Genomic DNA, 49082 nt, shown 5'->3' on the forward strand with positions numbered 1-49082 from the left:
CCAGAGATATCTAGAAAATCATTGCCATCGCCACCAAAAAGCTGGTTATCGCCATTTGAACCACTAGCGCTCAAGGTATCATTACCAACACCACCGTTGAGGATGTTATCGCCATCAGAGCGAGAGTTAGACGCTGTGTACTCCCCACTTCTTTGATTCCCAGAAATGGAGAGAGAATCATTGCCATCGCCCCCATCTAAGAGATTATTACCTAATGAACCGCTAGCATTTAAAGTATCATCACCAACACCACCGTTGAGGGTATTATTGCCTAAAGAGCGATCGTCGTAGTCTGGTAAGTAGGCGTTGTATTCGTCGCTGCCAGAGGTGGAGAGAAAATCATTGCCATCGCCACCATTAAGCAGATTATTGCTTGAGGGGAAGTCAGCATACAAAGTATCGTCACCAACACCACCATTGAGGGTATTATTGCCCGCGCCACCCCTCAAAATGTCATTGCCACTTAAACCTTCAATAATGTCATCACCTGCTTGACCATTGATCACATCATTAGAATTGTCAAATCCACTAACATTGTTGTCGAGTTCGTTTAGGAAGGTGACTGTGTTTTTTTTAAACACAGTGCTTTGGGTGGAGTTGGCATCGAAAACATCAAAGCTGTCGGTGATACTAGTTTGCCCATAAAACAGAATATTGCCCAAATCTACGGTGGCTCCAGTGGATAAGCTTAGGTTATCAAGGTTGGACAAGGCAAAGTTTTCCAGGATGAATTTGTAACTACCAAACCCTTGAAAGCTGATTTCCAGATTATTGCCATTTTGGGCAAGGAGCAAGTTTTGCACAGTGAAGCCACTATTGTTCTGGAAACTTAGGGTATCTACTTCGGCAATGACTGTTGCTGTTGGGTTTATTCCTTTACCCACTCCACCGAAATCGGTGATCGTATTAATGTAGTTTGAGGTGCTGTCAAAAAATATATCGTTGCCACCGCCACCAGTTAGGGTGTCGTAGTTATCGTAGTAATCGAAAGCGCCCTGTAGGGTGTCGTTACCGCTGGTTCCAATGATAATTGTCATAAGTTTTTCCTACCTGAATCGATTGGAGTAACTTTAGTTGTGAATAATCGAGTTAGTGCTGTTTGATGGCACAAATAATCTGCCACAATTTGAAGCTTTTGGTATACTTTATTCACTCTTTAGATAGAGGCGCAAATTGTTCATTAAAGATTTCCTCTTTAATTCACTTGCAAACATTACTTATCCCAGTATTGAAGACTATTTAAGTCTTAAGCACTGTACAAAATTTAGTTTGTTTGTCAATGCATAAGTCCTACCCTGTTCAAAATAGAGAACACCTGAGACAGTATAAAACAGGAAATCTTTATTATGCGTTCGTTGTCAGCGATTGCCTTGGAATTTCTATCTAGAAAATAGGAAACATCAAAATAACCTAACAATAACTAAATACCGAATATTTACTTAGATGTCTATCTTTTCCAAAAATCTTTGCATACTCTTCATATTTGTAATCGTTCAAGTGGGAGGTAGGAGAGTATTGGTGTCAACTTTAACGCAAAAGCCAGCCTATAACCAGCTTTTAGATATTGTCTCGTTCGTCTTGTTCCTAGTCTCCGACTGGGAATGCCGTCCTAGAGGCTTCGCCTTAAGACTTGCAGCAGAGCCGCAAGGATGTGCATTTCCAGCCAGAAGCTGGAAATGAGGTTTGAACAAGGTTTTAGCTTAAGTTTTAGCTTAATTAGATATTGGCGATCGCATTACATCGAGGATAAGCGATCGCAAGATTCATAAATTTAATTAACAGATTATTAGATCAAAGGCTTTTGCTTACAAATACAAAGCCACGGCTCTTCTTTGATGAGGGATCATTTGTCAGCATTGCTTTCCATAAATCTGTTGTTTTTACCCACACTGGTGGATACTTATAACGAGAAACATCAAGAATTAAAAACCTATCTGTTTGCTCATTATATGCTGCTACAGGAGAAATATGTCCCCCTTTCTCTTGACCAATTTCTTTGCGTAAATAGTTTACTAAAATGAAGTTTTGCGATTGTTTTAAATTTTCTGCTGCTTGTTTGCGGAACTGATCTAAACTAGTATCGGCAGCGTGGTAAACATTAACTTTAACACCATAGCTAGCTAGAAATTGCCCTAACTGATCTAAAGTCATACCTTCGTGAGACACAGCTTCAGGAGTTAGGACTTTTTTTGTATTATCATTGCTAAAAAAGTTTTCTTGAGTAAATACTCGATATGGCTTGTACTGCGGTGCTTCTGGTGCTGGAATTTTTAGACTATTCAGTACCATAACCATACTAGCAACACCACAATATGCCTGATTATTTTGAGTTATAAATTGCATACTCAGTGGAAAAAAGTCTTCTTTTGATTTACTCTCTACTAAGAATCTTTCACCTTCAGGGGTATTAAAACCTATTAAGTTAGAGGAAAGTGGTAATGTTTGAGAAAGAACGCTTCCGCTAGATATACATAATCCAATAGTTAAAGCTTTGAAAAATGTTTTACTTATTTTTTGTAACATAGCATTTATAAGTACTGTAAAATTTTCAAGTCAGATCGTATTAATAATCTCACACCAAGATACTAAATAAGTATAAAATTTTCGGAGAAACGGGATAAAAATGTTTACTGTTGCAAAACCCAAGCGAGTTACGAGCGTAATTTTTTCTTTCACCATCTTACTTTACAGCCAAGTAGCATCAGCCGCTTTAACTTTACCCTTACGCAGTAAGAAGGGAATGGTGGTTTCAGCCCATCCTCTAGCAAGTGAGGCAGGAATTTCGATGTTACGCAAAGGTGGTAATGCAGTGGATGCAGCCGTAGCTACAACCTTTGCACTTTCCGTAGTTGAGCCTTTTTCAGCCGGAATCGGTGGTGGCGGATTTTTGCTGATGCACTCTGAGAAAACTGGCGACATGAAAGCGCTAGATTTCCGCGAACGCGCACCTCTGAAAGCTACAAGAAATATGTATCTAGACACTCAAGGAAAGGTGCGTCCGAATGCAAGTATTAATGGTTATTTGGCAGTCGGGACACCAGGAACGGTGGCGGGACTTTATGAAGTGCATCGTCGCTATGGTAAGCTTTCTTGGCAAGAGGTAATCAAACCTGCGATCGCACTCGCTAAAGATGGTTTTGTCCTCAGTCCTCAAATTACTTGGCGTTCGCTCCCAGAGTACGAAAACCGCAAGCAAGTAATTCTCAACAATCCAGCAGCGCGGGAAATTTTTACTCGCAATGGTGAGTTTTATCAACCAGGTGAAAAGCTGGTGCAGCGCGATTTGGCAGGGACTTTAACAAAAATTGCCCAAAATCCCCAAAGTTTTTACACCGGAAGTATTGCTCGGGCGATCGCTTCTGATATGGTAAAAAATGGTGGTTTAATTACTCCAGAAGACCTCAAAGCCTACAAACCAATCTGGCGGACTCCTGTTTGTAGCAATTTTCGTAAAGCTAAAATTTGCTCAATGCCACCACCTTCATCAGGAGGGGTTCATCTATTGCAGATTCTAAATATTATTGGTGACACCGATTTGAAATCTTTGGGATGGCATCATCCTGACGCTATACATTTAATGGTTGAAGCAATGAAAATTGCTTATGCTGATCGCTCAGAATATTTAGGCGATCCTGATTTTGTCAAAGTCCCTGTACAAGAACTACTTAGTCCAGCTTACGCCAAAAAACGTCGTCAAGAAATTAACATGCAAGTGGCTCGACCCTCGACCGAGGTCAAGCCAGTAGATAAAGAGACACTACAACGTTTCAGTCAAGCTAATACTCAGAAATTGGGAGAAAATATCATTCCATCATCGCTTCAGTCTCTACAAACAAACGCAAGTCGGCATGAATCTCCCCAAACTACTCATCTTACAGTTGTAGATGAACAACGCAACGCTGTAAGTCTAACTTTTACGATTAACCTTGGTTTTGGTGCTGGTGTAGTGACACCGGGAACTGGAATTGTTCTTAACAATGAGATGGATGATTTTGCTTCTGCACCAGGAGTGCCTAATGCCTTTGGTTTGGTTGGTAACGATGCCAATGCGATTGCACCCCGCAAAACTCCCCTATCCAGCATGACTCCCACAATTGTCACAGAAAATGGTCATTTCCGCATGGCAGCCGGTGCGCCTGGTGGTAGCACAATCATCACCCAAGTTTTGCAAGTGATCCTGAATGTGCTGGAATACAACATGGATGTTGGTGCAGCTGTTTCTGTTCCACGCATACATCATCAATGGCTTCCAGATGAGTTGCGTGTCGAATCTTGGGGCTTGGATGCTTTGACTATGCAAGACTTACGCCGTCGGGGGCACAAAATAAAGGAAACTGCTCCTTGGGGTAATGGTAATGCGATCGCTGTTACATCTGATGGAACTTTAGAAGGGGCAGCTGATCCTCGCGGTGAAGGTTCCCCCAGAGGTTTGTGAGCGAGTAAGAAACTAGGGAGACGTAAAGAATAACTAATGACAAATGACTATTGATTTTGGATTGTTGACTCTGCATAACTGCTGCTGCCAAACTCATTTGCCCGTGCGCTAGGTACTAGTGTCCAACCTGCTTTCAAAAGTTTTTGAAAAGTTGCCCAACCTTTAGAACCACCTGGTATTTGATAATCTGGGACTGCAAAATGTCCAAAAGCTGTGTAGGGACGCCAGGGTTGATTGGGTTCTGTCTGCAAATACAAAATTTTCTCTCCGTCGCCACCAGACTTAGATAACCAGCACATTTGTCGATGCATTGCAAACTCCTTTGCTTTTTAGGTAATAGTGCATATTAACTGAACTTTGTCAAGCTAATTATCACCCTTGGGGATAATTTTTTGCCTAATAGTTTAGACAAAATGTAATTAAGTTCTATCCACTGCGGGTTAATAGCTTAACAACTCATAGCCTGGAAGACAGCTGCTAACGGGACATAGAAGATAAACAGCTCTGTCTCACCTTGTTTATCGGATGAGATTTTTCTCATGTTATCCGCGTTTTTTGCGTTTGTGTGTAACAATCACTACTGTTTTGACTGAGACTCGCAATCAGACTATTTGTTTTTCTGCTTAGATATATAAGCGCAGATTCTAAAAGTTAGTTTTAGTTATAAAGCAATACGCTTGGCTTTGTGAAAAACTTTATTAGCGTGTCAAGGCTTGGTAAGGGGGACTACAGGGGGGTTAAAACGATCTCAAATTCTCACAAATGATTTAGGACTGCTATATAAGCAACAGATACCTCGAAGTCATGTTGAAGTACTCCAAAATCGTGTTGAGGTACTCCAACGCTACAAATATTATTGAGTGTTTAACCAAACCTAATATTAGAGTATAAATAAAATTAATTATAGGGTGAAATAACACTTACTTAAGCTATATTTAAATACCCGATTTCTTTAAGAAGTCGGGTATCTAGACAGTAATTTCGGTTATTAGAAGGATGGAGCATACAACTTATCACCAACAATCTGGCGAATTGTCTCTACTATTTGGCTGTATGCAAAGTTAGATAAAACTGGTTGTGCTGTTTGCAACTCAAATTGTTGATCTAAATCAATCCATGACTTGCAGCCAGCGTATTTAGCGTAATAGGGAATTTCTTGCTCTTGCGATAGTTTATATGTCCGCAGAAGTAGAATATAAAGGGGTTGACGTGCTTTCCATTTAAGGCGATCGCTAATAAAATGCTCGTTCCAAATATGGAAGGGAAGTAAACTGTTGACAATAAACTCGTCATTACAGGGCAAAATATCTGTAATTTCAGCCCAACTGCCAATGCGAACTGTTTCAGGATGCCAGCCTGACGTTACTGGATAGACATTATTGGCATACTCAGCTTTCAGCATAAAAGCTTGTTGGTGCTCATAAGTAGGGTAAAGCAAAATTTGCTTGTGGGCAACTTGAAAATGTCCATGTCGTTCGTGGATTCCGCCTTTGCGGAGCAACATAATTGTTTTGCCACTTTCTAAGGCATTTATGGCAACTGCCCATTCTTTGAGAGCATGAAAAGTTGTAGTCAATTCCATTGGTATCTACTGTAACTCTGATTTAATTTGAAGCTAAGACTGATAAAGTATGAACCTCTCCAAGGCAATGAATTAGGAAGCAGTTATGGAAAAGCGATTGCTAGGTACAAGTGAAGTCAAAATCACACCCATTCTGATGGGAACTTGGCAAGCTGGTAAAAGAATGTGGGTGGGAATTGAGGATGCTGACTCGATTAAAGCAATTCAAGCAGCTTATGAGGCTGGGATCACAACAATTGATACTGCTGAAGCTTATGGTCAAGGACACTCTGAAAAGATTGTAGCTGAAGCTTTATCTGATGTGCGCCATCAGGTGGAATATGCCACAAAAGTTTCTGCTAACCATCTTAAGTATAAACAAGTAATTGAAGCTTGTGAGAGTTCCCTAACAAACTTAAAAACTGATTACATTGACGTTTACCAAATTCATTGGCCTTCCGGCAGTTTCAATAGTGAACTAGTACTTGTCGAAGAAACTATGAGCGCTCTTAACCTGCTCAAAAAGCAAGGTAAAATTCGAGTGATCGGTGTTTCCAATTTTTCTGGCGTCCAGTTAGCAGAAGCATCAAGTTATGGACGTATTGATAGTTTACAACCACTTTATTCTTTATTCTGGAGACAGGTAGAACAAGATGCATTGCCCTATTGTATCAAAAACAATATTTCTATCCTTGCTTATTCGCCTTTAGCGCAGGGGTTATTAACAGGAAGATTTGCTCTCGGTCATAAATTGGACCCAACAGATAACCGTGCTAAAAATAAACTGTTTCAAGGCGAAAACTTTGAACGTGCACAACAAGCGCTAGAAAAACTGCGTCCTATAGCCCTTGTTCATAATTGTACCCTTGCTCAGTTAGCTTTAGGCTGGTTAATTGCTCAACCTCAAACAAATGCATAGACGCATCATAGCGGCTTGTCGCCAGACATCGCTGGAGAACGTTATGCCGAACAAGCACGGACAATACATTAGCCGCCCAAATCAAGCTTTCTACCGCCGAATTGGCAGAAATTGATGCCATTGACCGTATTGTTACCGCCCATCTGGATGACAATCAGATTATGTGGAATTGATGACAATGCAGTTTGGTTACCATGATTAATCTATCAAGATCCCTTTAATTTTCTTCAAAACAGAGTTGGGGATCAAATTTTTGGCTCTAGATTGCAGAATCTAACAAAACGTCAACTTTAGTTAACCAAGGGTTGCAACTCACAAATTAAGTGATAATTTAGATTGTAGGACACCGAAGGAAATAAAACCAAACAAAAAGGGTTAATGACTTAGTGTCCCCTTGTCATCAGCCCAAGCAAATTTCAGCATATCAAATGTAATAGAAGTGGCAAAAAGCCTAATGTAGAGGGCAAAGCCAAATCCTCAAGCGGAAAAACGCGAAAATGCTGAGTTTGTTAGTTTTTCAGTCCACCCTAGTTATTAACCTTCAGTTAGTTAATTAGTTTAAAATTTGAAACCTGTAAACTCGATAAAACCTGGTCAACCTCGACCAGGTTTTTGGTATTTTATCGAATCGCTGTAAGACCCGTGCCTCAACGTAACGCAAGCAGGGAATGTAAAGGGGTTAAAAACGCAGCACTATACAGACTAATATTGAGTGGAAGCAAAATAAACTCTGCATCGTAGCTAAGTTTTTAACAATCCGGTATATTGTTTATCTACAAACAAATTACATAAATGATCGTATTTGAGGCAAAACTTGAGGGACAAAACGAGCAGTATCAAGCGCTTGATGAAGCAATTATAACTGCTCGTTTTATGCGTAATAGTTGCTTGAGATACTGGATGGATAACAAGGCATTGGACGCTATGACCTAAACAAATTTTGTGCTGTACTTGCAGCTAATATTGAGTTTACTTGGGTATATAAGCTCAATTCGATGGCAAGACAGCCAGGGAATCACAGCTTTTTGGAGCCTCGTCCAGAATCTTCAATTCAACGGTCTCAACAGAACTAGAAATATCTAATTTGCTTAGTAGAGTGTTCCAGTCAGATGAATAGATGCGACGTTTTTTAACCAACTGGGTAACAGTATCGTAAAACACCACATTCTTAATGCCATCAGTCCCTGTGTAAGTATCGTTATGGACAATATAAGCAGGTTCCGGAACTCTGGGCAGTGGACCTGGAAGAACTCGTTGAATCTGTCCAGTCACCTCAGGGTTTCTGGACGGCTTTTGATAATCACACAGGATCGAGAAATACCAACTATATTGTTTGCCAACTTGCAGGGCATTTTCTTTTCTTGGCAATGTCAATCCGGCAATGATACCTAGATTTTGAGAACGCTGAGACTCTTGTGAAAACTGAGGAAGTTGGGCATAAACAGGGTCTTGAAGAATAAGATGTCTGTTTTCATCTAACAGCACAAATTTTGCTGATTTTATTGAAGACCGGTAAGGAGGAAGATAAAACCAAAATGTTGGATAACCCTCAACTGTTTCTCCCACTTTTTCTGTAGATACAGGGTCTAATTTCAGCTTTCTCTCAGGCGCAAGGGCAATTAAAGATTCAAATTCTTCGGTGGCGCAGGGTCCCCGCTTGACCCCGCCTTTACTTCTAAAACTACTCTTATTAGAGGAACAGAAAACAATAAAGATACAATCTGCCTGTGCTGGTGGAACCCATATCGCGAAACTGCTAAGAAAAAAAGTTACGGTATAAATAATAATACTAATCCAGGAAAGTAACTTAGTAAGAATCATAATGGCCTGTTATTAATTAGTACGGTTGCGGAAAAGATTCGTAAGGCTGCCTATAGTCATTAAGCCTGGATTTTTCGCACCATTTATCTTGCTTTTAGAACTGCCTTGTCGAAGTCTAAATGTCTTGAAAGCTATAACTCCAGCCGTACCTATGAGAGCAAAGATAGCTGGTACAAGGGGTATCCAGCCACTCTGATAGGCAAAGATGACATAGCAGATGCCTACCAGGCTTGTGAGAGATGTTACACCCATTACCCATTGCATTGATTGTTGAAACCGCCAAACAATAAACCCACCTGCTGAAGACCAGATACCGATCCAAAGTACATCAGCCCAAAGAGGCCACCACCAGATGAGACGACGATCATCTAATACCCGACTAACAATCTGGCTGACCATTTGTGCCTGAACGATTGGTCCAGCCATGTTACCGTATGGTGTATTTATATAGTCACCGCTAATTTCACTATCAATACCGATAACAACAATCTTCTTTTTAATCTGTTCTTTGGATATCTTGTTATTCAGAACTTGTTCGAGACTAACTTCATCAGCAAACTTTCTTGGATCTCCTTTATAGGAACGGTAGTTAAGCAATGTTTTATATGACGAATCCTTGAATGGGTTGCCTTCATACCCCCCAAATGGATTGCCTTGATATCCTCCAGCAAAGCCTGTTAATTCTCGGATTAAGAGCTGATTCTCGATGTTATCTTTTTTTAGTGTGGGAAGTTCTGTGTATCTGCGATCGCTCTTTAGAAAAAGGCGAGCAGTCGCATAGCTAAAAGAATTATGGGCAGGACAACTCGAATCCTCATTCCTTAGATTAATTAAGGGTTGGATGCGGACGGGGATGATGGGGTCTTGACGATAATTGCTAAACCCTACCCGTTCTTCCACCTGCTCCTCAGGAATTTCAAAAGGCCATTTCACTCCTTGAACGATTTTCCCACGATTATTCTCATACTGGCCAGTGCAGATGCCAATAAGGTTATTTTTTTTTAATTCATCACCCAATTTCGTTGATTGATCGGCTGGGATATCACGGACTATATCTAAAGCGATAACCTTTGGTTGATACTGTTGCAAATTCTCTAACAGTTTTTGGAGCGGCTTATCTCTCACCGTACCTTGTCCTTCTCCTGTTCCCGTTATCTTGTTTTGAATGTCACTTTCATTAATGCCAACAATCAAAATCCTGTCATCTAGTGGTTCATCAGGTTTTTGTCGCATCATTTGGTCGTAAGCAGCCAATTCTAGAGGCTGCATGATTCCCAGGATACGTACTATTGAGACTACGGCTGCAATTGCAAAGCTTGTTATTAATAATGTAGAAAGCTTTGGCTTACGGCGGGGTAACGCTTGACTGGCTTCAATAAACTCTTTCTCTTGATTAGTGAAGGCATTAGGGTATTCTTTGAGATACTCTCCCGCTCTTTCCAACAGCCCACCACGCAACAATTCCCCGTCATCCTGACTTTCTTGCCATCGTTTAATTGTGGGTCGGATCTGCTGTTGAAGTTTGAGGCGGGGTCTGCTTTGAGTTAACCATTCCTGTAACTTTGGCCAGTGGAGGATGAGGGCTTCATGGGCAAGCTCTACTTCATCTCTTTGAGTTACTTTATTTGTACTGGTCATTACCAGTCGGGCATCGGCTATTTCTCTCACCAGATTTTTGGTTTGATTTAGGTTGCTGTTTGCAATGACGAGTTGATTACGTTCGACTCGCCGCCGGGTATCCTTGGGCTTGTCATATTGATTTGACGGATCAAAGTCCTCATCAATACGAGTTAACTGCTCGAAGATATGCCTGACTTGTTCTTGTTCATTTTTAGACCGGGCTTTGTAGAACTTGTCCGCAATGGTGGCGATCGCCTTTCGCACACCACCGATCGCATCGTATTCCTCATAGCATAGCCAGCGTCCCCGTCGTCGAATCCACAACTCCCGTAATGCGTATTGCAGCAGAGGCATTGCTCCCGGTTCGCCCTCAACTTCAGCCAGAATAGCATTGCTTAAACCTGTTTCAAATTCCAGATCCACCTGGTCTGCTTGCATCTTCATCGCTATGCCCAATTCATTAGCTGCCATCGGGCCGATAATCTTTAGGTGTTCTTCAATCTGCTTACTCAATTTGCGATAGTGAGTACACTCACCGAGAAAGTCTATCCGCATTGTGAGGATGACTTTCTGTTTCTGGGCCAGATCCAACAACTTGTCAATGAAATCATTTCGCTTGCTTTCGTCTGTACAAATGGTGAATAGTTCTTCAAACTGATCAACCACAAACACAGCAGATTTATCTGATACAATGGATTCGCTCTTTTTTAGTTGTTCTAACGGCTCACTACCTGGTGTTAAAGAAGCTAAAACTAAATCAGGATTTTGCTGTTGGAGTTTTGGAATCAATCCAGCTAGCACTAAAGAGGATTTACCACTACCGGAAGGACCTAGCACCGCTAAAAATTTATCTCTATTCAACAGCTTTTGCAATTCTTGAATCAGTTCATCGCGGCCAAAGAAGAACCTGTGGTATTCCGGATCAGCAAAAGAAGCTAAACCTGGAAAGGGATTTTCTGCCTGATATTTAGGGGGTTCCTCACCTAGTGCTAAATCATCAAAGGTGATTTCAAGTACTTGTTCGCAGAGATAGTTGAGCCTATTGAGTGCGGTTTTTTTCTTCTTCCTGGTTTCTAAATCGTCTTTTTGGAGAGGTTCCTGCAAAGTATCAGCATGAGCATTAAAACTCTTCTTCAGCTTTTCGACATTGAGAGCGCGTGTAGTAATTAGTGTTCTAAACTTCTCAATGCCAGAGTTAATTTCTTTATGAGTCAGATCCCGACTTTCCAGGCGATCGCTAAACAGTGGTCGTCCCCCCAGGCGACTAAACAGGGCTGGAACGGTAATGTCATTCTGGCTTATATGCTCAGAGGCGGCAGCCTGTAACGCCAAATCAACTTCTCCTGAATCTGTCAGACGCTGGTAAAAGTTCTCACCAAGCTGTAGGGCAGTCTCGATGCTTACCTTACGGGTCATGGCGACCACTGCCGGCATGGCCAATTCTCGGACTAGCCGTTGGGCTAATCCCCCTAGTCCTACTTCAGCTCTTGGATCGGCACTCTCGCAAGTGGAGAGGAAAGTCAGGTAAGGAAGTTTGTTTGTCTGCCCTAAGTAGGTCAACTTTTCCACTAAGTCTTTCCCAGATACTGCCTTTAATTGATTGTCATTGGTTGCCCAGAAAAGATACGTTTCGCCCGTATCGCTCATCAGCTTCCCGTGGCAGACAATGTGTAGTAATGTATAACGCTTCTTGACATTGTTCAAGTCGAGATTGTTCAAGTGTTCATAGAGATTATCAAGGGTAGGCAGACCGATCGCTCCCTCTACCCCATCAGCAAGAACATCGCAATGAATTTTGCCCAGCGCCTCTCGCACCCCTTTAACGGTTTCCTCGACATCGAAGGGCGCTAATTGAAATTGCGCCGAATTTTTGGGCGAAGCCACCAGAACTAAAGCCCGTAGGTCGTCCCGCCCGAGCAGGGGAAAGGAGCTATTAATCTTGGTGGGAATATAGAGAGAAAAAGGCAAGCTCTGCGATAGGGCTAAATGATGCCAACTGCCCTCCAAATCATTACCCCTGGGGATGCATAGCCTTTCCCAATTTAGGGTTCTCAAGTCATCGCGTTCATCAACTTCGATAGAGAGCAAAATCCTTACGGGGGGATTAACTCTCGCGCCGAAAAAAGCATTCAGCACTCCCCCTTCAAAGAGCTTTTTGCCCAATAGGGTGCCGTAGGCTAACGGGTCTTCTTGGAGTTGAATCAACTGTTCGCGATCCTCTCTATTCAGTCGGAGTCTGCCTTCGGCGTGGGTCGTTAGCCCATCCCCGGATCTAAATTTGACCACAACGGGCCAAGCCTCCTCAAATTGGCGTTGGATGGCTATTTCAAATGTATTCATGGGGCAAGACCTCCGTTGGATTGCGTCATGACCTGATCGATAAATTTCCAAACGGCAGGCAGCAGCAGAATCACGCCGCCTGGTACACTCAGCAGAACAGACACTTTCAAAGTTGCCTGAACGACGGCGCTGAAAGTTTGCAATAAAGCATCTCTAGAAGCTAAAGCCAGAGTCAAGGTGCGCTGATGCAGACTGACTTGGGTGGCATTTAATCCGGTTTGCCAGATGTTATCGACATCCCCCAACCAGCTAACCGCCGTTCGCGCCAGGGTTTGACCTGCCACCTGAGTTTCGACCCAGGCATAATGGGCAATAACACGGAGTAAGCGTTCCACAAAGGATTGGCATTGCTCGAACACTTGCTGTGAGTATCCGCCAATCGCTTCTTGGATGCCAAAACTAGTGGGCAATGGTTGTTGAATCGTTTGCAGAGCTTGTAGTAGTGTGCGTTCCGGCGGTGCCAACTCTGTTACTAGGGCAGACAGACTAAAAGCTAGAGTAGACTCAGACGCGATCGCGTCCATCAGGCGATCAACTCGGTCACTTGCAGTGCTAAGGGCTTGCTGCGATCGGATGAGTATCTCTTCGCTATGGGTCAGGTATAAACTTGCTTTATTTAAATCCGTGGGGAAATTGGCTCGCCATACAGGGGCATTTACAACCGTCTCAGAATTCAGCGCGAAGGCAATCTCAGTGTTTATCGCCATGTCTGCGGGGCGAGTTGTCCACAAACCAACTAATCCCGGTATGGTTGCCGCCAGGGTGGTGTCAAAGAGTTCAAAAATTGGTGATTGCCGATTCCCATTCACAATTATATCACCTGAAATATTTTTAGGAGGCTGGTTGCGGCGGAAACGGTGGTATTTAGCAGTTCAGTCCGATGGGCTTGAGCTTGCTTGACAGCTTCAAGGTGAATTTTCCCTAAGGTTTCATCTACCTTACCCTCTTTTTCCTGGAGGCAGAGAAACGTGTCTCCAGTGAAATTGATGCGCGTTAAAGCTTGAAGTTTGGCCGTGCCTGCAAACTGTTTAGACGATGGATTGTAATGCACACTATTCAAATCTTCACTGGTGTAGGTTGCCACTTCTAAGCTGGAAGTGTCTGCGATCGCCTGCTGCAAAGATTGGCTTAGTTGATCAGAGAACTGCTGGAGCGCCCTAACTAAGCGCTGCTGGCTTTGCTTCAGCACCGGAGCATCAAACAAGGCATAGTCTGCGATCGCCGATTCGGTTTCTGGTGTTTCGGGCATAGTGATCACTGTCTGGGTAGGAGCAATGGGGAGAATCACAGGTTCGATGGTGGGTCTTACAGCAACGCTCATGGAGCGATCGCCCACCACCAGCCGCACCGCCGGATCGCCGATAATGGCATAGCTGCGGGCATCATTATTCGCTGTCCACAGACCTGCTAAACTCAAATTATCGGCAGTCTTGCCAAACTTAATGTCTTCGAGTTCGACACTCAGATCGGAGGAAAGTTCGGCATAGCGTTCGTTGAAATACTCTACGGCAGATCCTACCGGATGCCCTTCCAGTAGCCGCTTCAGGGTACTTTTAAAAACCCCTAGCTGTCGGCGAGCAGCATCAGTTCCGTGAATGTCTGACCAAGAGAAAGAGTAGCCCCAGGCGCGCTCCACATGCCCGATGACGGCCAATGCACCGCCTTTGGGATGACTCAGCAATCGTTGGGGTAAGCGGGCAACAAAGGCATGGGGAGCGATCGCTGATCGTTCGATATTCTTTCCTCCGGCCAGGTTGCCTCGATGGGCGAAGTCATCTAGTTTGGGTGTGCCAGCCCCGTAACAGGCGAAGTTAAAGGTAATTAAACCGAGCAATCGCGCTTCATCACCGACATCACCTGCACAGAAGTAAAAGTCTTCTGGAATTGCATTGCGCCACTGCGAACCTGGCCAATCCTGACAAAGCAATGCTCCCTGATGCGGGACTTGGCGAATATCTCCACTGGGAAACCCCATCCCATGACTGGCGGTAAACAGTAATCCTGGGGTGGCATTCTTGCCTAGTAATTCGCTTAAGCGGGATTTAGTGGCTGCTTCTTTTAGGATCGACTGCACCTCCCAGTCCGGTTGCTCTTGAGTGATCCATTCGGCTAGGGGTTGAACCAGATGAGCAGCACTCAGTTGTGTGGCTTTATCTTCATGATTGCAGACACCAAAGAAGCTGGCGCGACGCGGCAGTGAAAAGTGATCTGTTTCCGCTTTAACCACACTACGAGCATACTGGGCATACTCCTGGGGTTTGTCGAAGCAAATTCGACCCACGGCATATTGTACATCGAGTTGATACTGAAAGCGATAAGGAATGGTTTCGGGATCACCCACGATTAGTAAGTAATAGGGCATTTTGTCCGGATCGGCGGGTCCGGGTCCGACACCATACCGGGCTAAAAACTTATTTTTTGATTCACCGGGACGATAGAGGTATTCTTGGTAGTATTTCTCGTTGTTCTGGGTTGCCTGCGTTTGCCGATGTTCTAATAATTCCCGTAGCGCTTCCTTAATGGCTGGATTCGGGCCTTTTGCCTCTGCGTCAAAAGCAAAGATTACCCCCCAGCCAGTTTCTGCCAAATTTTTGGGATCAACCCCCTCGATCGGTGCAAAGTCTGGTTCCAAACCTTTAATATGGCGGTCTTTACGCTGGAGTTCACTCAGGTGGGCTGGGTCAAATTCTTCACCCTGAGCAATTTTAGCGACTTGCTCAGGAGTCAGTGGTGGGAGGAGATACTCACCAGTCGCACCATTGATACCATTGAAATAAAGATGTTCTTTGAGCATTCGCGTCCTCCATGAGTCATTCTAGATGGGGCTAAAGATGGGCAGCCAGTTTCCAATCAGCAGGAAGGGTGCCCAGTAGCGGGGGTGGGTATATGGACCATCCTGTGCTTGTAATAATGCCAGTTGGGCTTGACGCAGAGCTTCGGCGCGACTTGTCTGGGGCTGAGTGATACTCTTGTAAAAGGTTTCGATAAACGTTTGACTGGATTCGTCATCTAAGCTCCACAGGGAAGCGATCGCACTCCGCGCCCCAGCTTTAACAGCCGCTCCGGCAATTCCCAAGGTGGCGCGATCGTCACCGGAAGCGGTTTCACAGGCACTCAGGATCAGCAGTTCAATGGCATCGGCTCGATTGAGTTCTCGAGTGCGGAACATTTCATCAAAATCTTTCAACCGGACTTTGCCATTGGAAAGAAGGTTACTGGCTGCGATTGAGTTGCTGGCTGCGGTTAAGATGAAGGTGTCTTGAGGGTTGGAGCTAAACTGCCCGTGGGTCGCCAGGTGAACAATTTGAAAGGAAGAATCATTGAATTTTTTGTTGAAAAAATTGCGGGTAAATTCTTTATCTTGAATCAGAGTCACAGCGACTCCTGTCGTGTTTTTTATCGCATCCAACTCCCCCTTTACATAGGTCAATTTGGCAAACTTAAACTTGTCATCACGTTGATTTGGAGGATCGGTAAGGCTAGCCGCCAATACTTTTAAGTCCTCCTTCGGGAGTGGGTTAGGATTCTTCAAATCCAATCCCAGAGAAACCGAAACCGCATATTTCTCAATCAGATAATGCTCTCCGTCATAAAGCGCAGTCATCGGAATATTCTGGAAGGGTTCATCCAGAACAAAGACAATCGTTTTAATCTGTGCGCTTTCCAACTGTTTCTCAGCAGGCTTAATCAGCCATTTGTAAATCTTCTGCCCGTTGTCTTTAACGGCATCAAAGGTATAAGACTCTTGCAGATCGCGTTGAAATTGGTTGATCGTAGCCTTAGCGGTTGCTTCAGATAAATAGGTTGGAGGATAGTGGAACAGCTTTTTATTAGGTAGCCTGACAATCACCTCAATGCGATCGCCAAAGATGATCGGAGAGAGGATAGCAGTTGGAGAATTGGGCTTATCCATAATATTGTCAAGCTGTTGCAAGCTTGCTTCGGCACAGGGTTGCTGAAGGAAGTTTTGTAATTCGGTCGTTTGCAGCGATCGCATGACCTCACGTGCTTTTTGCAGATTTGTATCATCTACCTCTTTTGTCTCTTGGAGTTCTTTTGCTCCCCCAATTTGAGGTTGCAGCAGCAAATCGGCAAATTCTCGATAGGCTTGTTCTACCGGATGTTCTTCAAACGAGAATTGCAGATCCGAGTTATCGAATGCCAAATCTTTTCTGAGCAGTTGTAGGGTGTTATAGGCTTCATTGTAGTTCTTGATTGCCCGCTCTGGATTGTTTGCCCGCTCGAGACGACCTAACTGCCAAAACCAGCGATAGGCAATTTCGGGAGCATTGATCGTTTTGGCTAGGTTCAGCGCTTTAGTGGTGAGGCTCAACGCCTGGGCTGTGAGTTTGAGGGCATTATTGCCTTGCTGCTGTTGGGCATAGGCTTGACCCAAATAACCTAACGCATAGGATTGCGCTGCCCGATCGCCTAGTGTTTGGGCTTGTTTGACTGCAACTTCTAGAAGTTGAGCGGCTTGATTGCTGGCTTTGCTATCTTTGAGTTTTGATGATATCTGGTCTAGCTGCAACAGATTATGCGCTAGTTGAATTTGTGCATAAAGGGCTATCCGACTGAGCGGCAGGCGATCAAGTTGCCCTTGAATTTGGGTTGCGATCGCCAAAACTTGCTGCGTTTGTTGAGCATTATCGCTATTAATCGATTCAGAATCAGACTGAATTGCCAACAGCAGACTTTGTTGATTGGATAGGGCCTGAATTTTGCTAGTTGGGGAGTCAGTTTCTTGAGCTGCCTGCTGATAATATTGTAGCGCCTGGCTTCGGCGGTCTGCTAGCACTTTTGGATCAGGACATGGATTGGGTTGTAGCCGTTTTTGTTGTTGATAAATGGCGCGGTAGGTATTGCCTAAGCTAATCTGGGCTTTGGTGATGTCAACAGGAGACTGCAATTTTTGAGCCAGTTCCAGCGCATCCTTTAAGATGGCTTCGGAATTTTGGGATGGCTGCGACGTTTGGGGCTGCGCCAGATCTGCTTGTAAGTACCCGACTAGCCTCAAAGTTTCGCCATAGTTGAGCAGAATGGCCAGATGGAGGGGTTCTTCTAGTGGCAATTTTTCATACAGTGACCCCAGCAGATTATTCGCTCGCTTGTAGAGACCAAGGGTTACTAATGCTTGGGATTGGTTGATTTGACTACGGACGACACCGGCTTGCTCGCCTGCCTGTTGAAAAGCATTAGCGGCGAGTTGCCAGCTAGCGAAGGCATCAGATGCCTGTCCTTGGTCTAGTTGCAAGCTACCCTGAATGGTTTGGGCTTCTGCCAAAATATGCAGCCGATCGCCTGTCGTTACCTGATTGGGTTGTTTCAGCAGTTGCAGACTCTGAGCGATCGCCGGATTGGCTTTGTCCCATCTTCCTAATTGCTGATATGCCTGAGCCAGGTAGCTTAGGGTCATAGCTTGATGCAAGCGATCGCCTTGGGCGGCAAAGGCATCTGCTGCTTGTTGCCAAAGGGTGACTGCCTGTTCCAGTTGCCCTTTCTGGTAATCGGTTTTACCTTGCTGCACTAAATCAAGGGCAGAGCTGGTTGATTGACTAGCTTGAGCGGGGAAATTACTTTGCGTGAATAAAGCGAGATCCCCACTCCCCTTAAACAGAGGGGGGGCGAAATCAGGAGGATGGCGATGAACTGGAATCAGTTGTGCATTACTAGGAATAGAAATGAGGCTCAAAACCAGAATCAATAGAGTTGTGCCAATTCCTAAACCCAAGAATCGTAATAAACGTTTCATCTGCCGTAAAAGCGGTAATTGCATGGTTAATTCCTTTTTAGGGCTTCAAAAGGCTGGAATTGGCTGGACAAGTGATGGGGTTTTGCTGGAAAGGTGATGCGATCGGGTTGGTGGATTGGGCAACTAGGCGAATTTTGCCATTAGGTGCAACAATCCATCCTTGGGCTTCGATGATGGGGTGGGGTGAGGTGCGGGGGGTGGTGGTAACAGGGGTAGCGGGGCTGTTGGCAAGATTATTTGTGACTGTGGGGGTGTCTAGTTCGGTGAGAACACGGGAACTACGGAAGACATCCTCTGGACTGGCGGGGATGCCACTACGACCTGTAATCACAAATTTATTTTCATTCAAGGTAAACCGTTTACCAGTGGCACAACCCTGAGCGATGAGTTGTGAACTGTCGATTGGTACTAGATTGAGTTCTTCCAGACCCTGGCTGGGGTCAAGGTTCAAGGTGTTGAGAGTGACTACTCCATTAATGCCAAATTTTGAACTGGCAGCGATGTCACTGAAGGGAGTATCTAAGATATTCGGCGGAGCCTGGACAAATCCCAAAACTCTGTTAGCGTTGATTTCAATTTGTCCACCTTTACCGTTGAAGGCATTTGCCACAATGTCACTGTTTTCGGATAGCACTCCAACTAGAAAGCCCGCTGTAATTTTGATATTTCCACCATTGCCACTACCAGACCCGTTTGTACCTGAACTGGTGGAAATTTGACTGCCGCGACGTAGCAGCAAAATATCAGGATCAATCGTGATGTTGCCCCCATAACCGTTTTTGCTAGTAGCAGTCACAAAAGAATTATTATCAAGGGTGATTCGCTCGCGGGCATTAAGGAAGATATTCCCTGCCTGAATGTTAGGATTTGTGGAATCAGAAGAGTCATTGGTTGTAATTTTAGAGTTATCCAGCGTTAAAGAACTTAACGAGCCTTGGGTAATTGATTGTTCATCAATTTTGATAATTAATTTTCCATCAGAATTTACTTCGGTTCCGATAAAAATCCCTCCATTATTACCATCACTGGAGACTTCGCTACCCTTTTGAATCAAAACCTGATCGCGGGCATTAATGAAGATACCCCCTGCCTCAATTTGAGGATTTGTATTAGGATTTGTAGAGTCAGGAGAGTCATTGGTTGTAATTTTAGAGTTATTCAACGTAAAATAACTTAACGAGCCTTGGGTAATTGATGTATCATTCAATTCGGTTCCAATAAAAATCACTCCATTATTACCCTGGCTGGAGACTTCGCTTTTATCTTGGATCAAGACTTGATCGTGGGCATTAATAAAGATAAACCCTGCATTACCAGTACCAGAATTAGTCGTTGTAATTTTAGAGTTATTCAGCAGCGTAAAAGAACTTAGCGAGCCTTGGGTAATTGAATTATCAGAATTCAATTCGGTTCCAATTAAAATAGCACCAGCATTACCGATTACTCCTTTTCCTACATCACTCAAGGCAAAACCATTGTCAAAGGTGACAGAATTATCAGCAACAATCCTTATTCCTCCAGCATTACCCCGTCCAGTAGGAAGACCCAACTTTTCATCTTCTCCACGAACCAGAGTTTGCAGTTGAGCGCCACCTTCTACCGTTAGTGTCCCAGTTTTGATTTCGATAGTACCAGCATTACCAATTGCTCCTGATTCTACAGTACTAAAGGCAGAACCATTATCAAAGGTGACAGCATTATCAGCAACAATCGTTATTTTTCCCGCATCACCCTTTCCAGCAGGAAGATTTCTCCGGGCATCGGCATCACGAACTATAGTTTGCAGATTGGCTCCACTGTTTACATTCAATGTTCCGGTAGTAATGTTAATAGCACCAGGAGTATTCGACTCCCCTCCTGCTTCTGTTGAACTGAGGATTTGACTGTTACTTGTAAGAGTTACAGTAGTACCCTTATCAGCAGTTGAAACAGGCGAAATATTTATGCTTCCGGGATTGCCCATACCAGCACTACTGGAAGTAAGCACAGCATTATTCGACAGCGAAAACGAATTAGTCTTAATATTGATGTCCCCCGCCTTACCGCTTCCTATTAGAGAACTGAAAATTCCAGAAGAACCCCCATCCATTGTTATTTTGCCGCTAGCAATGACTGTTACCTTTCCACTTTGACCATTGTTCTCAGTGAATGAATTGATCTTGCCGCTATTAGTCAACTTAAGATCGCCTGTTCTGATGAAGATTTCGCCACCGAGTGCAGTTGGATCAGCACCAGGTTGATTTGGATTTGTACGTTTTGGGGTTGTTTGTATACGACTAACTTGCACATCCTGAGGATTAAAGGTGTTGCTGCCATCTATAGAAACTGAGGTTCCTAAAGCTGTTGTGGTGTCCAGAGTGATTTTGCCTCCTCCTGTTTGGAAGATACGAGCACCATTACTTAGGGAGATATTAGATGCATCAAGCTCTATATTGCCAGCCCCGCTTTGCGAGATAACAGCATTACTCAAGTTAATCGTAGGTGCCGAAAGGGTTAGATCAAAAGGACTATTGGCTGAAATACGAACATCAGCGCTACCACCAGTAACAGAAACGTCAGTAGTTTTAATCGTATCGGTTGCTTGTAAAAGCACATTATTATTGTTGAGAGCAGTCGCGATCGTCGTGTTATTAATCGTGCTGTCTGCCGGACTATTGGTTCCGCCCGGTATTGTACCTGTTCCAGTACCATCACCAACAATGGTCAAGTTCGTCGGATCAAGCAGCCAGGTTCCTGTCAGTCCTTGGAAAGCTGATGTATTGACATTTGCAGTATCAGCAACGTTGAGGGTGTTCTTCCCAGAGGTTTCGACAAAACCACCATTGCCCCCTTGAACACCACCCTGTGACGTAATCGTGCCACCAAAGCGAGTATCCCCGTTTGCCCAGACAATAACTTTGCCACCATTGCCATTCGTCAGCGCATCAGCTTTGATGACTACATTCGCTCCAACTTCAGTTGATTGGGCATTCGGAACTGTCCCCTGACCTTTGTAGTCTCCACCAATCAACACCGTCCCGCCTTGTGTTGGGCTAGACACATCTACACGGGCATTCTCTAACATCGCAACGCGATCGCCCAATACCTGCACCGTTCCCTCTGGTGCGGTCAGCGTTCCTGTACTCGTCGTAGTCCCACCCAGCAGCGTCAAGTTCTGCCCCTGTGTCACTGCTAAATTACCCGCATTCGTAATCGTTGATCCCGATGGTCTCGCCCCAAACTGCACCCCTGGCACTAAATTCACCGCCAATAAGGACGGAGCCTGGGGATTCGTCGCACTATACTCGCTGCCATCCGGCAACTTTAGACTACCTGCAGTCGTGCCCACAAAGGAACCGCCAATATTTAGACTGGCATTGGAACCAAACACAATCCCATTCGGGTTGAGCAGATATAGATTGGCGATACCATTGGCTCTAATCAAGCCATCAATATTCGACATTGACGAGCCAGTAACCCGCGTCAGGATATTTTGAATCTGAGCGGCATTGTTGAAATAGGCTTCCCCACCCGTGGGGATGGAAAACTCGCGGAAACTGTGAAACAGGTTTGCCCCCCTCACCGTACCGCCATTAATCACCGTACAGGCAGCACACATTCCCGGTGATACTTGCGAGTTTATCGGCAGCGTCTTGTCAGGCACAATCTGCGCTTGTGCTGGAATAACGCTGGTCAGCAATGCGATGGCCAAAGTCCCGCTGTAGGCGATCGCATTGCTGACTGCAAACCAGGTTTTAGGTGTATTTTTTATCATTAACTTTGTTTTTTAATCTTAGATTTCGCAAGACTTTACAGGCTTTGTTTCTTTGAAATAATGCAATTACTGAAATACTTAGTAACCGTTCACAGGGATAGATCATTCGTTAAAATGCTAAAGCTGTTGTTTAGCAAAGGTTGGGACTTATTTATTATATCTGCTAATAGCACTTACAAAATGCCTACATAAAAAGTTACAATTTATTGTAGTACCATTGACTATTTAAAATTAACTGAAAAAAATCTAATCTAGACTGGTTATTGTACTGTTTGCGTGTGATTTAACATCGAGCATTTTTATTGACTGCTCAATAGTTACGATAATTATTCTTTATGTTACAAGTATTTATTCTTCTAAAAAAAATTATTCATCGTGTACTAGATAGAAGAAATATTGCTGAAAAGCTAAATATCTAGCAATATTTATTAACCCAGTTTTTATCGGATTAATGCTTACAATTGTGATAAAAATTTACCAGAGAATTTTCTCGTAAAGCGCAATTTTTCTGTTTATCCACCTATATTTCACTATTTGATGAAATTGGGTTTCGTAAGTATTGCTACAGCACTCCTAAATCGGTATGTGTTCCCCATGTTGAATAAATCCCATCTACCCTGGTTATTTTTGAGTCTGGCAGTGATCGGTAATCTATTTGTAAAACCACTCAACGCCCAAACTATCAATTCTGCTCAAGCTCCCACCCCTACCCTTCCACTCCCACAGGATGTCATCCCCCTTCCCTCTCCAACGCCTCCTACGCTGCCACCTGCACCCATCTCGCCCCAACCGCCTTCTTCAGCCCCAATCCTTCAACCCGGCACCCCAGTTACTCCATCTTCGGCACCCATACCAGGGAATATTCCCGCCACAATTACGGTCACGCGATTTGAGGTCATCGGGAGTACAGTATTCACACAGCAAGATTTTGACAAGATCACCAAAGATTACATTAACCGTCCCATCTCTCTAGCAGAACTGTTTGAGATGCGATCCAAGATTACTAAACTCTATTTAGATAATGATTACATTACTTCTGGAGCCTATATTCCACCCCAGGATTTAGAAGGCGGAGTGGTCAAAATTCAAATTAGTGAAGGGGGAGTGGAAGACATCAAAGTTACGGGAACTCGGCATCTCAATCCGAACTATGTCCGCAGTCGTGTAGCACTGGCCACAACTAAACCTCTGAATAAAAAGCGTTTGGTAGAAGCCCTCCAGCTTCTGCGACTCAAAGATGATCGGTTGATTAAGAATATTTCAGCTGAACTGTCTACGGGGACGCAGCCAGGTGAAAGTTTGCTGGAGATCCAAGTGACCGAAGCTCCCAAATGGGAGGCTCAACTCACCCTTGATAACGGACGCACACCTAGTGTGGGTACTTTTCGTCGCCAACTGCAACTGACCAATTTTGACCTTCTGGGCTTGGGTGACAGTCTATTCCTGACCTATACCAATACTGATGGTAGTAATTCCCTCGATACTAGCTATACCATTCCTTTCAATCCCCATAATGGCACGATTACATTAAGCGGTGGTTTTGCCTTCAGCCATGTAACTGAGAAACCATTTGACATCCTCGATATCGACTCTAATTCCAATTACATTGAACTGACGGTGCGTCAACCGATTATACAAACCACAACTCAGGAGTTTGCTCTCGGATTGACGGGCAGCCATCGGGAAAGTGGAGCAACGCTGCTGGGAGGCGAGATTCCCTTCCCATCAGCGGGAGCTGATGCTGGGGGAACGACTGCCATTACAGCCCTGCGGTTTTTTCAAGATTACACAATCCAGAACAGTAAACAAGTGCTGGCTCTTCGTTCTCAGTTCAGTTTTGGATTAGGCAGTTTAGATGCTTTGAATAATACGCCCAATACTCCTACTCCTGAAGGCAACTTTTTCTCTTGGAGAGGGCAGGCACAATATGTCCGGTTGTTGGCTGAAGATACATCGCTGCTGCTGCGAGGAGATATCCAACTGGCAAATAAAGTCTTGGTTCCGTTAGAACAATTTGGACTGGGAGGACAGGAAAGCGTTCGGGGTTATCGCCAAGACCTATTACTTACAGATAGTGGCATCTTTCTGTCTGCTGAAGTCCGAATTCCCATCTTTAGAATTCGTGATTCAAAAATGGTCTTACAACTCACCCCCTTTGTAGACTTTGGTTATGGCTTCAACCAGGAAAGTGCTGTCAATCCTTCCCCAAATGATTTAGTTTCGGTTGGTTCAGGGTTGCTGTTGAATATGAGCGATCGCCTCACGGCTCGATTTGATTGGGGTATACCTCTAATTAGCGTCTCTGGAGATAAACAAACGTTGCAAGAGCAAGGGTTTTATTTTTCCTTGGTCTACAGACAGCCATTCTAATGCCTGTCTTTGGGCGTGCTGCACAAATCTCTAACTTCAAGTTGGTGAGGTACAAAAATACTCTACCCGCGCTGTCGTGTACCCTCCCCGATGCCTTGGGGAAGCTTGGGGAAGGATCCACTTCATTTACTTGCAAAGTGCTGTATTACAAACTTTTAACTATTTATGCTCATTTACTTAGAGAAAACCCAATTGCGTAAAAGTTGATTTACTCTATCGGGTACTTCATCATGGGGACAATGACCTGCTGTTAAGAAATGCTCTGTAAGTTGAGGACAGTATTGACGAAACTTTTGAGAACGTTCTCTAGCATTCATCCACGGATCGGCTTCTCCCCATAACATCAATAGAGAACAAGTTAATTGCTTTAGTAGCACATCAACTTTTTCCCCTTGAGGACTGCTAAAAACTGAAACAAATACATCCAATGCACCCGGATCAAAAGCAGGGCGAGAAATTTCTTCTACCAACTGGTCTGTAACTGCACTTTTATCAAGATATACCTTTTCTAAAGTTTGGCGAATTACCCAACGTTGTCGCACATATTGAAATAACACAAACTGAGCTAAAGGTTGTTGAAACATCCACTTAACTGAGTCACCCAAGAGTTTCTCTAAAGAAGAGGGTTTTTTGGGTAGCTGAATTTCGCTTTCCAAAGCTTCCGGTTCAGATGTTGGCTGGTTTTCGCTAAAAGGCCCGGCACTATTGAGCAAGACTAAACCAGCTGCACTGTTGGGGCGTTGTGCTGCAACACATAAGCAAGCATAACCACCAAGAGAATTACCAGCTAATACTGCTTTTTCACCTATCACTTCCCTGATAAAATCATGAAGTTGGTCGCGCCACAAGTCGCCACTGTACTGCAATTTTGGTTTGGCCGATCGCCCAAACCCCAAAAGGTCGATCGCAAATACTTCAAAATCTTGACACAATCCTGTGATATTCTTGCGCCAGTGGTCTGTGGAAGCACCAAATCCATGTACCAAAAGCAAGGGCGGACGTTGCGTTTGTTTCTCTCCCGCACGCACGTAGTAAACGTTGTGCCCGCGCCACTGCCAATATTTGCCAGGAATTGGAGTTGTAGAGGAGGCTGTAGTTGCCTGCATGATTTAAAGAAATGTTAAGGAGCTTTTAATAATTGTAGGCTAGCTGAGGAGTGAGGAGCAGGAGGATGACAAATGACAAATGACAAATGACAAATGACAAAATTAATTACAGGTAAAACTAAACTACTAGGAGTTATTGGATATCCGGTGGAGCATTCGCTGTCGCCAGTGATGCATAATGCAGCGATCGCACAATTAGGATTAGATTACATTTATCTCCCTTTTGGGATTGAACCACAAAATTTAGAAGTGGCGATCGCAGGTTTAGCTGCTGTTGGGGTTGTCGGCTTTAATGTGACAATACCTCACAAACAAGCCATCATCTCCCTACTCTCAGAAGTTACACCCCTAGCTCAAACTATTGGAGCAGTGAATACTGTTAGCCGCCAAAATAACCAATGGGTAGGCACAAATACAGATATAGAAGGATTTATTGCCCCTTTGCAGACAACATATAAACAAGATTGGAGTCAGAAAGTAGCGGTAATTTTAGGCAATGGTGGTGCAGCCAGAGCAGTTGTAGCAGGTTGTATTCAGCTAGGTTTTGCCCAAATTCATGTTGTTGGGCGCAATATGCAGAAATTAGAAGAATTCCGCAATAATTGGAGCAATTCACCCCTAGCTGAGAAATTCCAGGTTCATCAATGGGAAGAATTGCCAAAGCTCATTCCTCAAGCAAACCTGCTGGTAAATACAACTCCGATTGGGATGTATCCCAAAGTCGATGAATCGCCTTTGAGTGTAGAAGAAATTGCGAATTTACCAACAGGTACGATCGCTTACGATTTAATATATATTCCTAAACCAACGCAATTTCTAGAGCAGGCACAAAAACAAGGCGCAATTGCGATCGATGGATTAGAAATGCTAGTTCAACAAGGGGTAGCAGCATTAAAAATCTGGTTACAGCAGGAAATGCCTGTAGAAGTGATGCGTCAAGCATTACAAAATCATCTAGGTTTAGATAAATGAAAGTTCCATAGGACTCCTACTTGATTTTTGAACAAAACTTTAGTGTAGTTTTATTCCTTCTATTTTGTTCTCTATTCCTTTTTTTATGAGTGATTCTTGAATCAAATCGGATTTATATACAATAGAACTCTTGCAAAAATGTTTTGTGGTATGATTAAAGATTTGGCAATTTGCGATTAGGAAATTTGATTAGCAGTGAAAATAGAGAAAGCTAAACAGCTTACTTCAATAAAATTTAAGCGTATGACTGGAGTAAGCTGTCAAACCTTTGGGTTAATGGTGGATGTAGTTAAAGCTGATGCTCAAAAGAAAAAGAAAACAGGTCGTCCTACATTAGTTATTGAAGAGCAAGTTTTAATAGTGAATTCAGTATTGGAGAGAGTACTCAGATGCAAGAAGATGAGCCTGAAATGACTGCACAGGAAGTGATTAAGATAGTGCAACTTTTTGAGGAGAATGCAATTGAAGTTTACATTGATGGGGGATGGGGAGTTGATGCTTTGCTTGGAAAGCAAACTCGAACCCATACTGACTTAGATATAGCTGTTCAGCACAAAGATGTGGCTCAAATAAAAGTTTTGCTTGAAACTAGAGGCTATCAGGATAGGCTTTGCGACGATACACGCGATTGCAACTTTGTTCTGGTAGATCACCAAGGAAATGAAATCGATATTCATTCGTATACATTTGATTCAACCGGTAATCATGTTTATGGCATTGAATATCCGTATGACTCACTATCTGGACATGGCTTGATAGCTGGATATCCCCTAAGATGTATATCGCCTGAGTGGATGGTGAGGTTCCATACTGGATACGCGTTTGATGAAAACGATTACCGCGATGTTAAGGCGCTCTGTGACCATTTCGGCATCACGCTGCCTTTGGAGTACGAGGAGTTTGAGAAGAACTGTGGATAAGTGTTTAGGATGAGCCTGTCAAAAAAACTGCGCCTAATCTCTTGCCTCAGCAAAGATTCGATGACTTACTCCAGTGAGTCGTTTAAATTTACTTGAAGTAAGCTGTTTGGCTCTCCAAAATTTCACTGCTAATTAAAGTCCTAATCGTAAATTGGCAGACTTGCTACTATATCATAAAAAACTTTTGCAAGAGTTCTAATGAAACTAAAACCATGCAAATAGCTAAACGTAATGATTGGAAGACAGAACCTATGCCTTTTATATCCACAAATATAACGCTAGAAAAAGTTTACTCACAGGAAGAATTCAACCGAATTGCTGCTGGAGTAATTCCAGAACAGATGGAAGATAAGTGGTTCATTTTCTATGAAGCTCCTTGGCTATACTTGCATCGTAGTTGGACTGGTTTTTGCATTTTTAAAGTGTGTTTTGAGATGGTTACAGAAGGTGTAAAGATTACACAAGTGCAGGTAAATCGAGATGCAGCGCAGTACTCTAACACTGATGACGAGGGTGATGCCTCTATGTTAGAGATCTTGCTAGATTCACAAGTTGAACGTGATGTGCGAAATCAAATGCTCGGCTACATCAAAGGTCAATCCACTAATTAGGCATCCATAAAGGATGCCTGTCAGTATGAATTCAGCTATTGACTAGATTTTCTACAGTATCGGCATCGTTTGGCAATGCGGCTGTCAAAACTTCGCTGCCTTCAGTAGTAACTAAAACATCATCTTCAATGCGAATTCCACGCACATCGGCAAATTCAGATAAACGTTGCCAATTCACCACATTCTGATATTCTGAACGCACATTAGCATCATTTAAAATTGCTGGTACTTGATAAAAACCAGGCTCAATTGTGACTAACATTCCTGGACGCAGGGGACGATTTAAACGGAGGTAGCTTAAGCCAAAGCGATCGCTCCTTTCACGTCCCTCTTCATACCCGGCTAAATCGCCCAAATCTTCCATATCATGGACATCTAAACCCAATAGATGACCGATGCCATGAGGAAAAAACAGCGCGTGGGCATTGATTTCTACTAAATCTTCGGGATTTCCTTGTAAAATACCTAACTCTACTAAACCTTCAGCGATCGCTGTAGCCGCTAGCAGATGAATATCCCCATACTCTACACCAGGCTGGATTTTGGCAATACAAGCATCATGGGCTGTCAACACCACATTATAAATATCTCTTTGGGTAGATGAAAACTTACCCGAAACTGGCCACGTGCGAGTCACATCACCTGCCCAACCCATCTCAGTTTCAGCGCCAACATCGGCAAGCAGTAAGTTACCTGGTTGCAAACTATGGTGATACTGCTCGTTATGCAAAACTTCACCGTGAACAGTGACAATACTGTTGTAAGAGGTGGTCATATTGTGGGCAATAATTACCCCTTCCATCGCTGCCCGAACTTCAGCTTCTAGTTTGGCTTGGGGTGTTGCCGCCATCCCCGCTTTGTGAGCTTTTACAGTGACAGCCGCAGCTTTTCGCAACTCGGTTAATGCACCATCATCGTGGGTGAGGCGGAGAGAAACGATCGCCTTAGCTAACTCTAAGTCAATTCCTTGTGGAAGACTTTGTGGTAAAACCCATCTATTTAATAGCTGCGATTGCTGCGTCCAAGTAGCAGCATCTTGAACGGCAAGTGTAGCGGCATCTTCTAGCCAAGACTCTAACTCTGCCATTGGTCGAGCCACATCCGCCCCAATCTTCTCGGCTATTTCTTCGCGCGTTGGTGTTTCTCCATGCCAAAGGGCGCTGCTGGGTGAGGGGTCGTCGATGAATAGTTCTAACTTGCCCGCTTCTAGACGAATTGCCGCCTTTGGTAATGGCAGTCCGGCGAAATAAAGGAAATGACTGTTAGCACGAAACGGAAAGGTATTGGCGGGAAAGTTGCGCGAATTGTTGCTACCCGACCACAGAATTACTGGAAAATCAATGAGGTTGGCTAGTTGTTGCCGTCGGTGGCGTAAAGTATCGCCAAGGGAAGTAGAAGTTTGTTGGATAAGCATAAATGTAAACTCAAAGAAAAAGATAAAGGTGATAGTTTTGCCTGTATTTAGTCGTTATCGTCTTTATCGTCATCGTTTTTATCATCCTTGCGATCGCCATCTTTATCGTTGTCATCTTTGTCGTTCTGCTGAGGCTGTTGGTTAGGTTGTACGACTGGTTTTTCTTGCTCAGTTGGTGCAGGTGGCTGCGGTGCTTCAACAACACAACTAACTAATCCTCCAGAAATTAGCGTTAAGTTGACAGCAGCAAAGATGCTTCTGAAGATTTTTATCCTCACGTTTTCGGTTTGCTTTAACATTGACTCTAGTTTTTGGAGATTGTATTCCTAATTTCTAAGGTACTGTATATAGTGGTTCTCATTAAACAAGTGGGGGCACGGCACGCTATGCTTCTGCACCTTGCTACTGATAAATATATTGCTTTCTAACTTTCAAGGTGACTCTATCTAATGGGACAAATCATTACTCAAGTTGATGCTTTTACCAATACACCTTTCGCAGGTAATCCGGCTGCTGTCTGTGTTTTGCCTACTCCTCAAGATGAACGCTGGATGCAAAACGTGGCGCAGGAGATGAATTTATCTGAAACAGCTTTTCTAGTCAGACAGGATGATGGCTTTAATCTGCGTTGGTTTACGCCCACGGTGGAAGTGCCACTTTGTGGTCACGCAACTTTAGCTAGTGCTCATGTACTTTGGTCAGAGGGACATTTATCACCTGATGAAGTTGCACGTTTTTATACCAAAAGTGGAGTGCTGATTGCTAAGTTGCAAGGTGAGTGGATTGAGTTAGATTTTCCTGTGAATCACTCACAAGCAACAGTCGCCCCTCCAGAACTCAAGCAAGCTTTGGGTGTACCCTACAGATCTGTCTTGCAGAATTCACTAGGTTATCTAGTGGAATTGGAATCTGAAGAATTAGTACGGCAAATACAGCCTAATTTTCAACTACTTAAAACGTTACCGATTTCTGAGGTCATTGTCACCAGTCTCACTGACTTTGATTCTCAATATGATTTCGTTTCTCGCTTCTTTGCACCGGGATTAGGTATTAATGAAGACCCAGTTACAGGAGCGGCTCATTGCTGTCTTGCTTCCTTTTGGTGCGATCGCTTGCACAAAAATGAGTTTTTGGCTTATCAAGCATCCAATCGCGGTGGAGTCGTGAAGGTGTATTATGACGGGGGCGATCGCGTCTTTCTCGCGGGACAAGCGATAACTGTGCTGCGAGGGGAGTTATTTACTACATTAACCTAATATTACAAATCAATAATATCCGGCAAAAACTCACGGACATTCCGCAGGAAACGTATTTATTGGTAGTTCAGTTTCATTACTAGCAGCTTTCAATCCCCGATGATAGCACTGAGCTAAAACTTCTTCTGGATAAGACTTGAGGCTGGGACTCTCTTGCAGTAAATCTGCAATTTTGTAGCGCTGCTCATCAATAGTATTTCGCCAAGAGCCACTCCGCAAACTAGACTGATGTTGCCACTTGAGCAAATGCTGTAATAATACTTCCAAGCGGCTTTTCAACTCTCGTCGTTCTGACCGTCCCAAGCTTTCAATCTCCTCAATCACAGCATCCCAGTCTACTTGTGCAAATTGTCCAGCACGAATGAGTTGTACAGTTTTTTCTGTCCATGCTGCAAAGTCTGTTTCATACAACTGGGCTGCGCTTTTCGGAATCTGGGTCATGAGCTTGCTGCAATCTACCGTATACTACCTAAATTGGAGATACTTTACGCCCATTTTAACGTCAAGGAAGCGATCGCATCTTTTTAGCCATACGAGCCGTAACGCGCTTTGAACTATTGATCCTGAGGTGGCAGGTGTGGAATTTAACTTTTCAGACATCCTTTAATAAAAAACTTGCAAGTGAGGTGAAAAAATGGCAGCCGAGTATGATCGCATAGCTCTCCAGTTTCAAAAACTTAACAAATTGCCTTATCGCTTGTATGGTGAGGCATATACATACTTAAATTTAATCGGAGATGTTGCCGGAAAATCAATCCTCGATCTAGCTTGTGGAGAAGGATTTTTCACACGCTTGCTCAAACAGAATGGCGCTGCACGTTTGGTTGGTGTGGATATTTCCTCAGAAATGATCAAATTGGCAAAACTTGAAGAAGCCTTTGTTCCACTTAATATTGAATATATCATCGGTGATGTCATGGAAATTGGTTCTATTGGCAGCTTCGATCTTGTGGTAGTCTCCTACTTGCTCAATTGCGCTTCAACTAAAGAGCAACTACTTGAAATGTGTCAGGCCATAGCAATTCATCTGAAACCTGATGGTCGATTCGTCAGTTTGAACAATAATTTAGAACTGCTTCCAGAGTTTTATCATAAACATCAGAAATATGGCATTGCTAGAAAATGTGCCCAGTCGCTCCAGGAAGGTACTCCCATAACCTTAACATTGAGCATTCCTGATGATGGTGAGTCTATCAATATTGATAACTACTACCTTAGCCAAGCGACTTATGAATGGGCCTTGATGAGTGCTGGTTTTAAAGAGATCCGCTGGCACCATCCAATAGCCTGTCCCAAAGGCATACAGAAATTTGGCTCCGAGTTCTGGCAGGATTACATTGACTATCCCGATATGATAGGCATTACCTGCCTAAAATAGCGCGGCACAATCGCATTGTCAGGCAAAACAATCGCATTGTCAGGCGAAACAATCGCATTGTCAGGCGAAACAATCGTATTGCAGAAGATTGAGTTAAAATTGCACGTCAATACAAACACTAAACCGTAAGAGTGTACTTTTGCGAAGAAACAACTGTCACAATATTTAAACAAGCCTATATTTTTATTTCAAAAATGTCTGCTAAACACAAAGATAGTAGAGCTACTATCCAATCTCGTGATTGGCCAATTGAGCAATTACCTGGACTGAGCCATGAGGAACAATCTCAACTTCAAAATTGTGGAATTACTAGCACAGTAACCTTAGTCAAACAAGGTAAAACTCTAGAGTCAAGACTGGTGTTAGCAAATAAACTACAGATTCATCTTCAATATGTAAATAAATGGATGGCTTTAGCTGACTTGGCGCGTATTCCCAGTGTCGGGACACAATATTGTGGTTTATTGCTTCATGCAGGTATTGGTTCTGTAGTGCAGTTAGCTCAAACTCCCACTCACAGATTGCACCAACAAATTATGCGCTTGCAGGTAGCAACGATACAGCGCCGAGATTTGTGTCCAGCAATTGAGCTAGTACAACAGTGGAGTCAGCAAGCGAAAATAGTGCTGAGTGCTGAGTAGAGAGCAAAGGAGCAGGGGACAAGGGGGAATTATTGAACAAATCCCTCTCCGAAGTTCTGATGCCTACGGCGGGCTACGCCAACGCCGGAAGCCGGCGCTCAGACTTCTCTCCTTGTCTCCCCCCTCTCCCTTTTCTCTTCTTGATGCCCAATGCCCAATGCCCAATTCCCTAATCTTTAGCTAAAACACCATTAAGAAAGATATCAGCAAGTCCTTCGGCCATTTCCTGCATTTGTTGGGGAGAGGCATCAGGTTCGATGAGGGTGTTGTTAGAAAAACCTGCGATCGCAAACATTCCTAAGAAAACTTTCGCAACTAGTTTCGCGTCCCCTTGACGATAAATACCTTTATCCATCGCTGTTTGAAAGAATGCTTCACCCACATCAGTCATTTTAGTAATCACTTCTAATTGAATGCGATCGCGCAAATCGGGGTGAAACTGCACCTCCATAAAACAAACACGCATCAAATCGGCATTTTTTTGGAAATTCCACATCCGACGGCGCATCACCTGAGCTACGGCTTTATAGCTGCCCATTTCACTTAATTCTGTGAGCAAATCTGTAAGAATCTCTACCCAGCCACTCGTGGCTAATTCCACCAAAATTGCTTTTTTATTCGGAAAATGACGAAATAGAGTACCTTCAGCTATACCTGCTGCTTGTGCTAAGTCACGGGTAGTAGTACCGTCAAATCCCTGAGAGGCAAACAACCGTTGTGCTGCCTGTAAAATCCGGGTACGCGTCTGAGCCTCTGAGGGTGGGGAAGAATTAAAAACTCGCATAACAGTTATGGTGAAATATCCGGAACAGGACTTGTAGCATTATTGTCTAACGTCAAGTACAAAAAGCCCAAAAAGCTTAATACAAGATTAAGGCTCTTATTACTAAGTATCCTGTTATTTAGGTAATGTCACTTTATCTTAATTTTTGCTTATGAACCAGAGCAATCGGTCAATTTTGGATTTTATACTTCGTCGTGAGTGCGGCTTGACAGAGCGATCGCCAAACGTCTGTGTCGAAAGATTGGGGATTTTGGATTGCTCAGATCGAGTATCTGTCATATTACGGCGGTTATTTGTCACTTTGTTAACTTTAATTATCTTCTCGTGGGTATTACTGCCAGAAGTCGCTCTAGCTCAAACTCAGACAGCACCTCCTCAAGAAACCAAAACTCAAACTCCGCCAGTTGAAAGTTCAATCCAACCTTATCTCGATCGAGTTATTAAGCAGTTAACAGAGTTTCGCCTCGACAATGGTTTGAAATTCATTGTCTTGGAACGACATCAAGCACCCGTGGTTTCTTTTCTTACTTATGCGAATGTGGGTGGTGTGGATGAGCCAGATGGTAAAACTGGTGTAGCTCACTTTCTGGAACATTTGGCGTTTAAAGGCACAACGCGCATTGGTACACAAGACTACAAAAAAGAAAAACCGCTACTAGATACCTTAGAGCAGTTGAATGCTCAAATTAAAACAGCGAAAGCCGATGGCAAAAAAGCTGAGGTTATTCGGTTACAAACTGAGTTTGAGCAAGTGGAATCGCAAGCAGGCAAGCTCGTTAAGCAAAATGAATTAGGGCAAATTGTCGAACAAGCGGGAGGCGTGGGTTTAAATGCCAATACTTCAACCGAAGCCACTCGTTATTTTTACAGCTTTCCTGCCAATAAGCTAGAACTTTGGATGTCGTTGGAGTCAGAGCGATTTCTCGATCCGGTAATTCGTCGTGAGTTTTATAAAGAGAAAGATGTAATTTTAGAAGAACGACGGATGCGGGTGGAGAATTCACCCATTGGATTGATGGTGGAAAAGTTTATCGATAGTGCTTACAAAGCCCATCCCTACAGGCGTCCAGTGATTGGTTATGACGAAGATATCCGCAATCTGACACCAGAAGATGTCCAAAAGTTTTTTGATACTCACTACGTACCAAGTAATTTAGCGATCGCCATTGTCGGAGATGTCAATCCCACTCAGGTGAAAAAACTGGCGCAAACTTATTTTGGCCGTTTTCAAGCCAAAACCAAAGCTGTTGAACAAATCCCGGTAGAACCGCCACAACAACAAACACGGGAAGTTATGGTACAACTACCTTCTCAACCTTTGTATTTAGAAGGTTATCATCGTCCGGCAATTACCGATCCAGATAATGCCGTCTATGAAATCATTGGCAGTTTATTAAGTGATGGGCGCACATCGCGGCTATATAAGTCTTTGGTAGAAAAGCAACGTTTGGCGCTAAATGCTCAAGGTTACAGTGGATTTCCTGGAGATAAGTACCCAAACTTGATCTTTTTCTATGCTCTCACAGCTCCTGGTCATACAGTTGATGAGTTGGCGGTGGCTTTAAGTCAAGAAATTGACAAATTAAAAACTGAGCCTGTAGCGGCGGCTGATTTGCAACGGGTGAAAACCCAAGCACGGGCGAGTTTATTACGTACTCTCGATTCCAATATGGGCATGGCTCAACAATTATTGGAATATGAGGTGAAAACTGGCTCTTGGCGGAATTTGTTTAAGCAGTTGGATGACATTTCAGCGGTGACGACGGCTGATATTGTGCGAGTGGCAAAGGAGACGTTTACTCCAGAAAATCGCACGATTGGTAAATTGTTGTCGAAACAATCTTAAGAGAAAAGAACCACGAAGGACGCTAAGGAAAACAGTATGCAGAGGCACAAAATAAAGGGTAAAAGGCGGATGGTGTTTAAAATCAAAAACCTCAGTTGCGCTGTCAGCGCACCAAAGGTAAGGCTTAAAATCCAAAATGTAAAGGGGCTGATTTATGCTTTGGTTGCTGTTTTTGCGTGCTTACTTTTAACTTGTAATTTTTCTCTGGCGGCGACGGCTGAGGCGAAACATTATACAGAATTGCAGCTACCATCGCTACCTGAGATTAAGTTACCCAAGTATGAGCGGTTTGTGCTGCAAAATGGCTTGGTAGTGTATTTAATGGAAGATCACGAGTTACCGTTGGTGAATGGTACAGCGTTTGTACGGACAGGGAATCGCTTGGAACCAATGGAGAAAGTTGGGTTGGCTGGTTTTACAGGCGGGGTAATGCGAACTGGAGGAACTAAGAACCATTCGTCTGATGAACTCAACGAGATATTAGAACAACGGGCAGCATCTGTGGAAGTTGGTATTAGTGAAGCTTTTGGTAGTGCTAGCTTTGACGCACTCAGTGAAGATTTAGAAACGGTGTTTGGACTGTTTGCTGAGGTGCTGCGATCGCCTGTATTTGCTCAAGAAAAGCTAGACTTGGCTAAGACACAAGCTAAAGGTGGCATTGCCCGTCGTAATGACAATCCAGATGGGATTGCTAATCGAGAATTTAAGAAATTGCTCTATGGGAAAGATAGCCCTTATGCTCGCACGATAGAGTATGCAACGGTGGATAAGGTTGAGCGTGAGGATTTGCTCAAGTTTTATCAGCAATATTTCCACCCCAATAATATAATTTTGGGGATTGTGGGGGATTTTGAGAGTAAGAAAATGCGATCGCTCATTCAAGCTAAGTTTGGCGATTGGCAACGTAACCCAGGTATTGCTAAACCCACACTACCAAAGGTTTCACCAGCTAATACAGGTGGAGTCTTTTTTGTCAATCAGCCACAACTGACGCAAAGTAGTGTGCTTATCGGGCATTTGGGCGGGCGTTTCGATAATCCCGATTATGCAGCGCTGGATGTGTTGAATGGAGTGTTAAATGGATTTGGTGGACGCTTATTTAATGAATTGCGATCGCGTCAAGGTTTAGCTTACTCTGTCTACGGCCAGTGGAGTCCCCGCTACGATTATCCTGGCATATTTATCGCTGGTGGAGAAACGCGATCGGATGCTACTGTCCAGTTTGTCAAAGCCTTACAAGCTGAAATCAAGCGCACCCAAACTCAAAGAGTGACAGCAAAAGAACTAGCTTATGCTAAAGAGTCTACACTCAACTCCTTTGTGTTCAACTTTCAAGACCCCAGCCAAACCTTATCACGATTGATGCGATACGAATATTACGGCTATCCTGCTGATTTTCTCTTTCGCTATCAAAAAGCTGTCGCCGCCACCACGGCTGCTGATGTCCAACGGGTAGCCCGAGAATACCTCAAGCCAGAAAAGATTGTGACTTTAGTAGTGGGGAATCAAACCGCCATTCAACCGCCATTGACACAGTTAGCTAAACAGGTGACACCAATAGATGTCACAATTCCTGGTTCGCAGCCACAGGCGAAGAATTAATAGCGTAGATGAGTAGACACTCAATATCCAAATAAAATCGCAAGGCTCATATCCCTGATTTCTTAGACAATCGGGGATCTTGTTTTTAAAATAATTTTCTCCATTATCAGGAAATGACTCAGGACAAATTGGAGTAATAAGTAGAAACTAAATCAGGAACCAAAACCTCTGGGAACTCCAGAGGTTTTTTTTACTCTATTAATCTTTTTGGGAGCGATCGCTCCAGCATACACTTCTATGAAGCAGCAAAAATTGTCGCTCCTATCAGGTCAATTAGAGTAAGCTAAATTTAGGTTTCAACTACTGGGAGTGGAGATGATGTTGTTGGAATTAAAGCGCATCCACGTTCCACCAGGACAAAGAGTGCTACTGCGAGATGTCACCTGGCAGGAATTGGAAACAATTCTAGAGGATTTAGGGGAACACCGAGCAGCACGAATTGCTTATGACCGGGGAATGCTGGAGATTATGGCACCACTGCCAGAACATGAATATGACAAAGAAATTATTGGTGATTTAGTCAAAGCGCTTCTAGAAGAGTTGAGTACTGAATTCATTAGCCTTGGTTCTACCACTTTCAAAAACCAAGCAATGGCTCAAGGTATAGAACCCGATCAGTGTTTCTATATAAAAAATGAATCTAAGATTCGCGGCAAGAAGCGGCTAGATTTAGCAGTAGACCCTCCTCCAGATTTAGCTCTAGAAATTGATATTACTTCTCGTACTCACCCTAATATTTATGAAGCGCTAAAAGTGCCTGAGCTTTGGCGTTTTGATCGAGGAAATCTCCAAATTAATATTCTACAAAATGGTCATTATGTAGAATCTCAGCAAAGCCTAAATTTTCCTCTATTCTCATTAATTGAAGCGATTCCCCAATATCTGGAGCAAAGTACAACAGCAGGTAGAAATGCAACGCTCAAAGCTTTTCGGATTTGGGTACAAAAACAGATACAACAGCAATAAATTATGCTATTACCATAATTCACAACATACAGTGGATTTCAAGTTAGTGAAGTACACAAGCTAAGTTTTTAATTTAGGTATAAGGCAATACATTTAATAAACCAAAAACTCAGATGTAGAGACACGATTTATCGCATCTTGAAAGACTAATCATCTATACCTCTGACTCCTGAATTATGTTGTATAACTATTGCCAACCTTAGTATGAGCGGATAAATTGTACTTCTTTGAAGTCATTATCACCGTATTTTAATCTATGTTTGTTAAACCTCAAATATTTTTATCATTGCTTGTATTATTACTCTGTTTTGCTAGTCTATTTCTTAGTGCTTGGATTATTCTTCCTGCTCCGAATATGTTCCTACTCACGCTAGCAGTAGGAGCGCCAGAAGTCAGTCCTTGGTTATTATTATTAAATTTGCTCTTTTTATTGCTATCTTTATTCTATATCTGTCGCCGTCAACTACAACGTTTAGTTTGCGTTTTCAGTTTAATTGGATTGCTAATTTGTGGATGGGTGCTAGTGAATATCCCATCAACTCAAATGCAGATGGCTAAAGTGATGAAACAAGGGTTGGGAGCAAATTATCTAGAGCAAATTCCATCTCAAGTAAGGGCTAAGATGCAAACCTATCCTTTTAACTTAGTTAATTTCTTTCGGGGTATTGCATTAGGTAAAATGCGTTATCAAAAAGATATTCTCTTTGCTTCTCCTGGAGGATTGTCTTTAAAAATGGAAGTATATCAACCTCCAGAGGTAGGCAAATATCCAGTAGTGGTAGTAATTTATGGTGGAGCTTGGCAATATGGCAATACTCATGCCAATTCTGAGTTTAATCAATATATTGCTAATCATGGATATACAGTATTTGCGATCGACTATCGACATGCACCTAAATATCAGTTTCCATCTCAGTTAGATGATGTGCGTACAGCCTTGAATTTTATTTGCAAACATGCAGCTGAATATGAAGCCGATTCAGAACATATGGTACTCTTAGGACGTTCTTCTGGGGCACATCTAGCAATGCTAGCAGCTTATCAACCCGATGCACCACCGATTCGCGCTGTGGTGAACTATTATGGGCCTGTTAACTTAACTGAAGGATATAAAACACCACCAAATCCCGATCCTATAAATACCCGCGCTGTTTTAAAAGCATTTCTTGGTGGTTCTTTAGAAGAATTGCCTAATCAGTATCAAATTGCTTCCCCGATAAATTACCTAACACATCCTTTACCGCCAACTTTATTAATTTACGGTAGTCGCGACCATTTAGTAGAAGCGCGATTTGGTAGACAGATGTATGAAAGTTTACATGACTCTGGCAATACTGCGGTTTTTCTAGAAATTCCTTGGGCAGAACACGCTTTTGATGCTGTTTTCAACGGTGTGAGCAATCAATTAGCATTGTATTACACCGAGAGGTTTTTGGCTTGGGCGTTTTTCAGGCAATGATTTTATTCCTAGACTCATTCAAAAGTATTAAAAACTCATCACTCCTTACCTTTTTGAGGCCAGCGCCAATTATAGCGATTCCATTCATACATTCCTTGAATCTCATACTCAGCGCCATTAAAGAAGCGGACGACGCAATTAGTAGAGGAATCATCGCGTAGGCGTAGCCCATCGTAGACATCGCTAATTTCCTCGACCTTAATCACCATACAGGCAAACCACTCCCGCTTACAAGGCCCATTCTCCTGCACCCATTCCCATAGTGCATTGGAAACTTCAATGCGATCGCCTACTCTTAACTTTAGTGCATCCTCAAAATAAGAATACTTATCAAAATGATATGACTCAACACGATTCAACCACTGTAAACCATAGCGTTGGCGAATAAACTGTACCGTTCCAGAGTCCTTTTCTAGCAACCAGTCGTTGAGTAATTGCACTTTCCAAGTACGGTTGCGTTGTTCTTCATCCTTAACAAATTGTAAAAATGTTTCTAACTCTTCTGGGGTAAGTTCATCTAGAGGATTAGCAATATTTGATATTCCAGAGGTAGAATTTCCCTGAATTTGCTCGACCACTTGCAGTAATATCTGTTTTTGCGTGTCAGTGAGAGGACAGCTTGCTGCATCACAATCATTAAAGGCTGCGAACATAGCTACTTCAATCTCATCTGGAGTCATAATTTCATAGCAATTGAGGGCTTATTCTCCTAATTATTACAAATGTTAAATTCAAGTCTCCAATCACCCTGTAGTTAAATATAGACATAATTAAATGTAAGATGCCTAATATTCGGAGAAAACTTGATTCTGTCTCCTGTCTCCTGAGTTGTTGGCATCGGCTTGGTATTTTCTAGTGTTGACCTATTTATAACCTAGTTAGGAAAATTGCCATGACTCAAACTCAGCATTCCACAAAATTCCTGACTTTTGAGTAATTTCTGGCTTATGACGATCACACTGATACCCCTTATGAATTAGTGGATGGAGAGCTAGTAGAAATGCCAACTGAGAGCCAGGAAAATTGTGATATAGCCAGATTTCTATTATTCGAGTTGGCAAAGCGTTTTCCTATTATCTTGCTGGCTTACAAGGACATTGAAGTTGAAGTTAGTGGACGGTGAGCAACCTGTCGCCTACCCGATCTAGTGGTGCATACAGAAGAATTGAAAGCAGCTTTGATTGGCAGTCCTTGCAATCTGATTACCCGCGATATGCCCCTGTTTACGCTGGTGGTTGAAGTCGTCAGTCCCCGAACCGAGAACCGCAGCCGCGATTACCGTTACAAGCGCACGGAATATGCAGCTAGAGGCATTACTAAATACTGGATTGTCGATCCTGAGTTAAAACAAATCACTGTTTGCAAGTAGGTGGAGGGACAGTATGAAGATACAGTCTTGAAAGGTATGGCAACCATTGCATCAGATATAGTACCTGATTGGGAATTGCTCGTGGAGTAGATATTTGCAGTGGCGAATTAATCAGGGAAGTAGAGAATAGAGAGTAGGGGTATGTTGTAAGCTGAGGTTATCAGTTAATAATTATTGAATTAAATCACGGGGTCTTTTATGCGGTTGCGTTCGCTCACGGTCGTTTTTATTTCATGTCTGATTACCTTTCTATCGTGGGTGATTGTTCCCCCAGCTGTAGCCCTGACACAGATTAAACTATTTGATGTCTCTTATAAAGATTGTCCATCAGAACTAGCACAAGGCGCTGTTATCAGTAGTGGTAGCGCTGCTGCCAATTGTTTTCTTGTCGTTGGCAAAGCAGAAAATGGCACTAATAAAACAGTCTACGACGCAGATATTTTTGGACGCATCTATGATGCCAATAATGACTCGGTGATGCAAAACCGCACCCGGTTAGGCTCTATTACCGAGGTGCCACCAGGTATTAGCGATTTTGAATTGAGAATTTCTGTACCTGCAAATCAGCCTACTCCGTTGAAGCTAAAACAGTTCAAGGCTGCCGGGTTTAGTGGTCAAGTGCGTAGGTAATTCGTAATTCATAAAAAATTGTAGAGACGCTTGTATACTTAACGTCTCTACACAATTCTTTACCAAGGTAGTAATCAAAATCTTTTTATAAGGGCAGGTTAGCTGGAATGGCACTCAGAAGCCCACTAACTAGATTGAGTGCTAAGAAAGCTAAGATCGGCGAAAAATCTATTCCGCCCAATGGGGGAATAATTGAGCGAAATAGATTCAGATAAGGATCGGTTATTTGGGCTAAAGCGGCAAATGGCTGGTTATACCAGTTGATTGTCGGGAACCAGGTTAGCAAAACCCGGATAATTAGCAAATAGCTATAAAAGGTGACAAAGGTAATTAGTGTCGTAATCAGTAAACTCATGGATAGCTTTGTTTCCTACTAGGTGTCAAACGCGGTCTTATCTTTTAATTTTAATTTAGTCCAAAGTCAAAAGGTTTGCGGATTCCACGTTTACCACACTTGACTCTTTCACCACGCCTGAACAAAATTCAGGAGTCTTTAGTGAGGGAGCGGTCATTGGTTGCTTGGGGTGAACCGCCATTAACATTTCCCAGTTGCTTTCGCACTTCATCAATTGTGGCATTTAGTTGGGCAATTTTATCTTCTAGCGATCGCCTCGCCGTTTCTATGCCGATGCTTTCACTTTCTGAGGCTTTCATCTGACGCCGCTTTGCTGCTATTTTCTTAGCTTCGCCTTGGCTATCTGTCAGTTCTGTCTCCTCTTCTACTAACAATTCTGGCTCGCGTCGAGAAGCAATCAGTGCCCCGATAACACCGCCAAATACACCACCAACAAACGCCCCTGCTAAAAAGCCACTGCCAAAACCATCTCGCTGACTCATATCTTTACCGCCTTGAACAAACCTTGCAACTTTTACAGTAGTTATGCTATTTTTCTGCCCTAGCTGCATACTAGCTTAAGTCCCAAAGATGCGATCGCCTGCATCTCCCAATCCCGGTACAATATATCCCTTACTGTCCAGTTTTTCGTCAATTGTCGCGGTGTAAATTATTAAACCTGGATAAGCTTCACTCAATTTTTGCAAAGCTGGTGGAGCCGCTACTACACAAACTATCCGCGTCAGGGCTGGGTCAGCACCCCGTTGTGTTAATTCTGCCATTGTCGCCATAATAGACCCTCCGGTTGCCAACATTGGATCGGTAACCAACACTCGTGTTTGGGGGTCAAATTTTTCTGGTAATTTGTTCAGATAACAATGAGGTTGCAGTGTCTCTTCATCTCGCGCCAAACCAAGGTGGTAAATCGATGCTAAAGGCAGTAAAGTCTGCGCCCCCTCTAGTAATCCTAGCCCAGCCCGCAGAATCGGCACTACTGCCATAGGCACTTGCGGATCAATCACCGTTGCTAGACAGGTATCTAAGGGACTCTGTACTGCTGTTTCTTGAGTCGGCAACCAGTCTCGTGCAGCTTCATAAGTTAGCCATCTTCCTAACTCAGTCATGGCACTGCGGAACAATACTGAAGGCGTGCCTGCATCACGGGCAACTGCTAACCAGTGCTTGATCAGGGGATGGGGTGGAACATAAACGCGCAATTGTAGCGTCATAGCCAGAAATAGGCGCCTTTTTATTGTATAACAACTGAAACACCATAATACTCTTTCTTGCATCCGGCTGACAGCTTAAAATTGACAATCTCAATTTTATTGATAAAAATTTTCATTAATAGTTGACATAAATTCTCAATCAAGGCTATATTCTTATATAGTGTTCTCCTCTCTTTTAAGGATCGGCAGACGGGATTAGCCAGCAGTAGCAGGCTCGTCCCTCTTTTTTTTTTGATTGGGGATTAGGCACTGGGCATTGGGGATTAGGCACTGGGCATTGGGGATTGGGCATGGGGGAGAATAACTAATGACAAATGACTAATAACTAAAATGCAAGATATTGATGCGATCGTGATTGGGTCTGGGATTGGCGGATTAGTAACAGCGACCCAGTTAGCGGCGAAGGGAGCGAAAGTGCTGGTACTGGAACGTTATTTGATTCCAGGTGGTAGCGCTGGTTATTTTGAACGCCAAGGCTATCGATTTGATGTTGGCGCATCAATGATTTTTGGGTTGGGACAGAACGGTACAACCAACTTACTTACTCGTGCATTATCAAGTGTAAATGTCAGCCTAGAAGCGATCGCAGATCCGGTACAGATTCACTATCATCTACCCCAAGGTTTAGACCTGAAGGTTGACCGGGTTTATGAAAAATTTTTGCAAAATCTTACTGTTCATTTTTGCCACGAAGAACAAGGGATTCGTCGCTTTTATGACGAATGCCAAAAAGTATTCAAGTGTCTCAACAGCATGGATTTGCTGTCGTTGGAAGAACCTCGGTATTTACTGCGCGTATTTTTCCAGCATCCTTTAGCGTGTCTCGGTTTAGCTAAGTATCTGCCCCAAAATGCCGGGAATGTAGCACGGCGTTACATCAAAGACCCGCAATTATTGAAATTTATCGATATGGAATGTTATTGCTGGTCGGTAGTTCCATCAGACATGACACCAATGATTAATGCTGGAATGGTCTTTTCTGATAGACATTATGGTGGAGTTAACTATCCTAAAGGCGGGGTCGGACAAATTGCTCAAAAACTGGTGCAAGGTCTAAAGAAAGCTGGAGGTAAGATTCAGTACCAAGCTAGAGTAACAAAAATTCTCACAGATCAGGGAAAAGCCGTAGGTGTGCAACTGGCTAATGGTAAAGTATACCAGGGTAAACGTATAGTTTCTAATGCTACACGCTGGGATACATTTACACAATTACTACCGGCAGAAGAAATGCCACATAATGAGAAAAAATGGCAACAAAACTATCAAAAATCTCCAAGCTTCTTGAGTTTGCATATAGGAGTCAAGGAGTCAGTTTTACCTGTGGGGACAGAGTGTCACCATATTTTGCTGGAAGACTGGGAAAAGATGACAGCAGCAGAAGGCACAGTGTTTGTTTCGATTCCCACATTGCTTGACCCAGATTTAGCACCAAATGGATATCAGATCATTCATGCCTTCACACCTCACTGGATTGAGGATTGGCAAGAACTTTCTCCCAGTGAGTACAAAGCGAATAAAGAAAAGGCGGCTTGGCGAATTATTGACCGCCTAGAGAAGATTTTTCCTGGTTTAGATGCCGGATTGGATTATCTGGAGGTGGGGACACCGCGCACCCATCGCCGCTTTTTGGGTCGTGAGGATGGCACTTATGGGCCAATTCCCCGACGTAAGTTATGGGGGTTATTGAATATGCCCTTTAATCGCACAGCTATTTCAGGACTTTATTGTGTAGGAGATAGTACCTTTCCTGGTCAAGGGTTGAATGCAGTTGCTTTTTCTGGGTTTGCTTGCGCCCACCGCATTGCCGTAGATTTAGGATTTTAAAATTATAGTACTTTTTCTAACACAATGGTAAGGTTTCCTACTCCGGCTCTGCAACTTTTTGGTTCTGAAAATTAGCTAACTCTGATGCTAGAGTTTCTTCTAGCGCATTCAGTATTGCTTGCGGATCAACAGCTTCTTTCATTATTTCGGCCTGCTGATCAGAGCGATTTTTGACATTGGGAATATCTTCGCGTAATTCCTCAACTAAGGCGATAAGTTTCGCAATTTTCTGCTCAGAGAGCAGGTTAAGCTGAAGGCTAAGTTGCGCCCTTTGCTCTGCTAATTTTTCCTGGCGCTCTTGTTTAATCAACACCCCTGTTGTTACTAACAGGGAACCTGCGGTCAGTGAAAATTGTAGCCAAGAAAACGGTGCAGGGTCGAATCTTGATATGCCTAAACGTCGTGGTAAAACATTGGGTGTTACCCACAGAATAATTCCTAATAGGATGCTATACAGGAATGCCGGACGACCAAAAAAGGCTGTTACTGTTTCTACAACCCGTTGATGTCTAGGTATATCTTTTTCATAACGTCTGTGCAGTGCAATAATAGTTTCGATATTTTGACTAATCTCTTCCGGTAATGGAGCAGTGGGTAAAATGGTTGGGCAAGGTGCTGAAGGTGATACTTGTGGTGAATCTTTTGGATTTGGTTTATCTTGGGAGAACATGGATAGTTTTTTTCTACTACTGATTCCTCTAATTAAATAACTTAAGTTTTAAGTATAGATGTATACTGTTAGGTAGAAAAGAAAGATGAAAGTACCTATAGACAGATATTGGTAGATTGCGATTGTTATCAAATTGAGTAGAGATTTTGAAACAAAATCACAGCATCAAGTTTCAGTCATCAGCCGCGATACGCAAATGCATTCGTGCGTGTATGCGGTAGGTTACGCCACGCTCAAAATCGATTTGATTGATTCTTTACCGTACCTTTCTCACTGCAATTTACAAAATTTTTCATAATTGTGCTTTAATGGTGGGCGGTTTTTGTTTTTAAGAATCTTCCTCACACACAAAGCGATCGCTGATGCTACTCACATACAAAGAAAATATTGTAAAATTCAGCTGGCTTCTACCCAGTTTCTTAAGCTTGCTCCTCTTTGGCTCCACTGTCAAAGCTAATGCTGCGATCGCAAATTGGCATTTTGACAGCAATCGCAACCATCTGGACTTCACCACAGATGAAAATGTTCAACCCAAAGTGCAACTATTTACTAACCCTACCCGTCTGGTAATTGATTTACCTGGAGTTACACTAGGATATCCACAGACTAATCAAAGAGTGGGGTTAGTTATTAAAGAAATTCGTATCGAGCAGTTTAATGTAGAGACTACCCGTATGGTAGTTACTTTAGCACCCGGTTATACCTTTGATTTAGCACAGGTACAACTGCAAGAGGAATCCTCCAATCATTGGTCTGTGCAGTTACCCAAGCCAATACGATTGGCCACAACCCAGCCGCAATATCTAGAGATAACTCCGAGTATTGCTCCAAGAGTGAATGATAATAGTACTCTCTTTGCTGGCGTGGTTCCAATGCATTCACCGATGAAAGCGCTGGAACCTCAAATTAAAACCTTAATGAGTCGCTACAGTTTTCTGAAAACAGGAATGTTTTTTCTGGATTTGGATACTGGGGATTATTTGGATATTGGAGGCGATCGCGTTTTTCCAGCTGCTAGTACAATCAAACTGCCAATTCTCATCGCCTTTTTTCAGGATTTAGATGCTGGTAAAGTCACCCTTCAGGAAAACCTGACTATGCGGCGTGACTTAGTTACTAATGGTTCTGGAATTATGCAGTATGAGCGAGTTGGGAAGAAGTACACAGCTTTGGAAACTATCACTAAGATGATTACCATCAGTGATAATACCGCTACCAACATGATTATTGATCGCTTAGGTGGAGCGGCAAAACTAAATCAGCGCTTCCGTAGTTGGGGACTGAAAGACACAGTAATTCGCCATCTTTTAGCTGACTTGAGAGGAACCAATACCACAAGTTCTCAAGATATGGCGCGGGTGCTGGCTTTAGTTGTGAATAACAAGCTAGTTTCTTTACAAAGTCGGGAGCAGGCCTTAGATATTCTGCGTCACACCACAATTCACACACTGCTTCCTGCTGGTTTAGGAAAAGGTGCAGTCATTGCCAACAAAACTGGAGATATCGGCTTTCTCATTGGCGATGCGGGATTTGTTACTATGCCCAATGGTAAGCGCTACTTGGCCGCCATCTTCGTTACCCGTCCCTATAAGGACACCAGAGGGAGAGACTTTATTCGTCAAGTTTCCCAACTAGTTTACGATTACCTGAATCAGCTGAACCCAGTTGCTTCGGTTGATTCGCCTAATAATACTACAAGATAGGAGATGCGATCCTGAATCATTCGTGAGAAACAAGATCCTCGACTTCGTAAAAGTTGTCGGGGATATGTGGGTTGCAATTCTCACAAATCAAATAGAAATGCTATATGACGGTTCCTGCTTGAGTGAAATACACTATGGGATAATGGAGTATTGTTGATCGAAGGTGAAGAGTTTTTGCGTAGGCATAGTCCGTCGTAGACATCGCACTTAATTATACTTTGGCGAGAGTGATAAAAGAGGGTTATTGACAGCAAAGAGTTTATCATTCCCCTTCATGTGGGAGAGAAACTACCTGAACTTTGATGGGGTCTCTGTGGTTCGATATCATGCAGTTGATTGTAAATAAGCCTAGAGGGATTTTGACCCTAAAAACTGCGAAAGTAGATTAATTTTTTACACGCGCTTTTACACCGTTGCCTAGTTCGTTGGTGATTGCACGACCAACCGAATAACTAACACAAAGCACAAGTTAAAACTCCCAGCTGATGGAGCCAACGATTGTCAAGGGGTCACCTCTGTTGATACCGACTCTGCTGTAGGAAGCATCTGCATAGTCAATATTAAATAGATTACGAATATTGATCGCACTCTTAAAACCTCCTCTGCGGTAATAAATTGCTGCATCGGTACGCAAGTAATTATCTAATTGAAATGAGTTAGCCAAATCTCCCTCTCGCTCACCCACATAAAACAATCCCAGACCAAATCCCAAACCTTCTAAATCTCCCGTTTGAATTGTATAGGTTGTCCAGAGGCTAGCTTGATTCTCTGGTACGCCACCCAATCGATTGCCAACTGCAAACCTGTTATCTGCGGTGATTTCGGCATCGGTGTAGGCATAAGAGGCAATCACCTTCAGCCCTTGGAAAATTTCACCCGCAATATCCAACTCAATCCCTTGACTCCGTTGCTCCCCGATTTGAATAGAAAACCCAGGGTTATTAGGATCGGTATTTGTAATATTTGTTTTAGTGAGATGATAGGCTGCCAAGGTAGTCGAAAGCTTGCCGTCGAGAAAGTCAGTTTTAACGCCGACTTCATACTGGGTTCCCCTCATTGGCTCAAACAGTTCACCATTTGCGCTGCGTCCTGCGGTTGGTACAAAAGAGCGACTGTAGCTGGCATAGAGAGAAACCGTGTCGCTGGGTTGATACAACAAGCCGATGCGGGGGCTGAAAGCACCATTATTCTCTACTGCTGCATCAATTCCGTCTCCAAATGTGTTACTCTCAGATGAAATCCAATCATATCGACCACCAATTAGAAGTTTCAGGCTGTCACTAAATGCAACCTGATCCTGAAGATAGACCCCATAAGATTGAGTTGTGCCAATGCTGCCTTGAAAGCTTAATTCAGAATCGGGTTTTGGAACATCGTAGTTTGGGTTAAGAAGGTCTAGAGGAGGCAGATCGTTACTGGAAAATCCTCCTGGATCGCTGGGTACAACATTACGATTGGCATCGAAGCCCACTAAGAGTTGATGTGCAATCGATCCGGTAGTAAACTTCCCAAGTAAGTCAATCTGCCCAAAATAGTTATTGAACTCATAACCACTATCCCCCCCATCGTATGTAAAGCCTGTCAAAAAGCGATCGCCTTCTAGTGCGCCAGCATAAGCTCGATTGTCACGTTTGATATCATTAAGAGAGACAGCGATATTGTTACGAATTTGCCAATTATCGCTAAACTTATGGTTTAGAGTTCAGGGGGCGACAGGGGAGCTAAAGAGCTTGCTGTATAAGTGACATAGCTTTCAAACCCTGGCGATAAAACCTCTGTTTATTGCGAATAGAACC

Annotated in this window: 38 protein-coding genes and 4 pseudogenes; 20 read left to right on the plus strand and 22 right to left on the minus strand. The window is 43.3% G+C overall.

Translation table 11 applies throughout. From position 1 onward, the window contains the following. The coding region (locus V7K89_RS08765) for a calcium-binding protein (RefSeq protein WP_335186274.1) at positions 1 to 1037 on the minus strand (1037 nt) is incomplete at its 3' end. Positions 1038 to 1518: 481 nt separating this feature from the next. On the opposite strand from V7K89_RS08765, the gene V7K89_RS08770 reads away from it, so the two are divergent. Beyond that, positions 1519 to 1680 carry a hypothetical protein gene (locus V7K89_RS08770; protein WP_335186277.1) on the plus strand — a complete coding sequence of 54 codons (162 nt, stop codon included), beginning with the start codon at positions 1519 to 1521 and terminating at the stop codon, positions 1678 to 1680. A 111-nt stretch (positions 1681 to 1791) separates the two neighbouring features. On the opposite strand, the gene V7K89_RS08775 is transcribed toward V7K89_RS08770, so the two are convergent. After that, positions 1792 to 2523 (minus strand): phytochelatin synthase family protein, encoded by a 732-nt coding sequence (locus V7K89_RS08775; RefSeq protein WP_335186279.1) that lies wholly within the window; start codon positions 2521 to 2523, stop codon positions 1792 to 1794. 100 nt (positions 2524 to 2623) lie between these two features. On the opposite strand from V7K89_RS08775, the gene ggt reads away from it, so the two are divergent. Beyond that, positions 2624 to 4435, plus strand: a complete 1812-nt coding sequence (ggt, locus tag V7K89_RS08780; RefSeq protein ID WP_335186281.1) for a gamma-glutamyltransferase — start codon at positions 2624 to 2626, stop codon at positions 4433 to 4435. A gap of 47 nt (positions 4436 to 4482) precedes the next feature. Here ggt and V7K89_RS08785 read toward each other — a convergent pair whose 3' ends face one another. Together V7K89_RS08785 and V7K89_RS08790 are read right to left on the minus strand one after the other, a co-directional pair. Continuing rightward, on the minus strand, positions 4483 to 4746 hold the full coding sequence (locus tag V7K89_RS08785; RefSeq protein ID WP_335186283.1) for a hypothetical protein: 264 nt from the start codon (positions 4744 to 4746) through the stop codon (positions 4483 to 4485). Positions 4747 to 5423: 677 nt separating this feature from the next. After that, positions 5424 to 6017, minus strand: coding sequence for a DUF1802 family protein (locus tag V7K89_RS08790; RefSeq protein WP_335186285.1), 594 nt, complete (start codon positions 6015 to 6017; stop codon positions 5424 to 5426). 85 nt (positions 6018 to 6102) lie between these two features. On the opposite strand from V7K89_RS08790, the pseudogene V7K89_RS08795 reads away from it, so the two are divergent. Both V7K89_RS08795 and V7K89_RS08800 read left to right on the plus strand, forming a co-directional pair. Further along, positions 6103 to 7088 (plus strand): annotated as a pseudogene (locus V7K89_RS08795) (aldo/keto reductase). A 619-nt stretch (positions 7089 to 7707) separates the two neighbouring features. Beyond that, positions 7708 to 7922: pseudogene (locus tag V7K89_RS08800) on the plus strand (RNA-guided endonuclease TnpB family protein); the annotation flags it as partial. Here V7K89_RS08800 and V7K89_RS08805 read toward each other — a convergent pair. From V7K89_RS08805 to V7K89_RS08830, 6 genes are read right to left on the minus strand one after another with little or no spacing between them, the layout of a single operon-like run. Then, entirely contained in the window at positions 7903 to 8736 is an 834-nt protein-coding gene (locus V7K89_RS08805; RefSeq protein ID WP_335186287.1) for a DUF928 domain-containing protein, read from the minus strand. The pseudogene V7K89_RS08800 and the gene V7K89_RS08805 overlap by 20 nt on opposite strands. 12 nt (positions 8737 to 8748) lie before the next feature. Continuing rightward, entirely contained in the window at positions 8749 to 12696 is a 3948-nt protein-coding gene (locus tag V7K89_RS08810; RefSeq protein ID WP_335186288.1) for an nSTAND1 domain-containing NTPase, read from the minus strand. After that, on the minus strand, positions 12693 to 13505 hold the full coding sequence (locus V7K89_RS08815; RefSeq protein WP_335186290.1) for a hypothetical protein: 813 nt from the start codon (positions 13503 to 13505) through the stop codon (positions 12693 to 12695). Before V7K89_RS08815 ends, V7K89_RS08810 begins: the two co-directional genes overlap by 4 nt. Before the next feature lie 2 nt (positions 13506 to 13507). Next, positions 13508 to 15490, minus strand: coding sequence for a hypothetical protein (locus V7K89_RS08820; protein WP_335186292.1), 1983 nt, complete (start codon positions 15488 to 15490; stop codon positions 13508 to 13510). A 21-nt stretch (positions 15491 to 15511) separates the two neighbouring features. Continuing rightward, positions 15512 to 18472, minus strand: a complete 2961-nt coding sequence (locus V7K89_RS08825) for a CHAT domain-containing protein (protein ID WP_335186294.1) — start codon at positions 18470 to 18472, stop codon at positions 15512 to 15514. A 13-nt stretch (positions 18473 to 18485) separates the two neighbouring features. Next, positions 18486 to 22202, minus strand: a complete 3717-nt coding sequence (locus tag V7K89_RS08830) for a two-partner secretion domain-containing protein (protein WP_335186295.1) — start codon at positions 22200 to 22202, stop codon at positions 18486 to 18488. Positions 22203 to 22796: 594 nt separating this feature from the next. Between V7K89_RS08830 and V7K89_RS08835 the strand changes: the two genes are divergently transcribed. After that, entirely contained in the window at positions 22797 to 24572 is a 1776-nt protein-coding gene (locus V7K89_RS08835) for a ShlB/FhaC/HecB family hemolysin secretion/activation protein (protein WP_335186297.1), read from the plus strand. A 173-nt stretch (positions 24573 to 24745) separates the two neighbouring features. Here V7K89_RS08835 and V7K89_RS08840 read toward each other — a convergent pair whose 3' ends face one another. Continuing rightward, the gene (locus V7K89_RS08840; RefSeq protein WP_335186299.1) at positions 24746 to 25678 is read right to left on the minus strand and encodes an alpha/beta fold hydrolase; all 933 of its coding nucleotides are present in this window, start codon (positions 25676 to 25678) and stop codon (positions 24746 to 24748) included. A gap of 93 nt (positions 25679 to 25771) precedes the next feature. Here V7K89_RS08840 and V7K89_RS08845 point away from each other — a divergent pair, with 93 nt between their 5' ends. From V7K89_RS08845 to V7K89_RS08860, 4 genes and pseudogenes are all read left to right on the plus strand, one after another. After that, positions 25772 to 26650, plus strand: coding sequence for a shikimate dehydrogenase (locus V7K89_RS08845; RefSeq protein ID WP_335186301.1), 879 nt, complete (start codon positions 25772 to 25774; stop codon positions 26648 to 26650). Between the two features lie 195 nt (positions 26651 to 26845). Further along, positions 26846 to 27035, plus strand: a pseudogene (locus V7K89_RS08850) (IS5/IS1182 family transposase); the annotation flags it as partial. 4 nt (positions 27036 to 27039) lie between these two features. Then, entirely contained in the window at positions 27040 to 27570 is a 531-nt protein-coding gene (locus V7K89_RS08855; protein ID WP_335186303.1) for a nucleotidyltransferase domain-containing protein, read from the plus strand. A gap of 212 nt (positions 27571 to 27782) precedes the next feature. After that, a complete protein-coding gene (locus V7K89_RS08860; protein ID WP_335186305.1) occupies positions 27783 to 28181 on the plus strand; it encodes a hypothetical protein in 399 nt (132 codons plus the stop codon). Between the two features lie 31 nt (positions 28182 to 28212). Here the strand turns inward: V7K89_RS08860 and V7K89_RS08865 are convergent, their stop codons facing one another. After that, on the minus strand, positions 28213 to 29595 hold the full coding sequence (locus tag V7K89_RS08865) for an aminopeptidase P family protein (protein ID WP_335186307.1): 1383 nt from the start codon (positions 29593 to 29595) through the stop codon (positions 28213 to 28215). A 47-nt stretch (positions 29596 to 29642) separates the two neighbouring features. Then, on the minus strand, positions 29643 to 29894 hold the full coding sequence (locus V7K89_RS08870; RefSeq protein WP_335186309.1) for a hypothetical protein: 252 nt from the start codon (positions 29892 to 29894) through the stop codon (positions 29643 to 29645). A gap of 150 nt (positions 29895 to 30044) precedes the next feature. Here V7K89_RS08870 and V7K89_RS08875 point away from each other — a divergent pair, with 150 nt between their 5' ends. Beyond that, positions 30045 to 30851, plus strand: a complete 807-nt coding sequence (locus V7K89_RS08875; RefSeq protein WP_335186310.1) for a PhzF family phenazine biosynthesis protein — start codon at positions 30045 to 30047, stop codon at positions 30849 to 30851. 30 nt (positions 30852 to 30881) lie between these two features. Here V7K89_RS08875 and V7K89_RS08880 read toward each other — a convergent pair whose 3' ends face one another. Continuing rightward, positions 30882 to 31292, minus strand: a complete 411-nt coding sequence (locus V7K89_RS08880) for a DUF29 domain-containing protein (RefSeq protein WP_335186312.1) — start codon at positions 31290 to 31292, stop codon at positions 30882 to 30884. A gap of 193 nt (positions 31293 to 31485) precedes the next feature. On the opposite strand from V7K89_RS08880, the gene V7K89_RS08885 reads away from it, so the two are divergent. Both V7K89_RS08885 and V7K89_RS08890 read left to right on the plus strand, forming a co-directional pair. Further along, entirely contained in the window at positions 31486 to 32229 is a 744-nt protein-coding gene (locus V7K89_RS08885) for a class I SAM-dependent methyltransferase (protein ID WP_335186313.1), read from the plus strand. A 194-nt stretch (positions 32230 to 32423) separates the two neighbouring features. After that, positions 32424 to 32870 (plus strand): DUF4332 domain-containing protein, encoded by a 447-nt coding sequence (locus V7K89_RS08890; RefSeq protein ID WP_335186315.1) that lies wholly within the window; start codon positions 32424 to 32426, stop codon positions 32868 to 32870. A gap of 169 nt (positions 32871 to 33039) precedes the next feature. Here the strand turns inward: V7K89_RS08890 and V7K89_RS08895 are convergent, their stop codons facing one another. Continuing rightward, positions 33040 to 33654: a TetR/AcrR family transcriptional regulator gene (locus tag V7K89_RS08895; protein WP_335186317.1), complete on the minus strand. Its 615-nt coding sequence runs from the start codon at positions 33652 to 33654 to the stop codon at positions 33040 to 33042. Positions 33655 to 33805: 151 nt separating this feature from the next. Between V7K89_RS08895 and V7K89_RS08900 the strand changes: the two genes are divergently transcribed. From V7K89_RS08900 to V7K89_RS08915, 4 genes are all read left to right on the plus strand, one after another. Next, positions 33806 to 35500, plus strand: coding sequence for a M16 family metallopeptidase (locus V7K89_RS08900; protein ID WP_335186319.1), 1695 nt, complete (start codon positions 33806 to 33808; stop codon positions 35498 to 35500). 36 nt (positions 35501 to 35536) lie between these two features. Next, entirely contained in the window at positions 35537 to 37102 is a 1566-nt protein-coding gene (locus tag V7K89_RS08905) for a M16 family metallopeptidase (RefSeq protein ID WP_335186321.1), read from the plus strand. 318 nt (positions 37103 to 37420) lie between these two features. Next, the gene (locus V7K89_RS08910; protein WP_335186346.1) at positions 37421 to 38068 is read left to right on the plus strand and encodes a Uma2 family endonuclease; all 648 of its coding nucleotides are present in this window, start codon (positions 37421 to 37423) and stop codon (positions 38066 to 38068) included. A gap of 256 nt (positions 38069 to 38324) precedes the next feature. Beyond that, the gene (locus V7K89_RS08915) at positions 38325 to 39527 is read left to right on the plus strand and encodes an alpha/beta hydrolase (protein WP_335186323.1); all 1203 of its coding nucleotides are present in this window, start codon (positions 38325 to 38327) and stop codon (positions 39525 to 39527) included. A 38-nt stretch (positions 39528 to 39565) separates the two neighbouring features. Here the strand turns inward: V7K89_RS08915 and V7K89_RS08920 are convergent, their stop codons facing one another. Continuing rightward, positions 39566 to 40207: a hypothetical protein gene (locus V7K89_RS08920; RefSeq protein ID WP_335186325.1), complete on the minus strand. Its 642-nt coding sequence runs from the start codon at positions 40205 to 40207 to the stop codon at positions 39566 to 39568. Positions 40208 to 40405: 198 nt separating this feature from the next. Then, positions 40406 to 40588, minus strand: coding sequence for a hypothetical protein (locus V7K89_RS08925; protein ID WP_335186327.1), 183 nt, complete (start codon positions 40586 to 40588; stop codon positions 40406 to 40408). 86 nt (positions 40589 to 40674) lie between these two features. Between V7K89_RS08925 and V7K89_RS08930 the strand changes: the two genes are divergently transcribed. Together V7K89_RS08930 and V7K89_RS08935 are read left to right on the plus strand one after the other, a co-directional pair. Then, entirely contained in the window at positions 40675 to 40896 is a 222-nt protein-coding gene (locus V7K89_RS08930; RefSeq protein WP_335186329.1) for a Uma2 family endonuclease, read from the plus strand. A gap of 198 nt (positions 40897 to 41094) precedes the next feature. Beyond that, entirely contained in the window at positions 41095 to 41526 is a 432-nt protein-coding gene (locus V7K89_RS08935) for a biotin carboxylase (protein ID WP_335186332.1), read from the plus strand. A gap of 85 nt (positions 41527 to 41611) precedes the next feature. Here V7K89_RS08935 and V7K89_RS08940 read toward each other — a convergent pair whose 3' ends face one another. From V7K89_RS08940 to upp, 3 genes are all read right to left on the minus strand, one after another. Then, positions 41612 to 41881 (minus strand): YggT family protein, encoded by a 270-nt coding sequence (locus V7K89_RS08940; RefSeq protein WP_335186334.1) that lies wholly within the window; start codon positions 41879 to 41881, stop codon positions 41612 to 41614. Between the two features lie 128 nt (positions 41882 to 42009). Next, positions 42010 to 42363, minus strand: coding sequence for a hypothetical protein (locus V7K89_RS08945; protein ID WP_335186336.1), 354 nt, complete (start codon positions 42361 to 42363; stop codon positions 42010 to 42012). 75 nt (positions 42364 to 42438) lie between these two features. Beyond that, positions 42439 to 43089, minus strand: coding sequence for a uracil phosphoribosyltransferase (upp, locus tag V7K89_RS08950; RefSeq protein ID WP_335186338.1), 651 nt, complete (start codon positions 43087 to 43089; stop codon positions 42439 to 42441). Between the two features lie 330 nt (positions 43090 to 43419). On the opposite strand from upp, the gene crtH reads away from it, so the two are divergent. Beyond that, positions 43420 to 44913: a carotenoid isomerase gene (gene crtH / locus V7K89_RS08955; RefSeq protein ID WP_335186340.1), complete on the plus strand. Its 1494-nt coding sequence runs from the start codon at positions 43420 to 43422 to the stop codon at positions 44911 to 44913. Positions 44914 to 44950: 37 nt separating this feature from the next. Here the strand turns inward: crtH and V7K89_RS08960 are convergent, their stop codons facing one another. Continuing rightward, positions 44951 to 45583 carry a DUF1003 domain-containing protein gene (locus V7K89_RS08960; RefSeq protein WP_335186342.1) on the minus strand — a complete coding sequence of 211 codons (633 nt, stop codon included), beginning with the start codon at positions 45581 to 45583 and terminating at the stop codon, positions 44951 to 44953. Positions 45584 to 45945: 362 nt separating this feature from the next. Here V7K89_RS08960 and V7K89_RS08965 point away from each other — a divergent pair, with 362 nt between their 5' ends. Further along, positions 45946 to 47286, plus strand: coding sequence for a serine hydrolase (locus V7K89_RS08965; RefSeq protein WP_335186344.1), 1341 nt, complete (start codon positions 45946 to 45948; stop codon positions 47284 to 47286). Between the two features lie 469 nt (positions 47287 to 47755). Here the strand turns inward: V7K89_RS08965 and V7K89_RS08970 are convergent. After that, a pseudogene (locus V7K89_RS08970) lies at positions 47756 to 48973 on the minus strand (TonB-dependent siderophore receptor); the annotation flags it as partial. Between the last annotated feature and the right edge of the window lie 109 nt (positions 48974 to 49082).

Source organism: Nostoc sp. (assembly GCF_036917515.1).
GTDB lineage: Bacteria > Cyanobacteriota > Cyanobacteriia > Cyanobacteriales > Nostocaceae > Nostoc.

Coding starts and splice junctions, on each gene's coding strand:
- V7K89_RS08775 (WP_335186279.1), bottom strand. CDS start 2,523: ATGTTACAAAAAATAAGTAAAACATTTTTCAAAGCTTTAACTATTGGA.
- ggt (WP_335186281.1), top strand. CDS start 2,624: ATGTTTACTGTTGCAAAACCCAAGCGAGTTACGAGCGTAATTTTTTCT.
- V7K89_RS08785 (WP_335186283.1), bottom strand. CDS start 4,746: ATGCATCGACAAATGTGCTGGTTATCTAAGTCTGGTGGCGACGGAGAG.
- V7K89_RS08790 (WP_335186285.1), bottom strand. CDS start 6,017: ATGGAATTGACTACAACTTTTCATGCTCTCAAAGAATGGGCAGTTGCC.
- V7K89_RS08805 (WP_335186287.1), bottom strand. CDS start 8,736: ATGATTCTTACTAAGTTACTTTCCTGGATTAGTATTATTATTTATACC.
- V7K89_RS08810 (WP_335186288.1), bottom strand. CDS start 12,696: ATGAATACATTTGAAATAGCCATCCAACGCCAATTTGAGGAGGCTTGG.
- V7K89_RS08820 (WP_335186292.1), bottom strand. CDS start 15,490: ATGCTCAAAGAACATCTTTATTTCAATGGTATCAATGGTGCGACTGGT.
- V7K89_RS08825 (WP_335186294.1), bottom strand. CDS start 18,472: ATGCAATTACCGCTTTTACGGCAGATGAAACGTTTATTACGATTCTTG.
- V7K89_RS08830 (WP_335186295.1), bottom strand. CDS start 22,202: ATGATAAAAAATACACCTAAAACCTGGTTTGCAGTCAGCAATGCGATC.
- V7K89_RS08835 (WP_335186297.1), top strand. CDS start 22,797: ATGTTGAATAAATCCCATCTACCCTGGTTATTTTTGAGTCTGGCAGTG.
- V7K89_RS08840 (WP_335186299.1), bottom strand. CDS start 25,678: ATGCAGGCAACTACAGCCTCCTCTACAACTCCAATTCCTGGCAAATAT.
- V7K89_RS08845 (WP_335186301.1), top strand. CDS start 25,772: ATGACAAAATTAATTACAGGTAAAACTAAACTACTAGGAGTTATTGGA.
- V7K89_RS08855 (WP_335186303.1), top strand. CDS start 27,040: ATGCAAGAAGATGAGCCTGAAATGACTGCACAGGAAGTGATTAAGATA.
- V7K89_RS08860 (WP_335186305.1), top strand. CDS start 27,783: ATGCAAATAGCTAAACGTAATGATTGGAAGACAGAACCTATGCCTTTT.
- V7K89_RS08865 (WP_335186307.1), bottom strand. CDS start 29,595: ATGCTTATCCAACAAACTTCTACTTCCCTTGGCGATACTTTACGCCAC.
- V7K89_RS08870 (WP_335186309.1), bottom strand. CDS start 29,894: ATGTTAAAGCAAACCGAAAACGTGAGGATAAAAATCTTCAGAAGCATC.
- V7K89_RS08875 (WP_335186310.1), top strand. CDS start 30,045: ATGGGACAAATCATTACTCAAGTTGATGCTTTTACCAATACACCTTTC.
- V7K89_RS08880 (WP_335186312.1), bottom strand. CDS start 31,292: ATGACCCAGATTCCGAAAAGCGCAGCCCAGTTGTATGAAACAGACTTT.
- V7K89_RS08885 (WP_335186313.1), top strand. CDS start 31,486: ATGGCAGCCGAGTATGATCGCATAGCTCTCCAGTTTCAAAAACTTAAC.
- V7K89_RS08890 (WP_335186315.1), top strand. CDS start 32,424: ATGTCTGCTAAACACAAAGATAGTAGAGCTACTATCCAATCTCGTGAT.
- V7K89_RS08895 (WP_335186317.1), bottom strand. CDS start 33,654: ATGCGAGTTTTTAATTCTTCCCCACCCTCAGAGGCTCAGACGCGTACC.
- V7K89_RS08900 (WP_335186319.1), top strand. CDS start 33,806: ATGAACCAGAGCAATCGGTCAATTTTGGATTTTATACTTCGTCGTGAG.
- V7K89_RS08905 (WP_335186321.1), top strand. CDS start 35,537: ATGCAGAGGCACAAAATAAAGGGTAAAAGGCGGATGGTGTTTAAAATC.
- V7K89_RS08910 (WP_335186346.1), top strand. CDS start 37,421: ATGTTGTTGGAATTAAAGCGCATCCACGTTCCACCAGGACAAAGAGTG.
- V7K89_RS08915 (WP_335186323.1), top strand. CDS start 38,325: ATGTTTGTTAAACCTCAAATATTTTTATCATTGCTTGTATTATTACTC.
- V7K89_RS08920 (WP_335186325.1), bottom strand. CDS start 40,207: ATGACTCCAGATGAGATTGAAGTAGCTATGTTCGCAGCCTTTAATGAT.
- V7K89_RS08935 (WP_335186332.1), top strand. CDS start 41,095: ATGCGGTTGCGTTCGCTCACGGTCGTTTTTATTTCATGTCTGATTACC.
- V7K89_RS08940 (WP_335186334.1), bottom strand. CDS start 41,881: ATGAGTTTACTGATTACGACACTAATTACCTTTGTCACCTTTTATAGC.
- V7K89_RS08945 (WP_335186336.1), bottom strand. CDS start 42,363: ATGAGTCAGCGAGATGGTTTTGGCAGTGGCTTTTTAGCAGGGGCGTTT.
- upp (WP_335186338.1), bottom strand. CDS start 43,089: ATGACGCTACAATTGCGCGTTTATGTTCCACCCCATCCCCTGATCAAG.
- crtH (WP_335186340.1), top strand. CDS start 43,420: ATGCAAGATATTGATGCGATCGTGATTGGGTCTGGGATTGGCGGATTA.
- V7K89_RS08960 (WP_335186342.1), bottom strand. CDS start 45,583: ATGTTCTCCCAAGATAAACCAAATCCAAAAGATTCACCACAAGTATCA.
- V7K89_RS08965 (WP_335186344.1), top strand. CDS start 45,946: ATGCTACTCACATACAAAGAAAATATTGTAAAATTCAGCTGGCTTCTA.